The sequence below is a fragment of the Frondihabitans cladoniiphilus genome, assembly GCF_039544345.1.
GTDB lineage: Bacteria > Actinomycetota > Actinomycetes > Actinomycetales > Microbacteriaceae > Frondihabitans > Frondihabitans cladoniiphilus.
On sequence record NZ_BAABLM010000003.1, the window covers coordinates 284,498 to 340,951 of the forward strand.

General features: G+C 70.1%; 51 protein-coding genes (1 of these 51 running past the window's edge). 17 read left to right on the plus strand and 34 right to left on the minus strand.

Annotated elements, in window-relative coordinates:
* On the minus strand, positions 1-430 hold the 5' portion of the coding sequence (locus ABEA39_RS09505) for a glycosyl hydrolase (protein ID WP_345375611.1). Its footprint begins 1,019 nt before the window's first position; the window shows 430 of its 1,449 coding nt (coding positions 1-430); it begins with the start codon at positions 428-430; the stop codon falls past the left edge of the window.
* Positions 431-560: 130 nt separating this feature from the next.
* The gene (locus ABEA39_RS09510; protein ID WP_345375612.1) at positions 561-2,402 is read right to left on the minus strand and encodes a glycosyl hydrolase; all 1,842 of its coding nucleotides are present in this window, start codon (positions 2,400-2,402) and stop codon (positions 561-563) included.
* A 296-nt stretch (positions 2,403-2,698) separates the two neighbouring features.
* Here ABEA39_RS09510 and ABEA39_RS09515 point away from each other — a divergent pair, with 296 nt between their 5' ends.
* On the plus strand, positions 2,699-3,604 hold the full coding sequence (locus tag ABEA39_RS09515) for an NADP-dependent oxidoreductase (protein WP_345375613.1): 906 nt from the start codon (positions 2,699-2,701) through the stop codon (positions 3,602-3,604).
* Between the two features lie 292 nt (positions 3,605-3,896).
* On the opposite strand, the gene ABEA39_RS09520 is transcribed toward ABEA39_RS09515, so the two are convergent.
* The 7 genes from ABEA39_RS09520 to ABEA39_RS09550 form a co-directional block, all read right to left on the minus strand.
* Positions 3,897-4,277 (minus strand): VOC family protein, encoded by a 381-nt coding sequence (locus ABEA39_RS09520; protein WP_345375614.1) that lies wholly within the window; start codon positions 4,275-4,277, stop codon positions 3,897-3,899.
* A gap of 138 nt (positions 4,278-4,415) precedes the next feature.
* Positions 4,416-6,590 carry a hypothetical protein gene (locus ABEA39_RS09525; RefSeq protein ID WP_345375615.1) on the minus strand — a complete coding sequence of 725 codons (2,175 nt, stop codon included), beginning with the start codon at positions 6,588-6,590 and terminating at the stop codon, positions 4,416-4,418.
* Positions 6,591-6,661: 71 nt separating this feature from the next.
* Positions 6,662-7,675: a glycoside hydrolase family 130 protein gene (locus ABEA39_RS09530; RefSeq protein WP_345375909.1), complete on the minus strand. Its 1,014-nt coding sequence runs from the start codon at positions 7,673-7,675 to the stop codon at positions 6,662-6,664.
* 114 nt (positions 7,676-7,789) lie between these two features.
* The gene (locus ABEA39_RS09535; RefSeq protein WP_345375616.1) at positions 7,790-8,623 is read right to left on the minus strand and encodes a carbohydrate ABC transporter permease; all 834 of its coding nucleotides are present in this window, start codon (positions 8,621-8,623) and stop codon (positions 7,790-7,792) included.
* Entirely contained in the window at positions 8,623-9,600 is a 978-nt protein-coding gene (locus tag ABEA39_RS09540; protein ID WP_345375617.1) for a carbohydrate ABC transporter permease, read from the minus strand. The genes ABEA39_RS09535 and ABEA39_RS09540 overlap by 1 nt, the downstream gene beginning before the upstream one ends.
* A 1-nt stretch (position 9,601) precedes the next feature.
* Positions 9,602-10,894 (minus strand): ABC transporter substrate-binding protein, encoded by a 1,293-nt coding sequence (locus tag ABEA39_RS09545; RefSeq protein WP_345375618.1) that lies wholly within the window; start codon positions 10,892-10,894, stop codon positions 9,602-9,604.
* Between the two features lie 82 nt (positions 10,895-10,976).
* A complete protein-coding gene (locus ABEA39_RS09550) occupies positions 10,977-12,032 on the minus strand; it encodes a LacI family DNA-binding transcriptional regulator (protein ID WP_345375619.1) in 1,056 nt (351 codons plus the stop codon).
* Between the two features lie 181 nt (positions 12,033-12,213).
* On the opposite strand from ABEA39_RS09550, the gene ABEA39_RS09555 reads away from it, so the two are divergent.
* Together ABEA39_RS09555 and ABEA39_RS09560 are read left to right on the plus strand one after the other, a co-directional pair.
* Positions 12,214-13,593 (plus strand): hypothetical protein, encoded by a 1,380-nt coding sequence (locus ABEA39_RS09555; RefSeq protein WP_345375620.1) that lies wholly within the window; start codon positions 12,214-12,216, stop codon positions 13,591-13,593.
* Between the two features lie 108 nt (positions 13,594-13,701).
* Positions 13,702-14,655 (plus strand): NADP-dependent oxidoreductase, encoded by a 954-nt coding sequence (locus ABEA39_RS09560; RefSeq protein WP_345375621.1) that lies wholly within the window; start codon positions 13,702-13,704, stop codon positions 14,653-14,655.
* Positions 14,656-14,756: 101 nt separating this feature from the next.
* Here the strand turns inward: ABEA39_RS09560 and ABEA39_RS09565 are convergent, their stop codons facing one another.
* Complete coding sequence (locus tag ABEA39_RS09565; RefSeq protein WP_345375622.1) at positions 14,757-15,299, minus strand: NUDIX hydrolase family protein; 543 nt, start codon at positions 15,297-15,299, stop codon at positions 14,757-14,759.
* Between the two features lie 123 nt (positions 15,300-15,422).
* Between ABEA39_RS09565 and ABEA39_RS09570 the strand changes: the two genes are divergently transcribed.
* Together ABEA39_RS09570 and ABEA39_RS09575 are read left to right on the plus strand one after the other, a co-directional pair.
* Positions 15,423-16,058: an alpha/beta hydrolase gene (locus ABEA39_RS09570; protein WP_345375623.1), complete on the plus strand. Its 636-nt coding sequence runs from the start codon at positions 15,423-15,425 to the stop codon at positions 16,056-16,058.
* Between the two features lie 100 nt (positions 16,059-16,158).
* Positions 16,159-16,812, plus strand: a complete 654-nt coding sequence (locus ABEA39_RS09575) for an SIMPL domain-containing protein (RefSeq protein WP_345375624.1) — start codon at positions 16,159-16,161, stop codon at positions 16,810-16,812.
* 22 nt (positions 16,813-16,834) lie between these two features.
* Here ABEA39_RS09575 and ABEA39_RS09580 read toward each other — a convergent pair whose 3' ends face one another.
* The gene (locus ABEA39_RS09580; RefSeq protein WP_345375625.1) at positions 16,835-17,245 is read right to left on the minus strand and encodes a MarR family winged helix-turn-helix transcriptional regulator; all 411 of its coding nucleotides are present in this window, start codon (positions 17,243-17,245) and stop codon (positions 16,835-16,837) included.
* A 52-nt stretch (positions 17,246-17,297) separates the two neighbouring features.
* Between ABEA39_RS09580 and ABEA39_RS09585 the strand changes: the two genes are divergently transcribed.
* Positions 17,298-18,086 carry an alpha/beta fold hydrolase gene (locus ABEA39_RS09585; protein WP_345375626.1) on the plus strand — a complete coding sequence of 263 codons (789 nt, stop codon included), beginning with the start codon at positions 17,298-17,300 and terminating at the stop codon, positions 18,084-18,086.
* Between the two features lie 296 nt (positions 18,087-18,382).
* Here the strand turns inward: ABEA39_RS09585 and ABEA39_RS09590 are convergent, their stop codons facing one another.
* From ABEA39_RS09590 to ABEA39_RS09600, 3 genes are all read right to left on the minus strand, one after another.
* Positions 18,383-19,381 (minus strand): aldo/keto reductase, encoded by a 999-nt coding sequence (locus tag ABEA39_RS09590; protein WP_345375627.1) that lies wholly within the window; start codon positions 19,379-19,381, stop codon positions 18,383-18,385.
* Positions 19,382-19,551: 170 nt separating this feature from the next.
* Positions 19,552-20,196: an FMN-dependent NADH-azoreductase gene (locus tag ABEA39_RS09595; RefSeq protein ID WP_345375628.1), complete on the minus strand. Its 645-nt coding sequence runs from the start codon at positions 20,194-20,196 to the stop codon at positions 19,552-19,554.
* An 81-nt stretch (positions 20,197-20,277) separates the two neighbouring features.
* Positions 20,278-20,913, minus strand: coding sequence for an MBL fold metallo-hydrolase (locus ABEA39_RS09600; protein WP_345375630.1), 636 nt, complete (start codon positions 20,911-20,913; stop codon positions 20,278-20,280).
* A gap of 35 nt (positions 20,914-20,948) precedes the next feature.
* Here ABEA39_RS09600 and ABEA39_RS09605 point away from each other — a divergent pair, with 35 nt between their 5' ends.
* The 4 genes from ABEA39_RS09605 (at position 20,949) to ABEA39_RS09620 (ending at position 28,064) form a co-directional block, all read left to right on the plus strand.
* Positions 20,949-21,395, plus strand: a complete 447-nt coding sequence (locus tag ABEA39_RS09605; protein WP_345375631.1) for a MarR family winged helix-turn-helix transcriptional regulator — start codon at positions 20,949-20,951, stop codon at positions 21,393-21,395.
* Between the two features lie 83 nt (positions 21,396-21,478).
* The gene (locus ABEA39_RS09610) at positions 21,479-26,350 is read left to right on the plus strand and encodes an Lhr family ATP-dependent helicase (protein ID WP_345375910.1); all 4,872 of its coding nucleotides are present in this window, start codon (positions 21,479-21,481) and stop codon (positions 26,348-26,350) included.
* 141 nt (positions 26,351-26,491) lie between these two features.
* Positions 26,492-27,268 carry a DNA-formamidopyrimidine glycosylase family protein gene (locus tag ABEA39_RS09615; RefSeq protein WP_345375632.1) on the plus strand — a complete coding sequence of 259 codons (777 nt, stop codon included), beginning with the start codon at positions 26,492-26,494 and terminating at the stop codon, positions 27,266-27,268.
* 115 nt (positions 27,269-27,383) lie between these two features.
* Complete coding sequence (locus tag ABEA39_RS09620; RefSeq protein WP_345375633.1) at positions 27,384-28,064, plus strand: peroxiredoxin-like family protein; 681 nt, start codon at positions 27,384-27,386, stop codon at positions 28,062-28,064.
* Between the two features lie 161 nt (positions 28,065-28,225).
* On the opposite strand, the gene ABEA39_RS09625 is transcribed toward ABEA39_RS09620, so the two are convergent.
* From ABEA39_RS09625 to ABEA39_RS09645, 5 genes are all read right to left on the minus strand, one after another.
* Complete coding sequence (locus tag ABEA39_RS09625; RefSeq protein WP_345375634.1) at positions 28,226-30,760, minus strand: DUF7507 domain-containing protein; 2,535 nt, start codon at positions 30,758-30,760, stop codon at positions 28,226-28,228.
* A gap of 150 nt (positions 30,761-30,910) precedes the next feature.
* Positions 30,911-31,795 (minus strand): hypothetical protein, encoded by an 885-nt coding sequence (locus ABEA39_RS09630; protein WP_345375636.1) that lies wholly within the window; start codon positions 31,793-31,795, stop codon positions 30,911-30,913.
* A gap of 81 nt (positions 31,796-31,876) precedes the next feature.
* Entirely contained in the window at positions 31,877-32,212 is a 336-nt protein-coding gene (locus ABEA39_RS09635; RefSeq protein ID WP_345375637.1) for a hypothetical protein, read from the minus strand.
* A 105-nt stretch (positions 32,213-32,317) separates the two neighbouring features.
* Entirely contained in the window at positions 32,318-32,737 is a 420-nt protein-coding gene (locus ABEA39_RS09640) for a DUF1304 domain-containing protein (protein ID WP_345375638.1), read from the minus strand.
* Between the two features lie 102 nt (positions 32,738-32,839).
* Entirely contained in the window at positions 32,840-33,151 is a 312-nt protein-coding gene (locus ABEA39_RS09645) for a hypothetical protein (RefSeq protein WP_345375639.1), read from the minus strand.
* A 92-nt stretch (positions 33,152-33,243) separates the two neighbouring features.
* Here ABEA39_RS09645 and ABEA39_RS09650 point away from each other — a divergent pair, with 92 nt between their 5' ends.
* A complete protein-coding gene (locus ABEA39_RS09650; RefSeq protein WP_345375640.1) occupies positions 33,244-34,341 on the plus strand; it encodes a calcium:cation antiporter in 1,098 nt (365 codons plus the stop codon).
* A gap of 606 nt (positions 34,342-34,947) precedes the next feature.
* On the opposite strand, the gene ABEA39_RS09655 is transcribed toward ABEA39_RS09650, so the two are convergent.
* The 6 genes from ABEA39_RS09655 to ABEA39_RS09680 all read right to left on the minus strand — a co-directional run bounded on the left by ABEA39_RS09655 (position 34,948) and on the right by ABEA39_RS09680 (position 41,733).
* Positions 34,948-36,159 (minus strand): DUF2510 domain-containing protein, encoded by a 1,212-nt coding sequence (locus ABEA39_RS09655; RefSeq protein WP_345375641.1) that lies wholly within the window; start codon positions 36,157-36,159, stop codon positions 34,948-34,950.
* A gap of 133 nt (positions 36,160-36,292) precedes the next feature.
* The gene (locus ABEA39_RS09660) at positions 36,293-37,483 is read right to left on the minus strand and encodes a uroporphyrinogen decarboxylase/cobalamine-independent methonine synthase family protein (protein WP_345375642.1); all 1,191 of its coding nucleotides are present in this window, start codon (positions 37,481-37,483) and stop codon (positions 36,293-36,295) included.
* A 24-nt stretch (positions 37,484-37,507) separates the two neighbouring features.
* Positions 37,508-38,356 (minus strand): helix-turn-helix domain-containing protein, encoded by an 849-nt coding sequence (locus ABEA39_RS09665; RefSeq protein ID WP_425556949.1) that lies wholly within the window; start codon positions 38,354-38,356, stop codon positions 37,508-37,510.
* A gap of 163 nt (positions 38,357-38,519) precedes the next feature.
* Positions 38,520-39,878, minus strand: a complete 1,359-nt coding sequence (locus tag ABEA39_RS09670) for a glycosyltransferase family 2 protein (protein ID WP_345375643.1) — start codon at positions 39,876-39,878, stop codon at positions 38,520-38,522.
* Between the two features lie 23 nt (positions 39,879-39,901).
* A complete protein-coding gene (locus tag ABEA39_RS09675; protein WP_345375644.1) occupies positions 39,902-40,894 on the minus strand; it encodes a glycosyltransferase family 2 protein in 993 nt (330 codons plus the stop codon).
* The gene (locus ABEA39_RS09680) at positions 40,891-41,733 is read right to left on the minus strand and encodes a glycosyltransferase family 2 protein (protein ID WP_345375645.1); all 843 of its coding nucleotides are present in this window, start codon (positions 41,731-41,733) and stop codon (positions 40,891-40,893) included. Before ABEA39_RS09680 ends, ABEA39_RS09675 begins: the two co-directional genes overlap by 4 nt.
* Positions 41,734-42,728: 995 nt before the next feature.
* Here ABEA39_RS09680 and ABEA39_RS09685 point away from each other — a divergent pair.
* The 3 genes from ABEA39_RS09685 (at position 42,729) to ABEA39_RS09695 (ending at position 44,803) form a co-directional block, all read left to right on the plus strand.
* Positions 42,729-43,775 carry a glycosyl hydrolase family 18 protein gene (locus tag ABEA39_RS09685; RefSeq protein WP_345375646.1) on the plus strand — a complete coding sequence of 349 codons (1,047 nt, stop codon included), beginning with the start codon at positions 42,729-42,731 and terminating at the stop codon, positions 43,773-43,775.
* A 102-nt stretch (positions 43,776-43,877) separates the two neighbouring features.
* Positions 43,878-44,168, plus strand: a complete 291-nt coding sequence (locus tag ABEA39_RS09690) for a hypothetical protein (protein ID WP_345375647.1) — start codon at positions 43,878-43,880, stop codon at positions 44,166-44,168.
* Positions 44,169-44,212: 44 nt separating this feature from the next.
* Positions 44,213-44,803 (plus strand): GNAT family N-acetyltransferase, encoded by a 591-nt coding sequence (locus ABEA39_RS09695; RefSeq protein ID WP_345375648.1) that lies wholly within the window; start codon positions 44,213-44,215, stop codon positions 44,801-44,803.
* Positions 44,804-45,036: 233 nt separating this feature from the next.
* Here the strand turns inward: ABEA39_RS09695 and ABEA39_RS09700 are convergent, their stop codons facing one another.
* The 7 genes from ABEA39_RS09700 to ABEA39_RS09730 form a co-directional block, all read right to left on the minus strand.
* Positions 45,037-45,732: a ScbR family autoregulator-binding transcription factor gene (locus tag ABEA39_RS09700; RefSeq protein WP_345375649.1), complete on the minus strand. Its 696-nt coding sequence runs from the start codon at positions 45,730-45,732 to the stop codon at positions 45,037-45,039.
* 316 nt (positions 45,733-46,048) lie between these two features.
* Positions 46,049-46,999: a GH25 family lysozyme gene (locus tag ABEA39_RS09705; protein ID WP_345375650.1), complete on the minus strand. Its 951-nt coding sequence runs from the start codon at positions 46,997-46,999 to the stop codon at positions 46,049-46,051.
* Positions 47,000-47,012: 13 nt separating this feature from the next.
* Complete coding sequence (locus ABEA39_RS09710) at positions 47,013-48,098, minus strand: alkene reductase (protein ID WP_345375651.1); 1,086 nt, start codon at positions 48,096-48,098, stop codon at positions 47,013-47,015.
* Between the two features lie 92 nt (positions 48,099-48,190).
* On the minus strand, positions 48,191-48,547 hold the full coding sequence (locus ABEA39_RS09715) for a PRC-barrel domain-containing protein (protein ID WP_345375652.1): 357 nt from the start codon (positions 48,545-48,547) through the stop codon (positions 48,191-48,193).
* A 261-nt stretch (positions 48,548-48,808) separates the two neighbouring features.
* Entirely contained in the window at positions 48,809-48,955 is a 147-nt protein-coding gene (locus tag ABEA39_RS09720; protein WP_345375653.1) for a hypothetical protein, read from the minus strand.
* A gap of 91 nt (positions 48,956-49,046) precedes the next feature.
* The gene (locus ABEA39_RS09725; protein ID WP_345375654.1) at positions 49,047-49,211 is read right to left on the minus strand and encodes a hypothetical protein; all 165 of its coding nucleotides are present in this window, start codon (positions 49,209-49,211) and stop codon (positions 49,047-49,049) included.
* A gap of 192 nt (positions 49,212-49,403) precedes the next feature.
* On the minus strand, positions 49,404-49,907 hold the full coding sequence (locus ABEA39_RS09730) for a MarR family winged helix-turn-helix transcriptional regulator (RefSeq protein WP_345375655.1): 504 nt from the start codon (positions 49,905-49,907) through the stop codon (positions 49,404-49,406).
* A gap of 298 nt (positions 49,908-50,205) precedes the next feature.
* On the opposite strand from ABEA39_RS09730, the gene ABEA39_RS09735 reads away from it, so the two are divergent.
* Both ABEA39_RS09735 and ABEA39_RS09740 read left to right on the plus strand, forming a co-directional pair.
* Positions 50,206-51,888, plus strand: coding sequence for a flavin monoamine oxidase family protein (locus tag ABEA39_RS09735; protein ID WP_345375656.1), 1,683 nt, complete (start codon positions 50,206-50,208; stop codon positions 51,886-51,888).
* Between the two features lie 12 nt (positions 51,889-51,900).
* A complete protein-coding gene (locus ABEA39_RS09740) occupies positions 51,901-52,722 on the plus strand; it encodes a carbon-nitrogen hydrolase family protein (RefSeq protein WP_345375657.1) in 822 nt (273 codons plus the stop codon).
* Positions 52,723-52,919: 197 nt separating this feature from the next.
* On the opposite strand, the gene ABEA39_RS09745 is transcribed toward ABEA39_RS09740, so the two are convergent.
* Positions 52,920-53,492, minus strand: a complete 573-nt coding sequence (locus ABEA39_RS09745) for a helix-turn-helix domain-containing protein (RefSeq protein ID WP_345375658.1) — start codon at positions 53,490-53,492, stop codon at positions 52,920-52,922.
* Positions 53,493-53,587: 95 nt separating this feature from the next.
* Between ABEA39_RS09745 and ABEA39_RS09750 the strand changes: the two genes are divergently transcribed.
* Positions 53,588-54,958, plus strand: a complete 1,371-nt coding sequence (locus ABEA39_RS09750; protein ID WP_345375659.1) for an NtaA/DmoA family FMN-dependent monooxygenase — start codon at positions 53,588-53,590, stop codon at positions 54,956-54,958.
* Between the two features lie 181 nt (positions 54,959-55,139).
* Here the strand turns inward: ABEA39_RS09750 and ABEA39_RS09755 are convergent, their stop codons facing one another.
* Positions 55,140-56,255, minus strand: coding sequence for a hypothetical protein (locus ABEA39_RS09755; protein WP_345375660.1), 1,116 nt, complete (start codon positions 56,253-56,255; stop codon positions 55,140-55,142).
* Positions 56,256-56,454 lie beyond the last annotated feature (199 nt).

Consider the following 56,454-nt stretch of genomic DNA (forward strand, 5'->3'; position numbering starts at 1 on the left):
GCTTGGTCAGCGAGGCCGCCCAGCGGGTGTCGTAGGCGCCCGACGCCGCGGCCTGCCAGGTCTCGCCGGAGTCGAGTGCGCCCACGGCGACGTCGATCGGCTTGTTCCAGTTGGCCAGGGCGCCGCCCTTCTGGAGCGGCCAGAAGTTGAGCGAGTCCGCGTTGTTGTCCGACCACACGTCGGTGATGGGGACGGGGTTGCCGCTCCAGGTGGCGAACGTTCCGTCGGCCGTCCCGGTGCCCGCGGCACCCGAGAGCTCCGTCGTGGCCGACGAGACGGCGGCTGACGCGGCGGCGGCCGAGGAGGCCGCCGAGTCCGCCGAGGCGGTGACGGTGTCGGCCTTGGCCGACGCGTGTCCGGTCCACACAATGGGGGACACGATGGTGGCGAGAGCAAGTGCGGCGATACCGAGTTGAGAGGTTTTCTTCACGATCTTCTTTCGTCTTCCGTAGGAGTGCGGGGGACAAGATCGTCGTTGAACCAGGACGACGTTCCCATATTTCTGAGAATTAGTCGAGTGCAAATGGGACTTATGTACCCCTTTGGCACCCGAACTGGGTTCAGTTGCTCTTCGAGTACCAGAGCGGTCGATTCGCGGCGCTGTAGAGCACGAGGTTGCCGTCGGACTGCATCGCGAGACGAGATCCGGAGCCCTGCCCGCTGGTGGAGGAGAACCAGGGAGCGCCGCGCGAGGCGTTGTAGAGGACGAGGTTCGAGTCGGTCTGGAGATCCAGCTCGGTGCCACCCCGCCCGGCGGTGCCGGAGTTCCACAGGGGGCGGTGGGAGGCGTCGTAGACGACCAGGTTGCCGTCCGTCTGGAACGCGAAGGTGTACTGGCCGCCGGCTGAGACGAGCGAGGCGCCCGGAGTCAGGCCGTGGCCGGCCGTGAGAGTGTCGACGCCCGAGGCGCCGGCGCTCGAGGACGACGGTGCCGCGACCGGGAAGCCCTTGGAGTTCCAGAGGGCTGAACTACCGGCGCTGTAGAGGACGAGGTTGCCGTCGCTCTGCATGACCAGCTTCGATCCCGCTCCGGCTCCGCTCGTCGCCGTGTTCCACAGAGCCTTGCCGTACTTGTTGTAGAAGACGAGATTCCCGTCGCCCTGGACGTCCAGGTGGGTTCCTCCCTGGAGATACGTCGAGGAGTTCCAGATGGCCGGACCGCCCGTCTTGTAGACGACGAGGTTGCCGTCGGTCTGAACCGCGAAGGTGTACTGGCCGTCGGCGGACACCAGGGACGAACCGGGCGTGAGAGACGTTCCGGCGGGGAGGGTGTCGGTGGATCCGACGGGTGCCGTCGTCACGGGCGCCGTCGTCACGGGCGGCACGGTCACGGGCGGCACGGTCACGGGCGGCGCCGTCACGGTCGACGATCCGCTTCCGGAGGACCCGGCACCGGCCTGGAAGAAGGAGGCGTAGGCGGCCGACGACAACGGCATCTTCGCGTCCGGCCCGAAGAGCTGGTAGTCGCCGCTGTACCCGCCGACGTTGAACAGTACGTCGTAGGCGATGTGGCCGGCCGAGTTGCCCGCATGCGTCTTGAAGTACTGCAACATGTCCTGGACGAAGACGGGCGAGTCGCCGAAGCTGGCCTTGCCCGACCACTCGGACACCGCGAGGGGCAGGCCCTGGGTCTGCGCGTAGGCCAAGTACTTGTCGAGGCCCTTCGGTGCGCCGAAGGCGTCCGTCTGGCTCAACGAGGCCTTCCAGTCGGCATCGGTGGCCACGTACGGGTACTGGTTGTAGTAGTCGACGCTGATCAGGTCGACGTTCGCCGCCCCCGGAAAATACTTCGTCCAGGCGATCCCGCTGCTGCCCGACGATTCGCGATTGAGGCTGAAGACGAGCTTCGCCTGCGGGAAGATCTGCTGCTGGAGGGCACGGTAACGATTCCACGCCGCGTCGAAGTACGTGTAGTTCGAGGCCGTGACGCTCCAGGGGTACCAGTTGCCGTTCATCTCGTGCGCGAACCGGATGTAGGTGGTGGCCGTCGTGTTGGAGCGGAGCGCCTTGAGCTTCGTCAGCGACGTGGTCCAGCGGGCGTCGTAAGCGCCCGACGCCGCGGCCTGCCACGTCTCGCCGGCGTCGATGGCGCCCACCGCGATGTCGAGCGGCTTGTTCCAGTTGGCGTAGTCGCCGCCGCTCTGGAGCTGCCAGAAGTTCACGGAAGCGCTGTCGTTGTCGGACCACGTGCCGGCGATGCCGACCTGGTTGCCGCTCGCGGCAGCGAATTGGCCGTTCACGACACCGGTCCCCGAGGCTCCGGAGAGTTCCGTGGTGGCGGACGAGGCCGCGGACGACGTGACGGTGTCCGCCGTGGCGGAAGAGTGTCCGGTCCACACAATGGGGGACACGATGGTGGCGAGAGCAAGAGCCGCGATGCTGATCCGAGCGGTTTTCTTCACGAGGTGTTTGAGTCTTCCGATGGTTGACGGGGGACAAGGACAGGTTCGAAGTTACGTATCCGGATCACCCCTTACAGGCCCCACAAGAGGGGACTGACTCCCCCGAAAACCCATGCGTCCCCCGCTTTCGAGGGGCAATTCCAGGGGTGAGTCGCCCGGACTGGGGGTAGGTCGAAACGGGTTAGCCCGTGCCTTCGGCGTTCAGACCGCTACCAGGGAGCGGAAGGTCTCACGGCGTCCGGTGGTTCCATCGCACAGAGCGCCGATGCGCGACGTCATTCCGAGGAGGAGACCCCATGAAAGCAATTCAGTTCTCGCAGTACGGCGGACCCGAGGTCCTCGAGGTCGTGGAGGTCACCGAACCGCACGCCGGGCCCGGCCAGGTGCGGATCCGCGTCGAGGCGTCCGGGGTCAACGGCATGGACTGGAAGATCCGTCAGGGGTTTCTGAAGGAGATGATCCCGCTCGAGTTCCCGGCCGGCTCCGGTCTGGACGCCGCCGGCACCGTCGACGAGGTCGGCGAGGGGGTGACCGGTGTCGACGTGGGTGACGAGGTCTTCGGGCAGGGCTCGTCCACGCTGGCCGAGTTCGCCGTGCTGCAGCACTGGGCGAAGAGTCCGGCGCTCCTCACGCCGGAGGAGGCGGCCGGCTACCCGATCCCCGTCGAGACGGCGATCCGCATCCTCGGCCAGGTCGACCTGCGTCGCGGCCAGCGGATCCTCGTCAGCGGCGCGGCCGGCGGCGTCGGATCAGCGCTCGTGCAGATCGCGAAGGACCGCGGCTTCGAAGTGATCGGCACGGCGAGCGCCGCCAATCAGGACTACCTCGTCGAGCTCGGCGCGATCCCCACCACCTACGGCGACGGTCTCGTCGAGCGGGTGCGCGCCCTCAGCCCCGAGGGCGTCGACGCCGCCTTCGACATCTCCGGCTCAGGCGTCATCCCCGAGCTGATCGAGCTCACCGGCGACGCGTCGAAGGTGGTCTCCATCGCCGACTTCAGCGCTCCCGAGCAGGGTGCGCAGGTCTCGAGCGATGCCGGCGACATGACGGCCGCGCTCGAGGAGGCCGCTCGCCTGTACGCGGCCGGCCACTTCACGATCCCGGTTGAGCGGGCGTTCCACCTCGAGCAGGCCGGCGAGGCACAGGCTGCGAGCGCCGGAGGTCACGTGCGCGGGCGCCTGGTCGTGGTGCCCGTCGGCTAGCGGTGGGGGTGCATCCCCCGTTTCGTGTGATCGGGGGATGCGGCTGCCGCCGTGTGCGGGTTTGCACTCGCCTTTCGTGGATCTGCGCCCCGTCGCGCAGCCGCACCCCCGTCGCGCGGAGCCGCACCTCGGCCGCCGCGAGGCACCCCCGTCGACCGAGGGTCCCCCGCGGTTTTGCGGGTGCGGGTCACCCGGCCAGGCGAGCCGCACCCCGGTCCCGCGGGCACGTACCCCGGCTTCGTGGGCCCGCACCCCGGCTGCGCCGCAGGGCCGAGACGGGGGATGCCCGGGCCTACGTCGCGATCCAGAGACAGAACGGGTGCCCTGCCGGATCGAGGCACACGCGCACGTCGTCCTGCGGTTGGTAGTCGGCGAGCCGGGCACCGCACTGCAGCGCCCAGGCCGCCGCCCGCTCGAGATCGTCCACCTGGATCTCGAGGTGCACCTGCATCTGCTGTTCGCCACGGCCCGCGGGCCACACCGGCGGCACGTAGTGCTGCTCGAGCTGGAAGGCGAGCCCCGTCGCTCCCCCAGGCAGCCGCACCGTCGCCCACTGGGCGTCGTCGGTGGTGACCTCGCCGCCGAGCAGGGTGGCGTAGAAGCGCGCCAGTTCGCCCGGCACCGGGGCGCCGATGTTGATCGTGCTCAGCCGAGGGCCGCCGTGGTCGCTCATGCGCCCGGTCTACTCCCCTGCCGTCTGCAGGGTGTCGCCCGCGCATGTGGGAACGTCCCGCCGAGTGTCCAGGTCGTGTCGTCGAGAGAGCCGTAGACGACACGAACTGGACACTCGCGGGGGTGCGAGGGGCAGCAGCTACCGCGTCACCACCGCGAAGCCACCGGGGCGCAGCGTGATCGACGTGGGCGCAGCGAGAGTGCGGGTCTCGACCAGGCGACCGGAGTCGTCGTAGGAGTGCAGCAGGCCGGCCGTGGCAGTGGCCCGCTGCGGCGAGAGCGACGTCGACTGCAGCAGCTGGGTCGACGCGCCGGAGGCACCGGAGCCGCCGGCACCCGCGCCAGAAGCACCCGAGCCGGAAGCACCAGAGCCGGACGCGCCAGAGCCGCCGGCACCCGTCAGCGTCACCTGCGCCACCAGCGGCCGCAGCAGCAGGGCGTCGACGTCGGTCGTTCCGCCGAGGGCACGCACCGATAGCGAAGTCGACGATCCGGCGGGCGCGAGCGGCAGCGCCTGAGGCAGCAGAGCACCCGGTGCCGGAGTCACGCCCTGAGCACCGACCGACGACCGCAGCACGCCGAGCGAACCCGCACCAGCACCAGCACCAGCACCAGCACCAGCACCAGAACCAGAACCAGCACCCCACACCGACGTCGCCTGCGCCCGCGTCGGCTCCGCGATCACGGGGTCGACGTGCCGCGCCCCCGAGGAGACGGGCACCGAGAACGTCGCCGTAGCCCCCTGCGGCAGCGACAGGTACGCCCCACCGCTGAGGGTCGACTCGCCGTTCGACGCCGACGCCGGAGTCACGACGGAGCCCCCGACGGTCGACCCCTTCTCCGCCTCGACAACGGTCAGCCCGTCACGCGACGACAGATGTGCGGCGGACTGCGCAAGAGCAGAGACGGCGGGATGCGCATCCAACGCCAGCATCGACAGCAGCCCGTGAATGGTGCTCTCCGCCCCGCTGCCCGTGTTGACGGAACCGTCGGGCTGAACGCCGTCGAACGTGACGCCGGTGGCCGGGTCGTAGGTCGGCTTGCCCGAGGTGTTGTTGCCGAAGTACCAGCTGCCGAGGACGCCGGCGAGCTGCTCGATACCCGCACTGTGCGACGCATCTGCGACCGCCAGGAGCGACTGCAGCCGCGAATCCGCCCCGTACGCGATCTGCGTGGTGTCGGTCGGCACGGGGTTCAGGCCGTTGATCGGACCGGTCGAGGTGAGCAGCGTCGTCGTGTACGCCACCGAGTCGGTGACCGCGGGCCGCAACAGGGCAGGGCGACCCAGGACGACGGATGCTCGGGCCAACGCCTCGGGCATCTGCGACGCCCACGAGTGCAACTGCGACCGCGACGTCGTGCCCGGCAGGATCGCGCCGTACGGCCAGCTCTGCACGGCCACCGCCGCCGACTGGGTCGAACCGAGGTCGGCGATGCCTTCGCTCAGTTCGGAGAGGGCGGCACGGGCATCCCCGTCTCCGGGTTCGACCGCCGAGTAGGCGGCCAGGCCGAGGACGGCCTCGGCGGAGGCGTCGGCTCCCCCGGTGATGAGCCAGCTCGGCACGCGAGCGCCGTCGGCCACGTCGAACTTCCCGTACGACGACAGGGTGGCGGCGTCGAGCGCCTTCACCCCGAGCTGGAGCCGCTGCTGCAGGAACGCGGCGAACGCCGGATCGCTCGACTTGAACGCGGCGTAGCCCTCGCCGAACGCCCAGAGGCTGCGGGCCAGCCAGTAGCTGTTGCCGCTGTCGGACGGGTTCGGCAGCTCGACCGGCACGGGGCTCGGGTTGAGGGTGCCGTCGGGCTGCATCCACAGCACGACGTTGCCGGCGTTCGGGCCGGTCACGGTCTGGAAGTACGCGGTGGATCGCAGCAGTTCGTAGGCCTTCTGCTTGCTCGAGACGGAACCGGTCTGCTGCCAGTCGCGGAGGTACACGACGGCGGCGCGCGACACGTCGTCGGCGTCGTAGGAGCCCTGGCCCCAGTGGCCGGTCGCGGGGTCGAGCGGCCCGCCGCCGACCCGGGCGAACGTGCCGCCGGGGCGAGCGTCGGCGTAGACCCACGGCATCGTCAGCGTCGGCTGCGAGTCGAGCGCGTACGTCGTGTGGCCGGCGACTCCGGCGGGCGGCGTGGTCTGGTCGAGCAGGAAGTCGAGGTGCGCGAGGTTGGTGAGGGGAGCGGGTGCCGCGGCGGAGGCGGCGTGGCCGGCAGCGGGCCCGGCGAACGCGAGCGGAGCCGACACCACCCCCAGCCCTGTGGCGAGAGCGGTCGCGGCGAGGCCGGCGACCAGGCGGACGCGAGTGGTGTTCTTCATCGAACGACTCCTGTCAGGTGGTGGCGGCCGGGCCGTGATCGGGTCCGGCCGCCGAAGGGGGTGGTGCGGGGTCAGACGTGCTCGAGCAGCGCGACGCCGATCTGCGAGTCGCCCATGCCGTAGAACACGAAGGTGCGCCCCTCGATCTCCTCGATCGCGGTCGGGAAGACGACGTTCGGCACGATGCCCCCGATCTCCTCCTCCGTCTCGGGAGCGAGCAGGGGCTCGGGGGTGCGTGCGATCACGCGCGACGGGTCGTCGCCGTCGAGGAGCATCGCTCCGGCGGCGTAGTTAACGTTCTTCTGCTGGGCGAAGGCGCTGTCGATCACGCCGGTGACGCCGTGGTGCAGCACGAGCCAGCCCTCGGGAACGCGGCGCGGGGCGGGTCCGCCGCCGATCTTGACCTCTTCGAACGGGAACTCCGGGCCGGCCACGAAGCGGTGCTGACCCCAGCGGGTCAGGGCCGAGACGTCGCGTTCGACGGCCTCGACCGACACGTAACTGATCCAGATGCTCTGGCGGGTGTCGGTGATGCCGGCCGGCACGCGGATGCCCTCGCCGGGTGCGGTCTCGCCGATGTCCCACATCGGACGGTGCAGCACCGCGAAGCTGCGCACGCCGTCGGGCGCCGTGACAGGGCTCGGAAAGAAGGTGGTGTCTTTGTTGTGGAACAGCCCGAGGTCCATGTCGAGAGCGTCCACGTAGTCGAAGGTGACGGGTCCGAGCCGGCGCCAGTCGCGGAGGTCGTCGGAGATCGCGACGGCGGTGCGTGGGCCGAGGGGTCCGTAGGCCACGTAGGTCATCACATGGAGGCCGAGCTCGTCGATGCGGGTGACCCGCGGATCCTCCACCCCGCTGTGGTCGGCACCCCGCTCCCAGCCGCGATCGGGCTCGAGCACGACGCCCTCGCGTTCCACCGAGACCGGCACGCCGTCTTCGACCACGACGCGGGCGAGACCGACGCGCGAGACGTTGCCCGCGGCGACGATGCGGGGCAGGAGGTAGAGCTCGCCATTGGGGCCGCGGCCGGAGCCCGGGTTGAGCACGCCTTCGACCTCGAGGGGGTTGCCGGGCTCGGGCGTCATCACGACGCCGACTCGGGTCAGGCGGTAGGGAAAGGTGTCGGACACAGGGGTCTCCAGATTCGAGAGAAGAGAGAGAAGAGAGCGGGCGGGATGCACGGGGTCGGCGACAGGGGGTCAGCCCTTGACGCTCGACCCCACGTCGGTCGAGACGAAGTAGCGCTGGAACACGATGAACAGCACGACCACCGGGGCGGCCAGCACGACCGCGCCGGCCAGGCTCGCACCGAACGGGTTGGAGGCCGTGGCGGCGACGTTCGAGATGTAGTTCGCCAGCGAGACCGCCAGCGGCTGCATGTCGGCCTGCTTCGTGATGAGGAACGGCCAGAGGAACTCGTTCCACGGGCCGATGAAGGTCAGCAGTGCCGCGGTGACCAGGGCCGGACGCACCAGCGGCAGAGCGATCCGCCACAGGAGCTTGAATTCGCCGGCACCGTCGATCCGGGCGGCCTCGAACAGCTCCTTGGGGAGTTGCAGGAAGTACTGCCGGAAGATGATCACCGCCGTGGAGTTGATGGCGAACGGCAGGATCATGCCGAGGTAGCTGTCGCTCAGGCCGTAGTTGCGCGCGATGAGCACGTACAGCGGGATGATCAGCAGCTGGAACGGCACCACCTGCACCAGTAGGACGAGCGCGAAGGTGACCCCGCGGCCGCGCCACTGCAGCACGGCGAGCGCGTAGCCGACGAGGACTCCGAACACGAGCGTGCAGATGAGCACGCCGGCCGTGAAGATCCCCGAGTTCAAGAGGCCGGAGAAGAGGTTGATCCGGTCGTTGATCGCCGCGAAGTTGGCCCCGGTGATGTTCGCCGGGTTGGGGAACGCCCCGCCGATCGACTCGTCGGGCTTCGTCTGCAGCGACCCGATGATCATGTAATAGAAGGGGAAGAGGAACACGAGCGCGCCGAGGGCGAGCACGATTCCGCGGATGGCTGTCTGGAGCTTGGACATCAGTCGCGACCTCCGGCGAATCGGTTCTGGAAGAAGGCGATGATGAGCACGAGGATCACCAGGACGATGCCGATGGCCGACGCCTCGTCGGGGTGCCCCTGCTCGATGCCCTTCTGGTACATGAGCAGAACGGGTGAGGCCGAGGCTCCGTTCGGGCCACCGCCGTTGGTGAGCAGGTAGGGCTCGGTGAAGAGGTTCGCGCCGGTGACGGTCGAGACCAGCAGCACGAGCACGGTCGCCGGGCGGACACCCGGCACGGTGACGCTGAAGAAGCGACGGATCGCTCCGGCCCCGTCGGTGGACGCCGCCTCGTAGAGCTCGTTCGGCACGTTCTGCAACGCCGCCAGGTACAGCAGGATGTAGAAGCCCATCTGCTTCCACGTGACGAACAGCGCGATGGACGGCATGGCCCAACCCGAGTTGATCAGCCAGGACGGGTTCGGCGCCAGCGGTCCGAGGATCTGGTTGACGAGGCCCGGTCCGCTGAACAGGAACAGCCAGACCGCGACGACCGCGACACTCGCCGTCAGGTAGGGCACGTAGTAGGCCACCCGCAGGAAGCCGCGGAAATGCGAGACCTTGTTGAGCCCGGCCGCCAGCACCATGCTGAAGACCACCGTGAGCGGCACGTTGATGATAAGGAAGATGCCGACGTTGCCGAACGACCGGATCACGTCGGGGTCGGTGAAGGCGTCGGTGAAGTTCTGGAGCCCGACGAACGGCCGACTGACCGTGGCACCGGGGGCCGCGAAGAAGTAGTCGTGGAACGCGATGTAGACGGCGTAGATCAGCGGGTAGGCGAAGATCAGCAGCACGAAGATCAGGTACGGGGCGCTGAACAGCAGACCCAGAGGGTGACGGCCGAGGATGCTCGGACCGCGCTTGCGGCCCTTGACGCTCCCGGGCTTTCCACCCCCTTCGGCTTTCCGGGGGGCCGGGACCTCGGGGGTCCCGGCCACCGTGCTGGAGGCGGTCATGCTACTTCTGCGCCGCCAGCTGGTCGATCTTCTTGGCCGAGTCGTCGATCGACGACTTCACGTCGCCCTTGCCGAAGATCACCGCGTTCGACCAGTTGTCACGGAACGCCTGCAGCTCGGCGACCGTGTTCGATCCGCTGGGCACCTCGACGGTCCGCGCGGCCTGGTCGCCGAAGAGCTTGTACGACGGGTTGGCCGAGAAGTACGACGCGTAGGTCGTCGCGAGGTTCGTGCGGATCGGCATCTGGCCGGTCACGTCGAGGAGCTTGGAGTCCTGCGCCGAGCTGGTCGAGTACTTCAAGAAGTCCCACGCCGTGCCCTGGTTCTTGCAGGCCGTGTACATGCCGACGTTCTTCGCGTCGCTGAAGGTGTGGATGTCACTGGCCGGCATGCCGTCCTTCGTCGGCACCGGCACGGCACCCCAGTTGACGTCCTTGTAGACCGAGACGGCCCACGGCCCGACGATCGACATCGCGGCCTTGCCGTCGGCGAACGAGTCGCCGTTGTACTTCTCCTGACCGGAGAGCTTGTCGGCGTACATCGTGCGCCAGAAGTCGGCCACGTCGTAGCCGGCCTGGTCGGCGAACGTCGACTTGCCGTCGGCGGAGACGAGCTGCTTGCCGCCCGACTCGGCCGCGTAGAGCGGGTAGAAGTCGAAGGTCGACTGGAAGAACTCGCTCGTGGGAGCGGGCCAGATGGCCGCCGTCGCGGCGCCCGACGACACGAGGGCCTTCGAGGTGGCGATGAAGTCGGCGTAGGTCGAGAGCTTCGGGGCGTTCGGGTCGAGGCCGGCCTTGGCGAAGAGGTCCTTGTTGTAGAAGATCATCACCGGGTTCGACTTCCAGGGCAGCTGGTAGTAGTCGCCGTCGGCGCTCTTGTACTGGTCGGCGGTGGCGCCGCTGCGGGCCTCGATGTACTTGTCGCCGTCACTGAACTTCGACAGGTCGACGAGGCCGCCCATCTTCTCGAACTGGCCGACGGCCGACGGGGCGGTGTTGTAGATCAGGCAGGGCGAGTTGCCGGCCGTGATCGAGGCGCCGATGACCTCTTCGCTGGTCTTACCCGCGGGGATCTCCTGGCCGGTCACCTTCTCGTCGGGGTGCGAGGAGTTCCACGAGGCGACCATCTGCTTGCCCCAGGTCACCTCCTGGGCGTTGTTCGAGTACCAGATCGTGATGGGGCCCTTGGCCGTGAGGGCGCTGGCGCCGCTCCCGCCACCGCTCGAACAGGCGGTGAGTCCGATCGCGCCGACCGCGAGAACGGCGGCGGCGAGCATCTTTGTGCGTCTTTGCACGGTGTCTCCTTCGACAAGTACCGAAACGTTTCGGTACCGGGAAAGCTAACACATCGCCGCGCCGATGGCACGGGTTTCTTCGTCAGTCCTGCAGCGGCGCGGGCCCGGTCGAGGAGCGGACGAGCAGGTGGGCGGGATCGACGTCGACGTCGGGGATCCGCCGCGTTCCCTCGGGGCAAGCGTCGATCGCGTCGAGCAGCATCCTGGCCGCCTCCCGCCCGATCAGCCGCGGGTTCGTGCGGATCGTCGTCAGCGCCGGCCGCACGTACGTGCCCAGCTCGATGCCGTCGTAGCCGGCCACCGAGACGTCCTCCGGCACCCGGAACCCGAGCTCCGACGCCCGGGCCATGAAGCCGATAGCCGAAAGGTCGTTGGAGCAGAACACGGCCGTGGGATGCACGGGCCTCGCCTCTCGGGACCCGCCTCCGAACACACGGTCCGCCGCCGAGACACCGCCCTCGTAGGTGAAGTCCCCCTCGACGACGACGCCGGGCTCCATGCCGGCCGCTGCCAGGGCATCCCCCCACGCTCGGCGCCTCTGGTGCCCGTGGATGAACTCGTGCGGCCCCGAGACGTGGGCGAACCGACGGTGGCCGAGCGTGACGAAGTGGTCGACGAGCTCGGCGATCCCCCGACCGTGGTCCTGGCGGACGGCGGGCAGCGGGAACGCCGGGCCCGCGTTCACTCCGACGGCCGGCAGGCCGAGCTCCTGGACCAGGGGGATGCGGGGGTCGTCGACACCGAGCTCGTTGAGGAACACCCCGTCGACGCGGCGGTTCGCGGCCAGGCTGCGGTAGCGGTCGAGGGTCTCGACGCGCTCGGACCCCATCTGCAGGATCAGCGCGTAGCCGCGGGGGTCGAGCACGGTCTCGATGCCGCCGATGAAGCTGCCGAAGAACGGGTCGGACTCGAGCACGTAGGGGTCGCGGTGCACGACGAGTCCGACCGCGAACGCCCGTTTGGCCGAAAGGCTGCGGCCCCGCAGCGACGGGACGAAGCCGAGGTCCTCTGCTGCTTCGAGGATCCGCTTGCGGGTGTCGTCCGAGACGCCGGGTCGGTTGTTCAGGGCGCTCGAGACGGAGCTGATGGCGACGCCGGCCCTCGCGGCGACGTCGACGATGGTCACTCGAGGGGGCACCAGGGTCGTCCTTCCGGCGCCCGCGACGACCGCGAGTGCTTGCGAAAACTGTAGTCGCGCTGCCCGCTGCTCCGTGCGGCCCCCCGACCCTTCTCACGGCGGCGAGTGGTCGGTTTCGGGGCTCCGCGGACGATGCCGGGGCCCGAAAGCGACCGCTCGAGGGCGGCTCTAGGCTGCAGACGTGAGCGCGATCCCTTCCCCCGACCTGCTGCACTCGCTGGCGCCGGTCCGGTTGGGGGATGCCACGGTCTACGTCGACGAGGCCCGGCCTGTCGCTGCGATCGTGGGATCCGAGGGCACCGTCGTCTTCGCGACGTGGCCGGATGCGCCGCTGCCGCCGCAGGTCGCGGGCGTCGAGACGTTCGCCTCGCCGAACGCGGTGTGGGTGGTGTACTCGCACTCGTGGTCGTCCGACCCCGCTGCCGAGCCTCGGTCGTCGACCGGGGTGCGGATCCTGCGCGACGGGAGCAGTGCATCCTTCACCCTCGGGCCTTTCCTGCCGATCGGCGCCGACGACGAGGGGATCTGGCTGACGCCGAAGCCGTGGCCGAGTTCGGAACGACCGACGGCCGACGACGCTTCGGGCGGTGGCGGGGTCGACTGGCCGGACGGGAAGGACCCGGAGGATCTCCCGCTCGAAGAGCGCGATGCGCTGCGGGTGCCGCCACCGACGCACCTGACCGAGGAGGACCTCGAGCGCCTCCCGCACTTCCGAACGGCCGACGGCGGCTGGGTGGTCGCGTACGACTCCGGCCCGGACCTTCTGCCTGAGACTGCTGAAGAGCCTGCCGATGGAGAGCCCAGCGATCCCCTCCAGCCCACGCCACCGGAGCGCGTCACCCTGCGGCGACGGGGCCCGGGCGGTACCGAACTGCTCGTCGAGTCGGATCACCGCGTGAGCGAGATCGCGGTGGTCGGTAGACGCCTGCGGGCGACATTCGACGTCTCCGGTCCGATCAGAACCCCTGGCGAGGACGGATCGATGAGCTACGCGTATCCGAAGGCGACGGTCGATCTGGACGTGAGGGACGGCGTCCCCCTGGTCTGGCACCTCGATGACGGCAGCCACCCGCTCCCCCTCGAACGCTGGGACGACGAGTCGGTGCTCGCGAGGATGGCGGCAACTCCCGCGCAAGCGGTGGTCCCCCTCATCGATCTGACCGATACGCCGGACAGCGACTGGGTGCTCCCTGCCGTGGACCGGGCGGAGACGGATGCGGCGACCGAAGCCATCCGGCAGACGCTCCTCTCGCGCGGCGAGCCGAGTCTGGCTCATGTGACACGCGACAAGTCGTGGCATCGAGTTCGGAGCGACTATCGCGATCTGGCCGTCGACGTCACCGGTGAGTGGCCCCACACGGTGGTGACGGCCACCTTCGGGTACGTCCCACAGGGTGAGCGTCGGTTCCGGTTCCGGGTGCCGGTCTTCGACGCCTCGGGTCGGCCCAACGACATCGGCTACATGACGGTGTGGCTCGAGGAGGATCTCGACACCGGCGACTTCGACGCCACCGTGTCCGACGACGGCTTCATCGAGATCGAGCCGAAATTCGACGGGTAGCCCGGTCTCCGGGGGCCCCGACGAGCGGCGAGTGTCCAGCCCGTGTCATCGAAAGCCCTCGGGAGGACACCGAGTGGACACTCGCCGGGCGGGCGTAGCGTCGAGGGCATGCGTGTAATCGGAGTGGACGAATTCGGCGGACCGGAACAACTGAAGATCTTCGAGAAGGCGGAGCCCCACGCGGGGCCGGGAGAGGTCCGCATCCGGGTGGAGGCGATCGCGGTCAGCCCCACCGACACGCTCATTCGCCAAGGGCAGGGCCGACCGAACGCCGAGCCTCCCTACGTGCCCGGGATGGACGCCGCGGGAGTAGTGGACGAGGTCGGGCCCGAGGTCGAGGGCACGAGCATCCCCGATTCCGGCCGCTTCTCGGTGGGCGACGAGGTCATGGCGTTCGCGATCCCCGCGGGCGAGCACGGCGGCGCGTACGTCGAGTACCTCGTCGGCCCGTGGCAGTCGATGGCCCGGACCCCCGCCGGCCACAGCGTGCAGGAAGCATCGACGCTTCCCATGAACGGTCTCACGGCGGTGCAGGCCCTCGAGAAGCTCGACCTCGCCCCCGGTTCCACCATCGCGGTGACGGGCGCGGCCGGAACCCTCGGCTCCTACGTCGTGCAAGTGGCGAAGGATGCGCAGCTCACCGTCGTCGCCGACGCCTCCCCCTCGGACCGCGCGTGGCTCGAGAGCATCGGCGCCGACACAGTGGTCGAGCGCGGCGACGACTTCGCCTCGGCCGTTCTCGCGGCGGTGCCGGGCGGAGTGGACGCCGTCGTCGACACCGCGCTGCTGAAGTCACTCGCCAGCGGTGCCGTGAAGCCGGGCGGGGCGTTCGTGTCGTTCCGTGGCTGGCAGGGCGACGGCTCCCCCGACGTGCGATTCGTGGTCGTCTCGGTGGGTGACGAGTACCTCTCGCACGCCAAGCTCGATCGGCTGCGCGCCTTGGCCTCGTCGGGCGCGATCACGCTGCGGGTGGCCGGGGTGCTGCCTGCCGCTTCAGCGCCAGAGGCGCATCGTCGCCTCGAGGCGGGCGGGACGCGGGGGCGGTTCGTGCTGACGTTCTAGCCGCTCCCCGCGATTCGCCGAGTGTCCACGAATGGCTGATGTTTCCCCGGTGGCATCAGCCATTCGTGGACAGTCGGCGCGCCGAAGGAGCCCCGGCGCGGCTAGCTCAGGGCACCGACGGAGGCGAGCGCGGTGCGGAGCAGGGCCCCGCGGCCGCCCTCCATCTCGGCGGCGACCTCGGGCGAGGCGGCGGTGAGCGGGCTCATCCACGTGATCTCGAGGGCGTCCTGGCGGGGGTCGCAGGTGCCGGTGACCGGCACGACGTAGGCGAGCGAGACGGCGTGCTGCCGCTCGTCGGTGTAGACGGAGGCCCCGGGGAACGGGAAGTACTCGGCGACGGAGAACGGCACGGGGGATGCGGGCAGCTGCGGGAACGCCATCGGGCCGAGGTCTTTCTCGAGGTGGCGGAAGAGGGCGGTACGCAGGGACTCGCCGTACATCACCCGACCGGACACGAGCATCCTCGTCATCGCGCCCTCGCTGTCGGCCCGCAACAGCACGCCGACCTCGGTGACGACGCCCTGGCCGTCGGTGCGGACGGGCACGGCCTCGACGTAGAGGATAGGGAGGCGCTGCCGGATCTGGTAGAGCTCCTCTTCAGAGAGCCAGCCGGAATTGGGGTCGGGGGTCTGGACGGAAGCCATGGCCCCATTCTTACCCGGCCCACGTGTCGAACGTGTTGCACGACCCGATCCGGCCTGGTTCTGTGGAGAGGCGACGCTCTGTGGAGAAGTCGTTCCACGACCTTCCGAACCTAGAATGGTGACATGTCAACGATCGATGCATCCGTAGCCCGCTGGTCCCTCGACGAGACGGAGCGCGCCGGCAAGCCGCTGATCGTCCTGCTGCACGGCGTCGGCTCGCACGAGGGCGACCTCATCGGCCTCACCCCCTACCTCTCGCCCGAGTACGCCTACGTCTCGCTCCGGGCGCCGCAGACCTACGGCGGCGGGTGGTCGTGGTACCCGCTGGCCCTCCCCGGCGCGCCGGCGTACGAGGGGGTCGACGAAGCGGGGGATGCAGTGCTCGCGTTCCTCGACGGGCTCGGCGGTGCGCATCCCACCGTCTCGCTTCTCGGCTTCTCTCAGGGCGGGTCGCTGTCGTTGCAGCTGCTCCGCAAGGCTCCGACGCGATTCGAGGCGGCGATCGTGCTGGCCGGATTCGTGGTGCCGGGTGGGACCCCTGCCGTCGACGACGCCGTGACCGCTGCGAACGTGCCGGTGTTCTACGGGCGGGGCGACGTGGACCAGGTGATCCCGGCGGACGCGGTGGCGCGCACGGAGGAGTGGCTGGCGGCGCACACGGATGCCGAGATCACCGTGTATCCCGGGCTCGCGCACGGCATCGCGCAGGAGGAGCTGGACGACGTGAACGCGTTCTTGGGGCGAGTACGCGGGGCCTGAGGCCTGCGACGCCTTCTCCCCAGCCGCGTCTTCCCGGCGAGTTCTCCACAGTCGCTCGACCGCCGGGTGGGCGCCCGGACCGCGTCGATAAGCTCGCGGTATGACGACATTCGTGGTCGCGGGCGACGCGACGATCAGCCATCCCGCCGAGCGTGCCATCGTGCGCATCCAGGTCGCCTTGACCAGCACCGATCGCGGTGCCGCGTCTCGAGCGGCGGTCGAGGCGCACAACGTGGTCGCCTCCGAAGCCGCGGCGCACCACGCGTCAGGCGTGGCCACCTGGTGGCAGGCCGACCAGGTGGCCACGTGGTCGTACGAAGACCACGCTGCCGGCGCCGAGTCCCCGATCACGCGCTACCGGGCGCAGTCGCAGCTGTCGGTCACCTTCCAGGACTTCGCCGTGCTGGCCACCTGGGTCGGCCGGCTGCTGGAGTGGCCGAGCGTCCAGGTGCAGGGCATCGACTGGCTGCTCACCGTGTCGAAGCAGGCCGAACTGCTCCGCGCGGCGCGCATCCAGGCGGTCGAAGACGCCGTCACCAAGGCCGCCGACTACGCCGCGGCCCTCGAGCTCGGCACCCCGGCGCTCGACGCCGTCTTCGAAGAAGGGCTGCGGCCGGGCCTCGGCGGCGGAGGCGGCAGCTTCGGGCGCGCCGCCATGAAGATGAGCGCCGCACCGCTCGAGGGCGGCTCGCTCGACCTCAAGCCGGGCGACATCGAGGTGACCGCGCGCATCACGGCCGACTTCACAGCGTGAGCGACGGCGCGAGGCGCGACGATTACGACCGCTGAAGGAGCGACAGGAGCGTCACCCGCTCCCCTTCGTCGAGACCACCGAACAGCTCCTCCAGCAGCTCGTCGACGACTGCTTGAGCGACCGTCAGCAGGGCGACGCCCGACTCGGTGAGACGGTACTCGACGCGACGCCCCTGCCCGGGGCTGCGAGCGATGAGCCCCTGGAGGAGCAATCGGGACGCCAGGGTGCCGAAAGCCTGGTCGCTCATGAAGGTGATCTGCGCGAGGTCGTGACCCGAGCATCCCGCGTTCTGGTCGATCGCCCGGAGGGCGTCCCACTGGGCGAGGGTCGTGCCGAGCGGAGCCAGACGCTTCTCGAGCGCCCGATGATGACGCCACTGCGCCTGCTTGACGGCGCGGCCGAGTTCGCGGAGGTCTACCGGGGGCGTGGTCATGATCCAAGCTTATCAACTTGTTTATCTCAACATGTTGATTTAGCCTGAGGGCATGACTTCTTCGATTACTCCTTCCTCGCTCGTCTCCTTCGACGACCTGGGCTCCGGGCCCGCCGTCCTCGTGCTGCACGGCGGCGGCGGCCCGCGCACCGTCGCCGGTCTCGCTGCGCACCTCTCCGCATCCCACCGCGTGATCGTCCCGACCCACCCGGGGTGGGAGGGCACGCCGCGCGACGCCTCGCTGGCCCGCGTCGCCGACCTCGCGACGCTCTACCGATCGCTCCTCGCCGAGCTCGGCCTGAGCGACGTGACCGTGATCGGCTCGTCGCTCGGCGGCTGGATCACGGCAGAGATGGCGGCGCAGGACGCGGGCGTCGCCGGTGCTGCGGCTGGTGCGCCTGCCGGTGTCGTCGGCCGGATCGTCGTCGTCGACGGTGCGGGCATCCTCATCGACGGCGTCGAGCTCCCCGACTTCTTCGCCCTCGACCCGCGGGGCATCGCCGCGCTCTCCTGGCACGACCCCGAGAAGTTCTTCTTCGACCCGACCGCCCTGCCCGAGGCGGCGCGCGCCGTCCAGAAGGCGAACATGGCCACGATGGCCGACTACCAGGGCGACGACTACATGCACGACCCGTCGCTCGCGGCCCGCCTCGGCGACATCACCGTGCCGACCCTGTTCGTCTGGGGCGAGAGCGACGGCGTCTTCCCCGTCGACTACGGCCGGGCCTATGCCGCGTCGATCCCGGGTGCACGGTTCGAGCTCGTCTCCGAGGCCGGCCACCTTCCGCAGCTCGAGCAGCCCGAGGCGACGTTCGCGCTGGTGGACGCGTTCGTCGGCTGATTCCTCGCGCGCGTGGTTGGCGGGCTGGCTGGTTGGCTGCCTGGCTGGTTGGCTGCCTGCCCACCCGGCTGGCTGCCCACCCGGCTGGCTGCCCACCCGCCTGGCTGCCCACCCGCCTGGCTGCCCACCCGCCTGGCTGGCTGCCTGCCCACCCGCCCTCGCGGCGCAAATCGCGAGTGATCCGCGCGGGTGGCCGCGCATCTCCGGGCCTCCATCGCATTCGCGCGCCGAATCGCTCGACATTTGCGACAGGACCGAGCCAGAGCAGGCCGGGCGCGCCCCGAAGAGAGCCGCAGCTACCAGCGCCCGTGCACCGCGTTCCGGAAGTACCGGTCGTACAGCCGCTCGGTGCGGTCGTGGAACTCCTCGCCCAGGTCGAACGCCGACCCGGCCTCGGCGTTGGCCCGCGCCTGCTCCGGGTTCCGCGCGCCCGGGATCACCGTCGACACCCCCGGCTGCTCGACGATCCACTTGAGCGCGGCCTGCGAGGTCGACATCCCCTCCGGCGTGAAGGCGGCGAACGCCCGCGCGGCCTCCACCCCGGTCTCGAAGTCCACCCCGCTGAAGGTCTCGCCCTGGTCGAACGCCTCGCCGTGCCGATTGAACGAACGGTGGTCGTTGGGAGCGAACTGCGTCTCCTCCGTGTACTTCCCCGACAGCAGTCCGCTGGCGAGCGGCACCCGGGCGATGATCCCGACGCCGGCCTCGACGGCGGCGGGAAGCACCTCGTCGAGCGGCTTCATCCGGAACGCGTTCAGGATGATCTGCACCGTCGCCACCCCGTCGTGCTCCATCGCCTCGAGGGCCTGCCCGGCGGTCTCGACGCTGACCCCGTAGGCGGCGATCATCTGCCGTTCGACCAGTTCGTCGAGGGCGTCGTAGACGGTGGCGTCCTTGAACACGGCGGTCGGCGGGCAGTGCAGCTGCACCAGGTCGAGGGTGTCCATGCCGAGGTTGCGGCGCGAGCGGTCGACCCAGTCGATGAAGTTCCGGCGTGTGTAGTTGCTCGGCATCTGCTCCTCGCGACGGCCCATCTTCGTGGCGATGGTGAGCGGGGCATCCTCGTTGCTCCTGCGGAACCGCCCGATCGTCGTCTCGCTGCGCCCGTCGCCGTAGACGTCCGCGGTGTCGAAGAACGTGACACCCGCCTGGATGCTCGCGTCGAGCACCCCGAACGCCTCCTTCTCGCTGACATCGCCCCAGTCGCCGCCGAGCTGCCAGGTGCCGAGGCCGATGACGGAGACGGGGGTGCTCGCGAGGGCCGGCGAGCGTGTTCCGAGGGTGCGCTGTTCCATGCCCGTCACCCTAGGCGGTGCGAAGGGCCGTGGGATGCACGATCCCGCCCTGCTCGAACACCCCTCGGCGGCACGACCCCCCCGCCTAGGAGGGGTGTTCGCGCCGTTCGGGGGTGTTCATCGGCAGGGGGCGGGTGTTCAGCGGCAGGGGGCGGGTGCCTGGCGGAGACTCAGCCCAGGCGGCGGGCGGCCTCGGCGGCGGCGGCGTGCGCGGCCTCGAGCTCGGCGTGCTGCTTCGCGACCTCGTCGGCCGGGCCACCGAAGCGCTCGGTGAGGGTGCGGGTGTCGACGATCGTCTCCACGTGCATCCCCAGTGCTCCGTTCAGGATCAACGTCAGCGCGGGCAGCGCGTGGTCGTCGAACTCGGTCGGGGTGCCCTTGTCGTACGTCGCCCCGCGGGCCGACACGAGCACGGCCGTCTTGCCGGCCATCGGCTGCGTGGGGTCGTCTCCGAACGGCGCCGTCACCGACGGCACGTGGATGTAGTCCACCCAGGCCTTGAGGGTCGACGGCATCGAATAGTTGTAGAGGGGGACACCGATCACGACGACGTCGGCCGCGATCAGCTCGTCGATGAGTTCGGTCTGAAGGGCCTCCTGCTCGGGTGCGACGGTCGAACCCGCGGGGCGGAGCGCCGGCGGGAAGTGCAGGTCGGCGTTCGAGAGGTGAGGAAGCTGATCGCGATGGAGGTCGCGATGGACGACGGTGTGGTCGTCGCCGAGCGAGCGCCAGGTGTCGGCGAACGTGGCGGTGACGGCACGCGAACGCGAGGTCTCGAGGTCGGCGGAGGAGTCGAGGAGCAGAAGGCTGGGCATGCCCTCACGCTATACCGAGCTTCGAGCCCGACACGTGATGCCGAACCCGCCGGGCACTCCCCCGCGCGACCCGCGCGAGCCTCAGACCTCGACGGTCTCGCCGAGCGCCAGCGTGGTCAGCGGGACGCCGCTGAGGTTGCCGGTGAAGTCGGCGAACGAGCCACGACCGGCGTCGCTCAGCATGAGGTCGTGGATCTGGATGGACCGCGTCGGCTTGACGGCGCGCACGAAGTCGACGCCCTCGCCCAGCTTGGTCCAAGGGCCGCTGGTCGGCACGAGCAGGGTCTCGACGGCGACGCCGGGAACGAAGTACGAGTCGCCCGGGTGGTAGACGTTGCCGTCGACGAGGTACGCGACGTTCTCCATCAGGGGCAGGTCGGGGTGGATGGGGGCGTGCTGCTCGCCGTAGACGGTGACCTCGAAGCCGGCCGCCTCGAAGGTGTCGCCGGCCGAGGCCGTCGTGACCTGCGAGTCGTGCCCCGCGAGCGCGGCGACGACGGAGGCCGGGGCCCACACGTGCAGCGACGGCTGCGCGTCGAGAGCGGCGGTGAGGACGCCCGCGTCGAAGTGGTCGGGGTGGTCGTGCGTGATGAGGACGGCGGTCGTGCCCGCCACGAGCTCGGCCGCGTTGGGGGTGTAGGCGCCCGGATCGATGACGAGGGTTGTGCCGTCTTTCGCGAGGACGACGGTGGCGTGGGTGTGCTTCGTGAGTTCCATGCCGCAACTATACAGTCAAGCTGTATTCTTTTTCCATGACCGATCAGCGCGGATCCACCCTCACCATCGAGCAGGCCAACGAATTCCGCCGTGCGGTGGGCGAGGCCGTGCGCATCATCCGGCTCGGCGAGAACACGCCCGACGGGCAGATCGAGACGCTCGGGTTCCTGGCTCGCGAGGGCTCCCTGAGCATCGCCGACCTGGCCCGCCGCCGCCGCGTCCGCCACCAGAGCATGAGCGCGATGGTCGCCGAACTCGAGCGGCGGGGGCTGGCCGCCCGTGAGGCCGACCCCGACGACGCGCGCGGCGTGCTCGTCTCCCTCACGACCGCCGGGCACGAGATGATCCGCGAGTCGCGCATCCGCCGCTCGACGCGCATCCTGACCGCCGCCGAGACAGTTCTGACCCCCCGAGAGCGCGGGATGCTCGGGCTCATGACCGACGTGCTCGACAAGTTGACCGAGGCCCTCCGTGACGGCTGAGGCCGTGCATCCCCCGTCTCGGCCCGCCCCCTGCCGCCGACCCTGACCCCGATGTCGGTGGGTGGGGGCATCATGGCGTGACCATGACCGATGTGCTCGACCGCTTCTCCCCCGCGACCCGCGAGTGGTTCCGGGGCGCCTTCGCGCGGCCGACGCACGCGCAGGAGGGGGCGTGGGAGGCGATCTCGAAGGGCGCGAACGCGCTCGTCATCGCGCCGACCGGGTCGGGCAAGACCCTCGCGTCGTTTCTCTGGTCGATCGACAAGCTGGCGTCGTCGCCGCCCCCCGACGAGAAGCTGCACCGCACCCGGGTCCTCTACATCTCGCCGTTGAAGGCGCTCGGCGTCGACGTCGAGCGCAACCTCCGCTCGCCTCTCGTCGGCGTGACGCAGACGGCGCGCCGACTCGGCACCGAGGCGCCCGACATCACGGTGGGCGTGCGGTCGGGCGACACCACCTCGAGCGATCGGCGCCTGCTCGCCCGCCTGCCCCCCGACATCCTGATCACGACGCCGGAGTCGCTCTATCTGATGCTCACGTCGGCGGCCCGCGAGACGCTCAAGGGCGTCGATACGGTCATCGTCGACGAGGTGCACGCGGTGGCGTCGACCAAGCGCGGCGCCCACCTCGCCCTGTCGCTCGAGCGGCTCGACGCGATCCTCGACAAGCCCGCCCAGCGCATCGGGCTCTCCGCCACTGTCCGCCCGCCCGAAGAGGTGGCCCGGTTCCTCGGGGGCTCCGCGCCGGTCACGATCGTCGCCCCGGCCTCCGAGAAGAAGTTCGACCTGCGGGTCGTCGTGCCGGTCGACGACATGACCGAGCTCGGCACGGCCGGTCCGCTGGAGGGGTCCGCTGCCGGAGCCGCGCCCCAGGGCTCGATCTGGCCGCACGTGGAGGAGGGCATCGTCGACCTGATCCTCCAGCACCGATCGACCATCGTCTTCGCCAACTCGCGGCGACTGGCCGAGCGCCTGACGGCCCGGCTCAACGACATCTACATCGAGCGCACCTTCGGTCCCGAAGCCGAAGCGGCGGTCGACACCGCGGCCGATCTCGACGCTGCCGAAGCGCTCGTCGCGGCAGGCGCGCACGGTGTCGGCGGTTTCGCGGGGGCCGCCGACGCGGACCGCGGCGAGCTCCGACCCTTCTCGAACCACACGGTCGGTCAGCCACCCGCGCAGGTGCTCGGCGGTTCGGGAGTGACTCAGGGCTCCGAGCCCCTGCTCGCCCGCGCCCACCACGGCTCGGTCAGCAAAGACCAGCGCGCCATCATCGAAGACGACCTGAAGAGCGGTCGGCTCCGCTGCGTCGTCGCCACGAGTTCGCTCGAGCTCGGCATCGACATGGGTGCCGTCGACCTCGTGATCCAGGTCGAGTCGCCCCCGTCGGTCGCGAGCGGGCTGCAACGGGTCGGCCGCGCCGGGCACCAGGTCGGCGAGACGTCGCGCGGTGTCCTATTTCCGAAGCACCGCGCCGACCTGATCCACTCCGCCGTCGCCGCCGAACGCATGGTCGCCGGTCTGATCGAAGAGCTGACGGTGCCCGCCAACCCGCTCGACGTCCTCGCCCAGCAGACGGTCGCAGCCACAGCCCTCGACGAGATCGACGCCGACGAGTGGTTCGACCTCGTCAAGCGCAGTGCTCCGTTCGTCAACCTGCCCCGCTCGGCCTACGACGCGACCCTCGACCTCCTCAGCGGCAAGTACCCGTCCGACGAGTTCGCGGAGCTCCGGCCCCGCATCGTGTGGGATCGCGTGCACGGCACCCTCACCGGCCGGCCCGGATCGCAGCGCCTCGCCGTGACGAGCGGAGGCACGATCCCCGACCGTGGCCTGTTCGGCGTGTTCATGGTGGGCGAGAAGGCCGCTCGCGTCGGCGAGCTCGACGAGGAGATGGTCTACGAGTCGCGGGTCGGCGACGTCTTCGCGCTCGGCGCCACGAGTTGGCGCATCGAAGACATCACGCACGACCGGGTGCTGGTCTCGCCCGCCTACGGCCAGCCGGGCCGGGTGCCGTTCTGGAAGGGCGACGGCATCGGCCGCCCCGCCGAACTCGGTCGCGCCATCGGCGCCTACACGCGCGAGCTCGCCAACTCCAGCGAGGCCGACGCGACGGCCCGCGTGGTGGCCGGCGGCCTCGACGAGCGTGCCGCCCGCAACCTGCTCGCCTTCATCTCCGAGCAGAAGCAGGTCGCCGGGCACGTCCCGACCGACACGACCCTCGTCGTCGAGCGGTTCCGCGACGAGCTGGGCGACTGGCGACTCATCCTGCACTCGCCGTACGGCATGCGCGTCCACGCCCCCTGGGCCCTCGCAGTCAGCGCCCGGATCCGCGACCAGCTCGGCATCGACGGGTCGGCGATGGCGGCCGACGACGGCATCGTGGTGCGCATCCCCGACACCGACGCCGAGCCCCCGGGCGCCGACCTCTTCACCTTCGAGCGCGACGACCTCAACGACATCGTCACCGAAGAGGTCGGCGGCTCCGCCCTGTTCTCCTCGCGCTTCCGCGAATGCGCGGCCCGTGCGCTGCTGCTGCCCCGCTACAACCCGGGCAAGCGGTCGCCGCTGTGGCAGCAGAGGCAGCGCGCCTCGCAACTCCTCGACGTCGCCCGCAAGTACCCGCAGTTCCCGATCGTCCTCGAAGCCGTCCGTGAGGTGCTCCAAGACGTCTACGACCTCCCGGCCCTCATGCAGCTCACCGACGAGCTGGCGAGGCGGCAGGTCCGTGTCGTCGAGACCGAGACCGAGGTGCCGTCGCCCTTCGCCCGGTCGCTGCTGTTCGGCTATGTGGCGGCCTTCATGTACGAGGGCGACTCCCCTCTCGCCGAGCGACGCGCGGCCGCCCTCTCCCTCGACTCGACCCTGCTCTCCGAACTCCTCGGCCGAGCCGAACTCCGCGAGCTGCTCGACGCTGACGTCATCGAGCAGCACGAGCTCGAGTTGCAACGCCTCGCGCCCGACCGCCGCGTGCGCGATCTCGAGGGCGTCGTCGACCTGCTGCGCCTGCTCGGGCCGCTGTCGACGAGCGAGATCGTGGAGCGGAGCTGGCTGGCTGCGGCCGCCGCATCCACCGACGCGACCGAGGCCCGTCCCGAGGTGTCGGCCGATCTCGAAGCGGCCCTCGCCGATCTCGCGCGCGCCAACCGCGTCCTCCGCTTCACCCACGCCGGGGTCGAGCGCTGGGCGGGCATCGAAGACGCGAGTCGCCTCCGGGACGCGCTCGGCGTCAACCTCCCCATCGGCGTGCCCTCGGCGTTCGTCGAACCCGTCGACGATCCGCTCGGCGACCTCGTGGGTCGCTACGCCCGCACCCACGCGCCCTTCGCTCCGATCGAAGTGGCGCAGCGACTCGGGCTCGGAACCGCCGTCGTCCTCGAGACGCTCCGGCGCCTCGGCGTCCAGAGGCGAGTCGTCGAGGGCGAGTTCCGTCCCGATCGCCAGGGCAGCGAATGGTGCGACGCCGAGGTGCTCCGCCGCCTCCGCAGCCGCTCCCTCGCAGCCCTGCGCCACGAGGTCGAGCCCGTCTCGCACGACACCCTCGGGCGCTTCCTCCCCGCCTGGCAGCACGTCGCCACCGGGCTCAAGGGCTCCGGGCTCCGCGGCCTGGACGGCGTCCTCCAGGTCGTCGACCAGCTCAGCGGCGTCGCGCTGCCCGCATCGGCGTGGGAGTCCCTGATCCTGCCGGCGCGCATCCCCGATTACTCCACGGGCATGCTCGACGAGCTGACGGCCACCGGCGAGGTCATCTGGTCGGGCGCGGGCGCGCTCCCCGGCAACGACGGCTGGGTGAGCCTGCACCTCGTCGACGGCGCTCAGGTCACGCTGGCCGAGCCCTCGGGGGCCGAGACCAGCGAACTGCAGCGGTCGGTGCTGTCAGCTTTGGCCGGGGGCGGGGCGTACTTCTTCCGCCAGCTCTCCGACGCCGTCGGATCGACCGACGACACCGGCCTCGCCACCGCGATCTGGGATCTCGTCTGGGCCGGCCAGATCACGAACGACACCTTCGCGCCTCTCCGCACCCAGGTCGGTGGACGCCCGCCTCGACCGCGAACACCGACCCGGTCTCGGGCGTCCTACCGCGGCCGAGCTCGGGCTGCGCTGCCCCGACAGGCCGGGCCGCCGACGGTGGGCGGGCGCTGGTCGCTCCTTCCGCTCGCGGAGCCCGACGCGACGGTGCGCGCGGCCGCGCAGGCCGAGCTGCTCCTCGAGCGGCACGGCATCGTCACCCGGGGCGCCGTCATGAACGAAGGCGTGCGGGGCGGCTTCTCGACCGTGTACAAGGTGCTGTCGTCGTTCGAAGAGACCGGTCGGGCGCGGCGCGGCTACTTCGTGGAGAGCCTCGGCGCGGCACAGTTCGCGACGGGGCCGACCGTCGACCGGCTGCGGTCGTTCGCGCGCGACGACGACCGCGAGGGCGACGAGGCGCTCACCGTCGCCGGGCGAGGCCGCGACATTCCCGTCGTGACTCTGGCCGCGACCGACCCCGCCAATCCGTACGGCGCGGCACTGCCGTGGCCCGGTCTGCCCGCCGAGGGCGAGGCGGGTGCGGAACCGGCGCTGGCGGATTCGGCCTCCGGGGCGGCTTCGGCTTCGACGTCGACCTCCGAGGTGGCTTCGACTTCGCGGGCGGTCTCGGGCGGGAGCACACCGCAAAAGTCGGGCCCGCGGGGCCACCGGCCCGGCCGAAAGGCAGGCGCGCTCGTCGTGCTCGTCGACGGGCGCCTCACCGTCTACGTCGAGCGGGGTGGAAAGACCACGCTCACGTTCGGCGACCCGTCGGAGCGCGAGCTGGCACTGGCCGCCGGCTCACTCGCATCCGTGGTCCGCTCCCGCCTCGGAAAACTGGCGGTCGAACGCGTCGACGGGCAGTTCGTGCTCGGCACCCCGCTCGGCGACGCTCTTCGCGTCGCCGGATTCGCGCCCACCCCCAGCGGCGTGCGGCTCCGCTCGTGAGCGTCGGGCCCGCTCGCAATTCGCGAGCAATCCGACCTCACGCGGTACGCGAGCCGCGACTTTTCGAGGTGCCGCGCGCAGATCACTCGACATGTGCGAGAGACACGCTGACGCCGCCGCCATCCGTCGCCGGAGCCCCCCATGCCTGAGGGCGACACCGTCTACCGCGCCGCGAAGAACCTCGACGCGGCACTGCACGGCCAGACTCTGACGAAGAGCGATTTCCGCGTGCCCGCCTTTGCGACCGTCGATCTCAGCGGCCAGGTCGTCGACGACGTCGTCAGCCGAGGCAAGCACCTGCTCCATCACATCGGCGACGTCACGCTCCACACCCACCTCAAGATGGAGGGCTCCTGGCACCTCTACAAGCACGGCACGAAATGGAAGCGCCCCGCCTACCAGGCGCGCGTGGTGCTCGAGACGGCGGAGTGGGTCGCGGTCGGCTTCGACCTGGGCATCGTCGAGCTCGTTCCGCGCGACGACGACGATTCCGTCGTCGACTACCTCGGACCCGACCTCCTCGGGCCCGATTGGAACGCCGCCCGTGCTCTCGAGAACCTCACCGCCGATCCTGAGCGCGAGGTCGGCCTCGCCCTGCTGGACCAGCGGGTGCTCGCCGGGGTGGGCAACGTCTACCGCAACGAACTCTGCTACCTCCGCGGGGTCCTGCCGACGCGGCCCGTCGGCGAGGTCGACCACCCCGAGAAGATGATCGACCTCGCCCACCGTCTGATCGTGGCCAACAAAGACCGCGTCGACCGCACCACCACCGGCACCCTCCGTGGCACCACCGACTGGGTCTACGGTCGCGCCGGCAAGCCCTGCCTGCGGTGTGGCACGAAGATCAAGCGGGGGATGCTCGGCGAGAGCGATCTGGAACTCCGCGACACCTACTGGTGCCCCGTCTGCCAGACCTGAGGCCTTTGTTGTCGATGCCCCGGTGGATGACGCGTGTGACGTACCGTGACGAGCCGGCGGTCGATTCTTGGGCACCGCGCCTACGCTCGACCAACCCCCCGGAAGGACACCGCTCATGCCCGAGACATCGACGCCCGCACCGACGCCCGCACCCTCCATCGCCGCCCAGGTCGACGAGTTCAACACCGGTTTCACCGCCCAGATCGGCCCGCGACTCACCGCAGTGTTCGACGAGGAGCAGAGCGACCTGAACGCCGCGGGCGTGCCGGAAGGAGCCGTGAAGGCCGGCGACTCGCTACCGGAGGCCGCTCTCGTCGACGCGAGCGGTGCATCCTCGTCTCTTGGCGAAGCCATCGGGCCGAACGGTGCAGTGATCGTCTTCTACCGCGGCTCGTGGTGCCCGTACTGCAATCTGACGCTCAAGCACTACCAGGAGCAGCTCCTGCCGGTCCTGCGCGAGCGCGGCGTGGACCTGATCGCGATCAGCCCCCAGACCCCGGAGGCGTCCGAGCTCGCCGTCGTGAACGGTGGACTGGAATTCACCGTGCTCACCGACCCGGGCAACGTCCTCGTGCGCCGACTGGGGATCCTCACTGAGCCCGTCGCGGCCGCCCGGGCCGCGCACACCGACCTCGGCTTCGACGTCGCCGACAGCAATGCCGACCACACCGGAGACATCCCGTTCCCGACCGTGCTCGTGGTGACCGCCGACGGCCTCGTCACGTTCGCGGACGTCCACGTCGACTACACGACACGGACCGAGGTCGACACGATCGTGGCGGCGCTGCCGGCCTGACCGCCGGCCGCCCGGATCACGCGCGAAATCGCGAGTGATCCGGCCGGTGCATGAGGCCGCAGCAGGGCCGAGTCGGGTTGGGAGCCGAAATCGCTCGCCAATTCCGCACGGCCCGGCACGGCACGGCACGGCACCGCACGGCACCGCACCGCACGGCACGGTCAGCGAGCAGCGCGGTATCGGCGCACCAGGAGCAGCAGCCCTCCGCCGGCCAGGAGGGCCACGGCCACGCCGCCGAGGAGGGGGAGCCCGACCGATCCGGTGAACGCCAGGACCGGCCAGAGCGGCGTCGGAGCCGAGATCGCATCGGGCACGAAGCGGAGCGTGAACGTCGAACTCGACACCGGCACCCTCCGGTCCACGAGGGAGGTGGCGACAGAGGCGTTGCCACCGCCGGCACCAGCACCACCACCAGCCCCCCGCGACACGAACCCAGTACCCCGCGACGCGTCGACGATCTCGCCCCGCTCGATGTCCCCCCGCGACACGACATGCCGCACGCCGCCCCCGCACGCCGTCTTCTCGCCCGGCAGCAGTTCGGCCACGCCGCAGGCGAGCGTGCCGTTGAGGCTGGACTCCACGCCGCCCAGCTGCACGACGAGATTGCCGGTGTTCATCGCCGTGTAGCCGAACGAGATCGCCTCGTCGAGGTCGAGCCCGCCGTCGTGGTCGTCGTCCCCGTGGCTGGAGGTGGCCGAGAGGTCGAGCCCCGGGCGAGCGGCGGTGACCGGCACCACGACACGCGAGGGCCCGGCGACGATCGCGGAACCCTGGGCCGAGGTGCCCGCGACGGACGCCTCGTCCATCACGCCCGCTCCGGAGTCGACGTCGTCCTGCGTCACGACGATCGGAGCTCCGCCCGAGCATCCCACCGAGTCGTTCGGGGCGAGCACCGTGACCTCGCAGGAGAGCCCGCCGACCGAGCCGCTCGTGACGACCATGTCGGTGATCGTGACGTTGCCCGTGTTGGCGACGACCGCCTGCACATCGATCCTGTCGCCCGTGTCGGCGTCCGCAGCCGGAGCCACTCCGTCGATTGAGGCGGATTCCACGATGCTCAAGGAGGCGTCCTCGGCCACGGTGGCGACTTCGACGCTCGCCGTCCCCGTCACGACCTGCCGGCCAGCCCCGACCCCGGTCCGCGAATCAGCACCCGACAGTCTCTGCGACTCCGGTGCGGAGGCCGTGACGGTGACCGCGTCCGCCACCCGCCCCGCATCGACGTCGGCCTGCTCGACGACGTGCGGCTCTCCCGTGGCCGTGGTGGACGCCCCGACCTCGAGCGTGCGAGAGACGGGCCGCAGGACACCGCCGACCGCACTCGTCGCGCTCACGTCGAACAGAGCGACGTTGCCGGTGTTCTCGATGGAGGCCTCGAAGACGATCCGATCGCCGACCTCGGGAGGCCGACCCGCCCGCGTCAGGTTCGTGACCGTCGCGGTCTCGCTCACCGAGAGCGAGGGGGCTGCGGCATCGAAGGACACCGTCGCGCTCCGCGGCGCGTCGAGGCCCGTGAGGTCGGTCGCAGCAGCGGCGTCGACCCGGAAGGAGCCGGCACGCTCGGCGGTCACCCCGACCGTGACGGTGCATGATGCCTCGCCCGTCCCCAGATCGCCCGTCCCGTGGATCGAGCGGTCGGCGGCGAAAACGGACCCGGCCGAGCACGTCGTCGTCCCGGCGGTGGCGACCCGGAGCCCGGACGGGAGGCTCTCGTCGAACGCCCACCCTGGCTTCGCGCCTTTCTCGGTCGTGTTCGTCACCGTGAATGTCATCGGCACCACGTCGCCGACCACGTGGCGGCCGGTCGCGAAGGACACGTCGAGTCGGGGGGTCGCGTCCAGCACGGTGACGTTGTCGTACGAGTGATCGTTGCCCTGCCCCTCGGCCGTGCGGTTCCGCATCCGGATTCCCAGCTCGTCGCCGCTGAACAGCACGGCGCCGCTGCTGGCGTACGACCCCGCTCGGAAGGCGAGGTCCGACCCGGAAACCACGTAGTCGGAGGCGGCCTCGTCGACGCACGGATTGACGGGGTCGACGGCGGTCGGAATCTCCGACGAGCCGTCCACGAGGAAGAAGTCGAGCTCGGGCTGGGCTCGATGACAGGCCGACGCGACGGCATCGACCGAGAAGGTGACGAACCGTTTCGCCGCGCTCAGGCGGATGGGCGCGCTCGTCTCGAACTCGACGAGGTCCCGGCCGCTGACCGAGTACCGCGTGTAGGCCGACACGCTGTGGTTCGCATCCGGCCCGGCCTGCGCCACCTGGCCGAGCACGTGCGCGTAGTCGCGGATGGCGGACCCGTGCGCCCCCGGGCACGACGCATGGTCAGAACCCGAGAAGCTCGTGATGATCCCGTCGCAGTTCGCCGGGTCGAGCCACGCCGGATCGGCCGTGTAGCGCTCGCCCGACGCACCGGCGTAGTCGCCGAGAACGGTTGCCGACGCACCCGTGCCGCTCTCGAAGTCCTCCCGGAACAGGGTACGCGGCGCTGCAGCCTTCGCCACGGCGCCAGCGGTGCCCGAGACGACGGGCGAGACGTGGGATGCACGGGCCGGCGTCGCTGCCGCCTCCACCGCCTCGACGCCCGGGCCCTCGATCGCGGCAGTGGCCGCGACGACCCCCAGACCGAGCGCGACCCCCACCTGCGAGAGCCGACGACGGCGGGGTGCGAGCAGGGAACGATGGCGCTGTGGCATGGAAGGGGTCCTCGCGTACGACGGACGACGGTGGCGACCGTCGCTACAACCCCGTCATTTTTGTATAAAGTATTTCAGACTGCAAATCGAGACAGGACGGCGAGGCGGGAGGGCGAGACGGGACCCGGCGCCGGACGAGCGGGGCCGCCGCTACGCCGTCTCGGCCAGGCACGCCGCCAGGAACTCCGCCCCGGCCTCGTCGTGGATGGCGCCCGACGGCGACTCCAGCACGAGATACGGCTTCTCGGGCACCCCGTCGGCCGGGCGCACGTCGACGTGCGCCACCTCGTACCCCTGGGCATACAGCCAGTCGGCCATCGCGTAGTCGCTGCGGGAGTCGCCGACGGTCCGCCAGGCGAGGGGCAGCGGGCCGTCGACGGCGAGGAGCTCGAGGGCCCGGCGCGCACCGAGGTCCTTGCCCAGGACGACGGACTCGATGTCGGTGGAGATGATGGTCGGGTCGATGCGCCACTGGACCTCGCCCCGGGCATCCCTCCTGACGTCGTCGAGCCGACTCACGCCGAAACCGCGTCGCTGGAGAGAGTCCAGAGCGCGCTCGTCGAAGCGCGCCTGGATGGGCAGGTAGGTCGCGGTGTCGATCGAGGTGAGCTGCTCGACGGAGACCATCGCGCGCTTGGTGCGATCGAAGAAGACGGAGTCGGCGAACTCGGCCTCGACGAGCTGCCGCATCTCGGTGGCGAAGTCGGCCGGCATCGCAAGGGTCTCGTCGACCTGGATCTCGGAGACGCCCGCGGCGCCGAACTGAGGCCCGATCGAGAACCAGACCGCCCCCTTCTCGCAGATGCCGTGCACGCGGGCGCCGGCGGGGAGCCCGGCGGCGATCAGCGGGGCGACGACCTCGCGCCGGATGAAGTCGTCGGACCGGCCGGTGTTGAAGATCAGGGGGATGCCTCGGACGGCCAGTTCGACGAGGTCGCGCGTGATCGCGGGAAGGTCGATCGTGCGAGTGATCGGGCTGGCGATCGGCCCGTCCACGTCGAGGAGGAGGCCGAGGGCGGGAGCGGACGAAGTCATCCGCCCATCATCCCAGGCCACACGTGTCGACCGAGCGGAGGCACCCGTCGGACGCACCCGTCGGCCGCACCTCTCGACGGGTCAGGCGACTCCGGCGTACTGGAGCTCGGCGTGTGCGGGTTCGGGCTCGACGTCGGCCTCGAGCTCGGACTCGGCGACGACGGAGTGCGAGAAGATCAGCTCTTGGTACGCGATCTCCTCGGCCTGCTTGAGGGCGCGGCGGAGGCGTCGGGCGCGGCATCGCGGGGTCTCGCCGGGAGGGGTCTCACCGGCGAAGACGACGACGAGTTCGTCGACCCGCCGAGCGACGTCGGAGCCCAACTCGGTGAAGAACACGTCGCGGTCGGGGAGCGCCAGGAACCGCCGTTCGTCGGCCGCCCGCCACAGATCGCGTGCGAGCTCCCCGTAACCGTTCACCGTTCTCCACCCTCCACCGAAACGTTCCCCGAACCGTGTGACACCACTTCACACCACATCCCCGCGGCGGGCATCCGTCGTGAGGTTGATCCTCGCCCTCGAGGCTCAGCCCCCTGGTACCACGGAGACGAGAACGAGAGCCAGGGCAGCCGGCACGAACTGGATCGCGGCCGAACGCCGATAGGCCCGACCGGTCGTCGCGAGCACGATTCCGGCGACGCACATGCAGGCCGTCGCGAAGACGACGAGGGCCTTACCTGCGACGAAGACGCCGCCGCCGTGACCTGGTCCGGGCCCGTGCCCGATGCCGAGCAGGACGATCCCGACGACCGTTCCGACGGCGAGCGCCAGGTTGTAGAAGCCCTGGTTGTAGGCCATCGGCTTGATCGTGTCGGCGTCCGCCTGGTTCGCGATGCCGAAGCGGCCGAACACGCGCGGCCTCGTCCACAGCACGCTCTCGAACATGAAGAAGACGACGTGCAAGGCCGCGGCGAGCGCTGCCACGATCTGGGCGGCGATCAGCATGCGGCTCCTCCTCGAACGCGGCGTCCGAGCCACCGCGTGCACACAGCATGGGGCACCGGGATGCCCGGGTCGACGAGGCGCGCCCGTCACGACCGCGTCGGGTCAGGCGGCGTCCGGGTGGTTGTCCATCACGGCGCGTGCGGCCATCCGCAGCACCACGTGCACGTCGCGCCCCTGCGTCGTTGCGAGAGCCCCGCTGAGCCCGGCGGTGAGGGCCGCGCTGGCTGCGCCGAGGGTCTCGACGACGCTCGCCTGCCGCTCGGTCAGGGGCACGTCGCACATGTCCTGCACGAGCTCGACCAGCCCCGCGTCGCTCTCGCTTCGCGCATCGGCTCCCCCGTCGACGGACGCCGTGGCGACCGCGACGAGCGCGAGAGCCAGGTGTGCCGCCTCTGCTTCCGTCAGCTGATCCATGCGGGAGACGGTACGCCGACCGCGTACCCCGAGACGCAGCCAACCATCAGTCTTCACCCCTGGTTAGGCTGGAAGCCGACCTGGGAGGAACCATGGCCGCACGACTTCGCGCACTCGCGCCCATCGCCGTGCCGGTGATCGCACTCATCGCGCTCGTCGCCACGTACCACCGCACCCTGTCCGTCGGCGTCGCGATCATCGTCGGGGTGGTGCTCATCGCCGCGGTGCTCGCGGCCGTGCACCATGCCGAAGTCGTCGCTCACAAGGTCGGCGAACCCCTCGGTTCGATCGTCCTGGCGGTGGCCGTCACGATCATCGAGGTGGGGCTGATCATCACCCTCATGCTCGGCGGCGACGGGCACGACACCGAGACGCTCGCCCGCGACACGGCCTTCGCCGCCGTGATGATCACCTGCAACGGCATCGTCGGCCTCTCCCTCGTGCTCGGCTCGATCCGGCACGGGCTCCCCCGCTTCAACCGCGAGGGCACCGGCGCCGCGCTCGGGGTCGTCGCGACCCTCGCCGGCCTGACCCTTGTGCTTCCCGCGTTCACCGTCGGCGCCTCCGGAGGCCGCTTCACCGGAGCACAGCTCGCGTTCATCGCGATCGCCGCCATCGCCCTCTACATCGCGTTCATCGCGACGCAGACCGGCCGCCACCGCGACTTCTTCCTGCCGGTCAACAAGGCGGGCAAGACCATCCAGAGCGACGACGAGCACGCCACTCCCCCCACCAACCGGCAGACCGCGATCAGCGGCGTCCTGCTCGCCGTGTCCCTGCTTGCGGTGGTCGCCCTGGGTCACGCCGTGTCGCCGACCATCGAGCACGGGCTCGAGTCGGCGGGCATCCCGTCGACGTTCGTCGGAGTGGTGATCGCCTTCATCGTGCTCCTGCCCGAGGGGCTCGCGGCATCCCGCGCGGCGATGAAGAACCGTCTTCAGACGAGCCTCAACCTGGCCTTCGGGTCGTCGATCGCGAGCATCGGCCTCACGATCCCGGTCATCGCCGTCGCCAGCATCTGGATCGAGGGGCCTCTCGTGCTCGGCCTCGGTCCGGTGCAGATCGTCCTGCTCGTACTGACGCTGCTCGTGGCGACGCTGACCGTCGTGCCGGGTCGCTCGACACGGCTCCAGGGAGTGATCCACCTCATCATCCTGGCGGCGTTCGTCTTCTTGTCGATCAGCCCCTGACGGGTGCCGTCGCGGGGTCGGGGCGTGCATCCCGCGTGCGTGTGTCGGGGTCGTGCATCCTGCCTGCACCCAGCCGAGCAAATCCTCACCCCGACTGAGGAGACCGGGCCCGATGAAGCGCCTTCGCAAGGAGCTCCGGGGCCATTCGGCACGCCCGCGAGGAAATCCTCCGCCGAGTTCCTCGCGGAGCGACTGTCATGCGGGCACGCACCTCCGGCACCGCGCTCGGCAGGGCGAAGACGGTGGGATGCACGGCGGGATGCACGGCGGCGGCCGGACGCGGCCGGCTCCAGGACACGCCGCTCAGGTTCCGCCGGACCCGCACGAAGTGGAGTCGCCGCGCAAGGCGGACGCGGCCGACTCCAGGACACGCCGCTCGGGTCCGAAAGTGAGCGGCGTGTTCTGGAGTCGGGCGGGACGGGATGCAGCGGAGGCGGGGATGCCCGAGCTTCCGCCGAGCCGACGAGCAGTCCGATTAGCGGGCCGACGCGCAAGCCGCCGGCGACGCGAAACCGCCCGGACGAGGTCCGGGCGGTCAGGCGAACCGGCCGAGCGGTGCGGTCGCAGGGGCCGGCCGGTCGACGCGCGGCGGTCGACGCGCGGCAGCTACATGCCGCTGAGCGCCGAGAGGGCGGCGACCACGTAGATCATGACCGTGATGAAGGCGACGACGTTGGCGGCGATCCAGATCCAGAGCGGGAGCCAGACCAGCGCGCCCTTCGCACCGTGGCGGCGGAGCTGAATCGGCCGGCCGATCATGTACACGCCGGCCGTCAGGACGGGGATGAACGCGAATGCCCAGTGGAAAGGCCGCTCGACGCCGGATGCACGGAGCCGCCGGTAGTCGAGGAACGCGAGCAGCACCGCCAGCAGGTAGACGAGGAAGTCGACGCCCTGGAGGACGGCGTAACCGGCCGGAAGCGAGGGGAGGGTGGTCGCGGTCGAGCCCGACTGCATGTCCGTCGACAGCTGGGTCAGGAAGGGCTTGAAGTTGACGAAGAGGATGCCTAGCCCTGAGACGATGGGCAGGACCGACGCGATCCAGATGAAGACCGTCGTGAGGCGGGCCCCCTCCGGGACGGGCTTCAGCGGCTGGCGCGTGTAGGCACCGTAGGGGTAGGGCTGCTGGCCCTGCGCACCATAGGGCTGCTGCTGGCCATAGGGCTGCTGCCCGTAAGGCTGCTGGCCCTGCGCACCGTACGGCTGCTGCTGGCCATACGGCTGCTGCTGGCCGTAAGGCTGCTGCGTACCGTACGGCTGCTGCTGCCCCTGCGCACCGTACGGCTGCTGCGTCTCGCCGTACTGACCCTGTTGGCCGGTGGGCTGCTGCTGGCCATACGGCTGCTGCGCCCCGTACGGCTGCTGCGTCTCGCCGTACCGGGGCTGCTGCGTCTCGCCGTACCGCGGCTGCTGCTGCGCGGCACCGGCACCCGCACCAGCGCCCGCACCCGCACCCGCACCGGGCACCTGGTAGCCCGGGATGCGCTCGCCGTACGCCGGGCGGTCGTCAGAACCCGAGCCAGCAGCCGAGCCGGAGCCCGCACCCGAACCCGATCCAGCGGCCTCAGCCGCGGTCGGCACCGTGGTCTCGGGCTCGGTCACGGAGGCCGGAGCCGGAACGGCCGCGGGGGCCGCCTGGGTCGGCGGGGCGACGGCCTGCGCGGGGGCGGGCGCGTGCTGGTGGAGCGGAGCCGCGGGCTCGGGAGCCCTGACGTGCTCGGTCCAGCCGCGACCGTCCCACCAGCGGTAGCCGGGGTCTCCGGAGGGGTTGGGATACCAGCCTGGCTGAGGCGAGGACGTGCCGGTCGAGTCGCTCACGCGCGCTCCTTCGTTGTCGGTTCGCCCCCAGGATAGAGGCGACTCCCTAGCAACGCGCAGGGAACGCCGAGCAAGGCGACCCCGTGCATCCCCCGGCCTCGCGGCGGAGCCGAGCCGTGCATCCCCCGGCTCGCTAGCCCCAGATGCGCTTCGAGACGATGTCGGCGCCCTCGCGGAGGGCCCGCAGCTTCGCCCAGCCCACGTCGGTCGCGATGAACTCGTACGACGCGAAGGTGCCGAGACCGCAGTCGATGCCGGCGATGACGCGCGTGGGGTCGCCGACGGCGTCGACGGCCGCCTGGATGCGATTCGCGACGACTTCGGGGTGCTCGAGGTAGTTGGTCGTGACGTCGATGACTCCGGGGATCAGGAGCATGCCGTCGGGCAGCGGCTGGTCGCGGAACGCCGGGTTCTCGTGCTCGTGCCGCGGGTTGCCCAGCGGGATCGAGAGAGCGCCGACCTTGGCCTCGTATAGCAGCGGCAGCAGCGTCGCGACCGGCACGTCGTCCTGGTGCGGCCCCTGCCAATTGCCCCAGCAGACGTGCAGCCGGACCTTCTCGGCCGGGATGTTCTCGAGCGCGAGGTTCATCGCCTCGATGTGCAGCCGCACGCGGTCGAGGAACACGTCGAGGTCGTCGTCTCCGAACATGATGACCCGCTCCATCGCGAGGTCGGGGGCGTCGAGCTGCAGGATGTGGCCGCGGGAGACGATGTACTCGTACTCCTTCTGCAGCTCGCGGGCGACGCCGAAGACGTAATCGCGATCGGTAGCGTAGGCCGGGTTGTCGAGGCTTCGCAGCATGGTCGTGGTGACGATGCCGGGGGATGCGGCGCTGACGAACGTTTCAGTCGCTCGGCCGCCGACGCTCGGAGCCCGAAGCCCTTGGTCGAAGAGGTCGAGGTCGTAGGTCACGCCTTTCAGGTCGTCTTCGTAGTGGACGGCGTCTTGAGCCTCGGCGGTGTCCCAGACCCGGGCGAGGTCCTCGGCGACGCCGATCTGGGTCTCGCCGAACCTCGCCCACTCGGGGAACTTCTGCAGATCGAGCGACTGCTTGCGCCGGCTGACCCCGCCGAAGCCGCTCATGCGCTCGGTGACGTAGGTCGAGAAGCCGACGCGGGGCACCTCGCCGTCGTTGATCACGTCGATGCCGGCGTCGAGCTGGCCCTCGAGCACGAGGTCGAGGGCTCTGCGCGCTTCGCGGTCGAAGTCGGCCCGGTCGTAGTCGCGGCCCCGTTCGCGCGCGACGAGGAGCTTGGTCAACGCGGGCGTCCGCGGAAGGCTGCCGGTGTGGGTCGTCAGGATGCGGTCGGTGCTCTGCTTCACGTTTCGAGGCTAGCGGCGGGCACGTCAGCCGGCGAACGTCTGCTGCCCGATCACTCCGAGCAGCTCGAGCTGCGCGACCGCGGGCGTGCCGGGCGTCGCCGTGAACACGAGCAGCTTCTGCGAGTCGTCGTCCACGTGCAGGATCTGGCAGTCCACCGCGATCACGCCGAGCTCGGGGTGCACGATCCGCTTCGACTCGCCGAGCCGCACCGCCACGTCGTGCCTCTCCCACAGCCCGCGGAACTCGGCGCTGCCAGCCAGGAGGGAGTCGACCAGAGCGCGAGCCCGTGCATCCTCGCCCCCTCGTCGCCCCAGCGAGGCGCGCAGCTCGGCGACCTGCACCCGACTCTGGTACTCGTGGTCTTCGGGCGGGTACACGTCGCGGCCGCGCGGGTGCAGGAACCACCGGTGCACGAGGCTGCGGTCGAGCCCCGCGAACGCCTCGCCGTCGGGGAACAGCGCCTTGGCGAGCCGATTCTGCGCCAGCCCGTAGCCGAGGTCGTCGACGACCTGCGCAGGCGTGTCGCCCAGGCGGTCGAGAATGCGCAACAGCGTGGGATGCACGTGCTCGCCCGATCCGCGATGTGCGGGTGGATTGTGCCCGGCCAGGCGCCAGGGGTGGTCGCGTTCGTCGAGCGTGAGCCGCAGCGCCCTCGCGATCGCACCGAGCATCTGCTCGGACGGTTGGGAGGCGCGCTGCTGTTCGAGCCGGCCGACGTAGTCGACGGACATGCCGGCCAGCTGCGCGACCTCTTCGCGACGGAGACCCGGAGTGCGGCGGCGGGCGCCGTCGCCGAGACCGACGTCGCTCGGCCGGAGGGCCTCTCGGCGGCGGCGGAGGAAGTCGGCGAGCTGCTCGCGGTCCATGTCCATGAGTCGATCCTGCCCCGCGGGACGCCGACGGGCCAGGGAGCGCCGCTCCCTGGCCCGTCGGTTGAACCCGAACCGGTTCTGAGGTGAGTTACCTCGACGCCCGCGTCCCGGGGGACGCGAATCGCTGCCGTCCTAAGACGGGTGCGGCGGTGCCGCTCCCGTGTCAGGCGGCGCGTCGCGCAGCTGCCCGAGCTGCCGCGTGACGCGTGGCAGGGTCGATGAGACCCGTGCCGTCCCAGCGCTGCCGAAGGTAGCGCCAGGGGCCTTTGGTGACGCTCCAGAGTTCGATCCAGCCGACCTTCGACACGGCCTTGGCCCAGTCGACGTCGCCGGAGAGTTCCGAAGCGGAGACGGTGGCGACGGGAAGCGCCGGCACCGACGACATGGCGTCACCGGATTCGAGGCTTCCGCCGCCCTTGGAGACGAGTCGCTTGACCGCGAGCGGGGCTCGGGAGATCGCGACCTTCATCATCGTCGGGTTGAGGGCGACCTTCGTCAGCCACGCGCCGAGGCCCGTGCCGTAGCCGATGGCCTGATGGCGCAGAGCGCCGAGGTCGGCGCGGTGACGGTGCCAGACGAGGGCCGAGGGCTCGACGACCAGGGCTCCGCCGGCGAACAGGACCCGGGTGAAGATGTCGAGGTCCTCTCCGCCGCCGGTCCGGGTTCCGACGCCGAAGGCGGTGTCGAAGCCGCCGAGCTCGATGGCGGTGTCGCGACGCAGGGCGAAGTTCGCACCCGTGCCGTACTCGCCGACCGAGAACGGGAACATGGGCAGGTCGGCCGGCGGGGTCGCGAGACGGAATTCCCGCGCCACGAGGTTGGCGGACCAGCTCACGCGGTCGTCGAAGAAGCGCTGCACCGCGGTGCGGAGCTCGCCGCTCGGCACGAGGCCGGTGACGCAGGTCACGTCCTCGTTCCGGGCGAAGCCGGTCACGAGGCTGCGGAGCCAGTGACGGTCCACGACGACGTCGTCGTCCGTGTAGGCCACGATGTCGCCCGTCGCCTCGAGGAGCCCCGTGTTCCGGGCCCGGGACAGACCGGCGAGAGGCTCGGAGACCAACCGGACCCGGGGATCCCCGAATTCGGTCTCGACCAGGTCGCGCGTCTCGGTCGTCGCGCCGGCGTTGTCGACGACCACCACGTCGAACGAGGGGTAGTCGATCGCCAGCACCGAGGTGAGGGCGCCGCGGAGCTGCTCGGCCCGGTCACGGGTGCAGATGATGACCGTGACGGTCGGCAGGATCAGCGGTTCGACGGCGGCCGGGACGTCGGGGAGCTTCGCGAGGGCGACGAGCAGGTCGTCGAGGGAGACGCTGCCGCCGATCTCGGGGAGGTCGGTGACGTCGAGTTCGACGAAGCCGAGGACGGCGCGGGAACGGCGCACCAGGAGGCGGGCCCGGGAGTAGCCGACGCTGTCGGACAGGGCGACGGTGTCACCCGCGGACGGATCCGGGAGTTCGGCGACGTCGATCTGACCGATCCAGACGGCTCCGGACCATTCGGGGGCCTCCGGGCTCGTCATGGGACGCTCGAGCCGGAGCGCGATCATCGGAGGACTGCCGTGCGCTGGAGCTCTTTGACGACCGCGTCGGAGTCGGACGCCTTCGAGCCGGAGACGGTTCCGAGGGCGTAGCCGGCGACCGTGGCGAGCACCGTGAGGACGATCGCCGCAGCACGCTTGCCGCCGCCGTGACGCAGCTGGCCGAGCTCGCGGATCACCGCGCCGGGAAGGACCCGGGTCAGGTACGAGGACTCGCTCGAGAGCGAGTCGCCGCGGCCGAGATGACGGCTGAGGACGGCCTTCGAGACGCCCTCGTAGAACGAGCGGCGCGCCAGGTACTTCCAGGTGCCTCGGTCGGCCGAGACGCGGTGGTTGACCAGGGACATGGGCTCGTACACGATGCGGGCGGCCGGGTCGGCCTGTCCGATGCGGATGCACAGCTCGGTCTCCTCGCCGCCGAGGGGGATGTTGCCCACTCGGCCGACGGTGGAGGAGAACCCGCCGGCGGCGAGGATCGTCGCACGACGGAACGCCATGCTGCAGCCGATCACGTTGCGGACGTCGGAGGTCTCGGTCGGGAGGCCTCGGTAGCTGCAGCCGACGATCCAGAGGAGCTCGTCCGCGTAGAGCGCCGGGCCCTTGCCGTCGGGCCAGACGGGCTCGGCGTGGCCGCCGACGCCGGCGACGTGGACGTCCTCGAAGGCGTCGAGCATCCAGGTCAGCCAGTCGGGGTCGGCCGTGGCGTCGTCGTCGAGGAACGCGACGACTTCGCTCGACGCCTCGAGCACGCCGGTGTTACGGGCGCCGGAGAGGCCCTGGGCCTCGGCGTTCTCGATGACGAGGAGGGTGGGCCAGCGGTCCTGGGCCATGCGGAAGAGTTCGGGCTCGTGGTCGATGACCACGATGACCTCGGTGGTCGCGGGCTGGGCCCTCGCCGACTCGACGGAGTCCTGGAGGTCCTGCCAGCGACGCTGCGTGTAGGCGCAGATGATCACCGAGACCGTGGGGAGGACGGTCTTCTGGAAGGAGGAGGTCACGCGACTTCCTGCTCCGCTTCGATACGGATGGGGGCCGTGACGGTCGTCGGAGCCGAGGGCGCGACGACGGTCTGACGCGACGCCTTCGAGACGGCGACGCTGTCGCGGCGCTTCTCGTCGAGGATCGTCTTCAGCACGCGGATGCCGTCGCTGATGGCGTTGAGGTTGGACTCGCCGTGGATGCGGTTCTTCTCGAAGCTCGGCACCTCGGTCACGCGCAGCTTGGCGGCAGCCATGCGGCAGGTGAGGATGGTCTCGATCTCGAAGCCGTCGCCCCAGAGCATCGCGCCGTTCTTGGCGGGTGCGAGGGTCGAGGGCAGCAGGTCGAGGGCCGGCAGGATGTCGCGCCAGAAGGCGTTGTAGCCGTAGCAGAGGTCGGAGTACTTCGTGCCGAGCAGCACGTTGCAGATCATGTTCAGGCCGAGGTTGCCGGTCGAGCGGAAGAACGTGAGGTCTTCCGAGCCGCCGCCCTTGCGGAAGCGGCTGCCCTTGGCGACGTCGGCACCGTCGGTGAGCGTCTTGACGAAGCGCGGGATCTCGTCGCTGTCGGCGGAACCGTCGGCGTCGAACATCACGATGATGTCGCCGGTGGCCGCCTCGAAGCCGCAGGCCAGAGCGTTGCCCTTGCCCTTGCGGGTCTGGTGGACGATCTTGATGTCCGGGAGGAGGCGGAGCGCGGTCTCGACGGTGCCGTCGACCGAGTTGCCGTCGACGAGGATGACTTCGTGGACCTGGGGGAGCTTGGGGAGGATGACCTCGAGGTTCTTGGCCTCGTTGCGGGTCGGGATGATGATCGAGACGGTCGGGTTGCTAGGACGCAGGGATGTGCGGAAAGTCATTGTGGTACTGCCTTCGGGTAGGCGAATGGGTGGGCGTTTGGTAACTCGGGTGGTGCGGTTCGGATGATGCGACGTGCTCGGGTAAGCACGGTGCTCGGGTGAGCACTCCGTGCCGGCTTCGGGGCCGGCCCGGATCCCTCCGCATCGATTTCGGGACCGATGCGGCCGGTGGTTCGGTTCGGGTGGAGCGTGTCGTTCGGGTGACGCTTTTCGGGTGAAGCGGGTGTTCGGGTGATGCGGTGGCCCCGACTGTTCGGCGACTCCCGGTTCGGGTGGGAGTCGATGACCTGTCGAGGCGTGGCCTAGCTAACCCGTCATTTACGAGGGGGAATACCCCCGCGAATGGGGGGCCTTCGTTGGCCACCCCCATCTTGCCCCCCTCACCCCCCTCGATGTAAAGGGGACATTCCGAACGAATCTGATCGGTTCTCGGTTCGGACTCAGAAAAGCCGCGACGTACCCCGCCTCCTGGGACTGTCCGGGGGACGTTCGGAGGGTTATGTTTTGAGCACCCCTCCGACTCTGGGGGACGCCTCCCCTCTCGTGACGAAACGATCCTTCGATGCCTGCCGCCACCCCCCAGCCCGATCAGCTCTGCCTCTGCGGGCACCCGTTCGCCGCTCATGAGCACTATCGGCGCGGAACCGACTGCAGTCTCTGCGCGTGCAAGCGCTTTCGACCCCGCGAATAACCGTTCAGATCACCCTGAACCCCGACCTGTCCGCACAAGTGCCGACAGAGACCTTTCGGGGGGTATCCGAGGGTTCGAGCCGTGTCCTCCTTTTTGCCGACAAAGTGGTCGTCTGTACCCCCTTTTTCGAGGGGTCTCATCCGACTCATAGGGTTCCGGGTGGGCCTTTTGGGGGACCGGAGTGCCGACTAGGGTCCTCCTTTCTGCCGACCCGGGCATCCCGCCGTCTCGGGTCACCACCCCCGTTCTGGGGGTACCCGCAGGTCCCAGCAAGGTCGTGACGCGGCACCATTACCCTCGGCTCATGACACGACACCCCTTCCCGAGGCGCGGACGACGACGAGTCGCGACGGTCGCGCTGGCCCTCGGCGTGGGTCTTCTGAGCGTGGGATGCACCTCCCAGGCCTCCGCGCCGGCGAACACCGCCGTCATCCCCTCGTCCGTGGCCGTCGAAGGGTACGGCGTCGCCGGCGACGCGACCCTCACCGCCCTCGCGAAGGACAAAGGGGCGATCGACACCGTCGGGATCTCCGGTGTGAGCCTGACCGCCCAGGGCGCCGGCGTGGCGGCGTCGACCGACGAGGCGCTCTCCATCGCCGCGTCGGCGAAGCAGCAGGGCGTGAAGTCGGAGCTGCTGGTCAACAACGTCGACGCGAACGGCGGCGACTTCAGCGCGGAGCTCGCGTCCGACATGCTCTCGAGCGAGGACAACCGCCAGTTCGTCGTCGCCGGCCTGGCGGGGGAGGTCGACCACGGTGGCTACGACGGGATCCAGATCGACTTCGAGAACCTGCAGGAGTCGGATGCGGCGGATCTCGTCGCCTTCGCCAAGGAGTTGAGCGAGACCCTGCCGACTTCGGCGGCGATCTCGATGGCGCTGCCCGCGTCGACGACGGCCGACGGGTACCTCGCCGCCGGCTACGACGTCCGGGCCTTGAAATCGAGCGTCGCGCGCTTCGTCCTGATGGCCTACGACGAGCACGGTTCAGGGTTCAGTGCCGCAGGGCCGGTGGGGGGACTCCCCTGGGCCGAGCAGTCGCTCTCGGCACTGACGTCGTTCGTGAGCGCCTCGAAAGTCGACCTCGGGGTCGCCGGCTACGGCTACACCTGGAAGTCGAGCGGGTCCGGCGGCGTCGTGACGCCCGCTCAGGCCCGGGCGATGGCCGGCGACCGCGCCAACTGGGTCGCTGCGCAAGGGGAGTGGACCGCGAAGCTCGCCGACGGCACCGTCCTCTGGTGGTCCGACGCGCGGTCGCTGACCGTGCGGGCGAACATCGCCGCGACGAAGAAGTTGCACGGGGTGGCCCTCTGGCAGATGGCCTCGGGCGACGGGGTGACGAAGGCGAAGTAGTCGCCGACGAATGGGACGTCGGCTCTTGGCGCGTCGGGGCCCGTCGACGTAAGGTCTCCACTATCGAACATACGTTCGAATGAGAGGAGCGAGGTGGAGACCATGACCCGCGTCGACGAGAGGGTCACCGTGTGGGTGTCCGAGCAGGGCGTGCCGCAGAGACTCGTCTGGCGAGCCGAACGCTTCCGCGTCACCGACACCCCCACCCGGCTCAGCCCGACCTTCCCGGGCTGGCAGGTCGAGGCCGCCTTCGACGTCGCCATCACGCATCCCCCGACGCCGACCGAGGCCTGGCGATTCCAGGGCACCTCCGAGACCGGCGACACCCTCGTGTTCGACGTGAGCCGCGACCCGTGGGGGCAGCAGTGGCGACTCCTCCGCACCTACGCCTGATCCCACCCTGGTTCGGGCACCCGCCCACGCCCTAGTTTGAGGGCATGAGCATGGCCGAGAACCCCACCCTGACCGGAACGCGAGTCGAGCTCGCACCTCTGTCTCCGGAGCACGCGCCCGACCTGGCCGAGGCGGTCGCCGTCGACGACCTCTGGGCCACCTGGTACACGAGCATCCCGGCACCGGATCAGATGGAAGCCGAGATCGAAACCCGCCTCGACAAGCAGGCGGCGGGGCTCGTGGCCCCGTGGGCAGTGGTCGACCGGGCGTCGGGCAAAGCGGTCGGCATGACCACCTACCTCAACCTCGTCCCGGAGCACCGACGTCTCGAGATCGGCTCGACCTGGATCGGCCGGGCGAGCCAGCGCACCGGGCTGAACACCGAGGCCAAGCTCTTGCTGCTGACACGCGCCTTCGACGTGCTCGACTGCCAGGCCGTCGAGTTCCGCACGCATTGGCACAATCGTCAATCGCGCGCGGCGATCGCCGGCCTCGGCGCCAAACAGGACGGCGTGCTGCGCAACCACATGGTCTGGCGCGACGGGACCCTTCGCGACACGGTCGTCTTCTCGATCGTCCGCAGCGAGTGGCCCACCGTGCGGCTCGACCTGTCGTCCCGCGTCGCGCGGCGCTGAGTCGCTGGGCGCCGAGTCGCTGGCCGCTGAGTCGCTGGCCGCAGGTCGCAGGGGTGCCGACCTCTGGCAGAAGAAGGGCCGGGCGGGCCCCTGGTTCCGCGCCCGGCCTCTTGCCCCGGTGTTGCACTCGGCCCCTCCGTGCCGACCATTCGATGGAACCATACCCTCGGGTACTTTTCCACCCCTCGAACGAGGCTGTTCGGTCGACTGCCGGTGGGGCGAGCTGCGGTCGGTCAGTCGTCGAGGAGCTCGAGCAGCGAACCGGCCGAGCCTCGGCGGTCGTCGGCAAGGATCCCCGGCAGGAGCATGGCGTAGACGTCTCGGAGGCGGTCGACGAGCGACGCTCGCCCGTCGAGTCCGGCGGAGACGACCTGCACGCCCGTGAACACCGACACGAAAGCCCGCGAGAGCCGCGTGGCTTCGAGGCCCGCGCGGACGTCGCCCTCGAGGATCGCCTGCTCGAACAGGCGGGTGTAGACCCCTTCGAGGAAGGCGTACGCCTGCTCGATGTCGAGGTGCGCGACCAGTTCTTCGGTGGTCAACTTCACGCCGGCCTGGACGACGACGTCCGAGCTGAGCATGCGCGCGATCGTCGACGAGAGGGAGACCAGCGTGCGGAGACCGGTGTCGCCGGCGGCGACCACGGTGGCGATGCCCGCCTCGATCACGCCCACCTCGGTGGAGATGACGGCGTTGGCGAGATCGTGCTTCGACGCGAAGTGGAAGTAGAGAGCGCCCTTCGTGACGCCGGCTTCGACGGCCACGACGTCGAGCGTGGTTCGGGCGTAGCCGCGTTCCGCGAAGACCGAGGCGGCAGCCCGGATGATCGCGGCCTGAGTGGCCTGGGCCCGCTCCTGCCGCGGGCGGGCGACCCGGGGCTCGCGGGGTTCTGGCTGGCGCTCCTGGTTCGGGCGCTCGTCGTTCGGCACGGATTCTCCGCCGTCAAAGGTGTTGAAGAGCCCCCGCCCACGGCGTCTACCCGTGCCGCACAAGCCTAGTCGCCCCCAGACCGGTGGCGCTGCTACGGGAGTTGCGGCACAGACCCTCGCCTGCGGCCCAGGATCCGCGCCGCGGACCAGAGTTTTCGCCGCATGCCAGGTTCCGGCAGCAGACCGGTGGCGCTGCTATGGGAGTTCCGGCACAGACCCTCGCCTGCGGCCCAGGATCCGCGCCGCGGACACCGACTCACCCCGGCTACCGTCGCTCGACGCCTACTGCGGCTCGACGCCTACCGTCGCTCGACGCCTACTGCGGTTCGACGCCCACCATCGGCAGCGTGAGGCCGATGGATGCCCGGAACGTCGACCGGGCGAGCGCGCGCAGCTCGGCGACCGACCCCCGGAACACGTCCTCGTCCGACGCGGCCGTGTCGCCCGGCGAACCGTCGGTGACCAGGGCGTACCGCGACCCGACGTTCGTGTACTGCCAGATCGTGTAGTGCTTCCAGGCCGCGGGCAGCGCACCCGGCCCGCTCCGGGCATCCGTCACGTATCGGGCGAGGTAGAGCGGATTGGAGCTGAAGGCGGTGCTGTCGGCCGTGCAGCGCATCCACCAGTTCGTCGTCGTGTAGAGGACGGGTAGACGGCCCGTGAAGGCGACGATCGTGTCGGAGAAGGACGCGATCCAGGTCACCATCTGGTCGGGTGTGAGCCCCCAGCACTTGTCGGTGCCGTCGGAGGCCGTGTAGGGGTCGTACTCCAGGTCGAGCAGGGCCGGGAGAGTCGTCGCCCCGTCGACGCGGGCTCCCCCGAGCGAGGCCATGGCCGCGACGAAGAACTCCGCCTGCGCCTGGCCGGTGGACACGTTCGGCTTCGCGAAGTGGAAAGCGCCTCGGACAAGGCCGGCGCGCGCCGCCCCGGTGTACTGCTCGACGAGGCGCGCGTTGGTGTACGTCACGCCCTCGGTCGCCTTGATGTAGGCGAACCGTGCGCCGGCGGCACGCACCTTCGTCCAGTCGACCCCGTGCTGGTAGGCGCTGACGTCGATGCCGGGAACGCCGACCGTCGGGGCCACGATCGTGGGGGATGCGCCGCCCGGCTCCGACTTGATCTGCGCGGTCGCGAGCGCGGCGGCCCGGGCGGCGGGGCCCCCGTGGGCACCGAGCGTCGTGCTCGAGACTCCGCCGAGTGCAAAGGCCGCGGCCGCGACGAGGGCGCCGAGGGAGGCCACCGCCCGCCGCGGCCGGAACTGCGTCATCGCGAGGCGACGGCTATGCGTCGGCTCCGACCGACAGGGTCGGGTAGTCGGTGTAGCCGTGGGCGCCGTCGGAGTAGAAGGTCGACGGGTCGGGCGCGTTCTCGTCCGCCTCGGCCTTCCAGCGCTCGGCGAGGTCGGGGTTCGCGATCACGAGGCGGCCGACCGCCACGGCGTCGGCGTGCGCACCGTCGACGAGGGCGATCGCCTCGTCGCGCGTGGTCACCTGACCGAAGCCGGAGTTGACGATGAAGCCGCCGTCGAACCGCGAGCGGATGTGCTGCACGAACTCGCCCGCCGGGTCGTGGTGGAGGATGCTGAGGTAGGCGAGCCCGATCCCGCCGATGCCGTCGAGCAGCGCGTCGTAGGTGGCCTTCGTCTCGGCGGCATCCTCTTCGAGGACCCCCTGGATGTTGTGCGACGGCGAGAGGCGGATGCCGGTCCGGCCCGCGCCGATCGCCTCGCGGATCGCCTTGACGACCTCGACGACGTAGCGAGCGCGGTTCTCCGGGCTGCCGCCGTACTGGTCGTCGCGGACGTTCGACGCGGGCGAGAGGAACTCGTGCAGGAGGTAGCCGTTGGCGCCGTGGACCTCGATGCCGTCGAAGCCGGCTCGGATCGCGTTGCGGGCGCCGAAGACGAGCGCCTCCTTGGTGGACTCGAGCTCGTCGGGGGTGAGGGCGTGCGGCACCGGGAACGGCAGCTTGCCCTTGCCGGTGTGCACCTCGCCGTCGATGGCGAGTGCACTCGGGGCGACGATCCGATCGGTGCCGGTGAGCTCGGTGTGCGAGACGCGACCGCCGTGCATCAGCTGCATCACGATCAGGCCGCCGCGCGCATGGACTGCGTCGGTGACGACCCGCCAGGCCTCGACCTGCTCTTCGGTCTCGATGCCGGGCTGTCCGGCGAAGGCCTTGCCCTCGAGGATCGGCCAGACGCCCTCGGTCACGATCAGGCCGAGCGAGGCGCGCTGCGCGTAGTACTCGGCGACGAGTTCTCCGGGCACTCCCGTCTCACTCGACCTCATGCGGGTCAGCGGAGCCATGGTGATGCGGTTGGCGAGGTTCAGATCACCGAGGGAGAGCGGGGAGAACAGATCCATTGAGCGGAAGCCTTTCGTGGTCGTCGAGGTCCACGAATCGAACCGGGACGACCACGAGGCTATTCCATCGGCCTGAACGGCCGGGGCCGGCCTCAGCGGCGGCCGAGGCGCCGTTCGCCCGACGTACCGGCCGAATAGGTCAGGCCGTAGTGCTGGTAGATCTCGGGCTCCTTCGACGCCTCGAGCTCGCCGTCGGTGTCGATCGACGGGGCGTCTTTGATGACCTTCTTGCCGTAGGCGACCTTCAAGTACTTCGGCGAAGTGAGCACACCTTCCAGCGGCACGAAAGTGAGGCGCTTGCCGCCGAGGAGGCCCATCTGCACGGTGGCGAAGGCCGGCTTCTCGGTGGCGGTATCGAAGTAGTAGCTCTCGAGGGTGCCGACCTTGTCGCCGTCCTGGTCGACGACGTTGAGGCCGAGCCACTCTCGGATGTTTTCGGGTTCGAACATGGCGTGCGCCTCTCGTGCGCGGGGAACGGATCCGCGTCTGATGTCGAAGCTAGTCCGACCGGCTGAAGGAAGGAAAGAGACGAGCGCCCCACCCGGTGAGGTCACGATCCGCCCTGCCCGTGAAGACGATCGGATCGCGACCCGGTCGAGGCCGGTGTGACGCTTCCGAGTGTCCGCCCATCTCGCCCGGGGTTCAATCCCGGCCGTCTAGCTAGTTGCGCTAGCGAAAATCGGCAAGGCGGACGGCGGGATACACGGGGCTCAGTCCCAGTCGTCGTCCCAGTCGCTGTCGGCCAGCGACAGGTCGTAGAACGGCCGGTGGTCGACCACGTCGCGCACCGTGCTGACGAGCGCCTCGTGCGAGAGGCCTGCGAGGGCGGCGTTCGCGACTCCCGACGCGGGGCGCATCAGAGCGCGTCCGCATCGAGCAGCTCGCGGATGTCGATCGGCTGCGTGGCGGCGAGCTCGTAATCGACCGGGGCGACGGCGTCGACGGGGTTCATGCGAGCACCCCCAGCGCGACGAGGCACGCGGCGATCAGAGAGCCGGTGGCCGCGACGGTCGAGACCGCGATGACCGCGAGGGTGCGGTTGCGGTCGATCTCGCGGATCTCGGAGAAGGGGCTGAGAGCGTCGGCACGGCGCTCGATCTTGTGGAGGGTCATCTTCGAACTCGCTTCTGGCGGCCTGCAACCGCCCGAGAACCAATGGGGTGATGTCACTCCGCCGTGAACCGGGGTGACTCCCTCATTGTGCACTCGGTTAGCTAGTCGAACTAGCTATTCGACCTCACAGTGCGTTAATTGACCTTTCCGCAGCCCGCCCGCGCGACGCCGGCGTCCCGTCACCACGTGCCGTCACTCGTCGGCGTCGACGTCGGCGACGGCCTCGGTCATCGCCTCGAGGAACTGCGCGACGTAGGCGGCCCCTTCGGGCGGCAGGGATTCGGCGATCGTGATCATCCGGGCATGCATCCCCGAGAGCGTCGCCCGCACCTCCTCGTTGCTGTCCTCCGTCGCCGTGAGGAGGACGGCGCGACCGTCGGTCGGGTGGCTGTGCCGCTGCAGGTGCCCGCTCTCGACGAGACGGTTGATCAGCACCGACGTCGACGCGGTGGTGATCCCGAGGTGGTTGGCCAGCTGTTTCGGCGTCACCGTCTTCGCGTGACGCTCCGACTGGAGGAGGAAACGGATCGCTTTGAGGTCGGTCTCGCCCATCTTCATCGAGGTGCGGGTCCGGCGGCGCATCTCGGACTCGGCGGCCCGATAGCGGCGCAGGGCGTTGAGCACGTCGACGCCGCGCTGCTCGCTGGAGGCGGCGTACCAGTACCCGGAGGCGTCGAAGGTGACCGTGTCGGACATAGGCCCAGAGTAGGCGATTCCCCTAGAACGTCTAGCCGGATTCAGAGCGTCTCGCCGATTCCGATTCCGGCCGGCGAAATCGGCCGTAGCGCTGTCCGAAGAAGAGAGCCCCCGCGCTCAGAGGCTGCAGGGGCTCCCAGCCGGCTCGATCGACGGTTTCGGCTTCACGGGCAGGGCCGTCGATCGAGGTCACTCCGGTGACCGCACTAGGTGCTTTCCAGCTGGACCCAGCCAAACACATCGAGCGCGGATCGTCCAGACGCCTTCGTCGGAAACACAGGAAGGGGATCATGGGCGGATGACACCGCGCACCCCCGATGCCGTGACCGTGTTCGGCCCCGACTTCCCCTTCGCCTACGACGACTGGCTGACGGCTCCCGAAGGCGTCGGCAGCATCCCGCCCGAGCACCACGGAGCCGAGGTCGCGATCGTCGGCGGCGGCCTCTCCGGCCTCGTCGCCGCCCACGAGCTGCTGCGGCTCGGCCTCAAGCCGGTCGTCTACGAGGGTGCGCGCCTCGGTGGACGCCTCCGCTCCGAGCACTTCGGCGGCCCCGACGGGCCGGTGGCCGAGATGGGCGGGATGCGCTTCCCGATCTCCTCGTCGACCTTCTTCCACTACGTCCGCACGCTCGGCCTCGCCACCGCCCCTTTTCCGAACCCCCTGACCCCCGCCTCCCGCAGCACCGTGGTGGATCTCGAGGGCGAGACCTTCTACGCGACCTCCCTCGACGACCTGCCGGACCTGTTCCGCGAGGTGGCGGACGCCTGGGACGGCGCTCTCGACCGGATCCTCCACCTCGGGGGGCTGCAGGCCGCGATCCGCCGCCGCGACACCGGTGCCCTCAAGGCGATCTGGGACGCCCTCGTGCCGCTCTGGGACGACCGCAGCTTCTACGACTTCGTCGCCACGAGCGAGGAGTTCCAGGCCCTGTCGTTCCGGCACCGCGAGGTCTTCGGACAGGTCGGCTTCGGCACCGGCGGCTGGGACTCCGACTTCGCCAACTCGATGCTCGAGATCCTCCGGGTGGTCGTCACGAACTGCGACAGCGACCAGCACCTGATCCGGGGCGGGGCCGACCAGGTGCCGCGGGGGCTGTGGAGTCGCCGGGTGGACGACGCGGCGCACTGGCCGGAGGGGACGAGCGTGGAGTCGCTCAACGGGGGCTCTCCGCGGGGCAGTGTGACGGGCATCCACCGGGTCCGGGATTCGGCGGGCACCGCGACCGATCGGATCGCCGTGACGGACGAGTCCGGCGAGACCCGCGAGTACCCGGCCGTGCTCGCCACCTGCCAGAGCTGGCTGCTCACGACGCAGATCGCCTGCGACGAGGAGCTCTTCTCGCAGAAGATGTGGATGGCGCTCGACCGGACGCGCTACATGCAGTCGTCGAAGACGTTCGTGATGGTCGACCGTCCGTTCTGGAACGACGTCGACCCGGCGACCGGCCGGCACGTGATGAGCATGACGCTGACGGATCGGCTGACCCGGGGCACGTACCTCTTCGAGGAGGGGCCCGAGGATCCCGCCGTCATCTGCCTGACCTACTCGTGGATGAGCGACGCCCTGAAGATGCTGCCGCACCCGGCCGAGCGGCGCATGGAGCTGGCGCTCGAAGCGCTCTCGCACATCTACCCCGGGCTCGACATCCGCAGCCACATCGTGGGCGACCCGATCACGGTGTCGTGGGAGGACGACGTGCACTTCCTCGGGGCGTTCAAGGGGGCGCTGCCCGGGCACTACCGGTACAACCACCGGATGTACTCGCACTTCGTGCAGCAGGCGATGCCGCCCGAGGAGCGCGGGCTGTTCATCGCGGGCGACGACGTGTCGTTCACGCCGGCCTGGGCCGAGGGCGCCGTGCAGACGTCGCTGAACTCGGTCTGGGGCATCATGGCGCACTTCGGCGGGTCCTCCCCCGCCACGAATCCGGGCCCGGGCGATCTGTTCGACGAGCTCGGGCCGATCCGGCTGCCCGACTGAGAGAGCGACGACATGACCGAAGAACCCGAGGGCGAGCGTGGGATGCTCGTCGCCCTCCTGCAATGCGAATCCCGTCCCCTCGACCTTCCCCGGAACCTCCGGCGGCTCGCCTCGGCCGCGGCGTCCGCCTCGGCGGCCGGAGCCGCGCTGCTCGTGTGCCCCGAGATGTTCTTGACCGGTTACGCGATCGGGCCGTCGGGCGTGCAGGGGCTCGCCATGGAGCTGTCGTCCGACCTCGCATCCGAGCCGATCCTGGCCGTCGCCGCCATCGCCCGGGAGTCGGGCGTCGCGATCGTGTGCGGGTTCCCGGAGCTGTCGGGGGCCGAGGTCTACAACGCCGTGGTCTTCGTGGACGGCTCCGGTCGGGTCGTCTCGACCTATCGGAAGACGCACCTGTTCGGCGAGCTCGACCGGTCGCAGTTCACCGCGTCTCGTGCTCCGTCCGTCGTCTTCGACTGGGAAGGGTGGAAGGTCGCGCTGCTGGTCTGCTACGACGTGGAGTTCCCCGAGACGGTCCGGCGGGCATCCCTCGACGGAGCCGACCTCGTGCTCGTGCCGACGGCGAACATGGTCGAGTACGACGTGGTGCCCGACCTGCTCGTGCCGGCGCGCGCCGTCGAGAACCAGGTGTTCGTGGCGTACGCGAACTACTGCGGCGCGGAGGGCTCGCTGACGTACGGCGGGCGGTCGCTGGTGGCCGGGCCGACCGGGGCGGTGCTCGCGTCGGCGGGTCGCGGCGAGGAACTGCTGTTCGCGCGGCTGTCGCGGGGAGCCCTTGCTACGTCGCGCGCCGCCTCCCCCTACCTCGCGGACCGCAACCCGGCTGCCTACTGACCTGCGTTCGTCCCTCCCTCCGTCCTTTCGTCGCAAATGTCGAGCGATCTGCATCCGTCCGCCGACGGAGGCCCGGAACGGCGGCCCCGGCAGCCCGGATCACTCGCGATTTGCGACGTGGCCGGCGGGCGGGCGGGCGGAAGGGGGGAGGACGGGCACCACGTCCAGGCCGTGAAGAAGCGGGCCCTCACCGACCGTTAGGCGCGGGTCGAGACGAGGAGGAACGTCGCCGGCCCGTCGTTCGACTCCGGCGCACCCCACCAGTGCGGCACGCCCGGGTCGAGCGTCAGCGAGTCGCCGGCGGCGAGCGAGAGCGCGGGATGCCCGTCCCGATGCGCCACGACGGTGCCGGTCAGCACGTGCACGAACTCCTCCCCCGCGTGCTCGAACGGCGCCGCGTCGGAGGACCCCGGCTCCGCCGTGAAGAGGTAGACCTCGAGCTTCGACCCCGGACCGCCGGAGAGGAGCTGCGCGGTGGGCGTGCCGGCCTCCTCGCCCGAGTGCAGGAGCAGCGGGGACCCGGACGTGACGCGCGCGCCCGCGGGAGCAGCGGCGAAAGCCGGCGGCAGCAGCTCGCCCGGCGCGACGTCGAGTGCCGTCGCCAGCGCGTACAGCGTGGCGATGCTCGGCTGCAGGAGACCGTTCTCGAGCTTGGACAGGAACGGCTGCGAGACCCCGGCCGAGGAGGCCAGCGCCCTCATCGACAGCCCGCGCGCCGAGCGGAGCGCGTGCACCGACCGGCCGATCGCCGGCCCCGGGGAGTCATCCACGCGCATCCCTCGCTCTCTCGCTTGCCGTTTCGATAACCACAGGTTATCGTCAGTGTGATTACTCGAGGTTATCAACATTCATCGGAACGAGACCCATGACCAAGCAGATCGTCCTCGGCGCGTTCGAGGAGTTCACGCCGAACTTCATCAGCAACGCCTGGCACCACCCTCGCGGCGACACGTCGGGCTTCGCCAGCCTCGAGTACTGGCAGGAGATGGCGCGGAAGCTCGATGCGGCGGGCTTCGACTTCCTGTTCCTGGCGGAGGCCCTCGGCTACCCGATGACCCACGACGGCGACGTGCCCGAGGTCGTGATCCGAGAGGCCGTGCAGGTGCCGGTGCACGACCCGATGGCGCTCGTGAGCGGGTTGGCCGCGACGGTGGAACGGCTCGGCTTCGTGGTCACCGCTTCGACGACGGCTCAGCATCCCTATCTCAATGCCCGCACCTTCACGACCCTCGACCACCTCACGAAGGGCCGGATCGCCTGGAACGTCGTGACGAGCGACAACCAGGTCGCGCTGACGAAGCTGCTCGGGCAGACGCTCACCCCGCACGACGAGCGCTACAAGCGGGCCACCGAGTTCGTCGAGCTGTCGCTCGAACTGTGGGAGGGCGGCTGGGACGACGACGCGGTGGTCTACGACAAGGCCACCCGCACGTTCGCCAACCCGGCGAAGGTGCATCGGATCACGCACGACGGCGACTACTTCCAGCTCGACGGGTACTTCCCGGCCGTGCCCAGCGTGCAGCGCACGCCGCTGCTGCTGCAGGCGGGTTCGTCGCCTGCGGGCAAGGCGTTCGCCGGGCGGTTCGCCGAGTGCGTGTTCATCCAGGACCGCGACCTCGACGCCGCCGCCGCCAACGTCGCTTCGCTGCGGGCCCTCGCGGCCTCGAACGGCCGCGACCCGCACGACATCAAGGTGATCGACGCGGTGTCGATCATCGTCGGCGCGACGGAAGACGAGGCCGCCCGCCTGAGGGCCGAGCTCGACGCCACCCCCTCGCGCGAGGCGGCAGCAGCGCTGTTCATGGGGTGGAGCGGCGTCGACCTGATGTCGTTCCCGCTCGAGGCGACACTCGCCGAGGTCACCACCGAGGTCGGCCAGACGATGCTGTCGATGTTCCAGCAGGGCGACGAGAGCCCGACCGTGGCCGAGATCCTCGACCGGATCACGACGGCGATCGGCGGGATGCGCGTCACCGGCACGGCCGCATCGGTCGCCGACCAGCTGCAGGAGATCGTCGACCACACCGACATCGACGGCTTCCTGATCGAATACACCTACGGCGGCATCGAGAGCTATCGCGACTTCATCGACGAGGTCATGCCGTTGCTGAAAGAGCGGGGGATGCTCCCGCCCACGCCCCGCGGAGGCACCATGCGCCAGCGGATCCTCGGTCGCACCGAGTCGCACTTGCCGGCGTCGCACCCCGGTGCGGCGTTCCGCCCCTCCCGCCCCTAGCTGCCCGTCCGTCCCGTCTCGACGCGTCCTATGTCGCAAATCGCGAGCGATCCGGGCCGCCGGGGCCGCCGTTGCGGGCCTCCGGCGGCGGAACGACGCAGATCGCTCGACATTTGCGACGAAAGAGGATGAGGCAGCAGCAGCAGCAGCGGAACGGAGGGGAGGAGAAGGAGGCCGCGCGTCAGACCGACGTCAGCCGCAAGAACACGTAGCGATCCGTCTCGGAGCCGCTCTGCACTCCGGTCGCGCTGAGCAGGACGTCGCGAACGGAGCCGTCCGAAGGCCGCACCCGCGTGCGCAGCGGGTCGACGGCGACGGTCGTGCGAGTCGCGGCATCGTGCAAGTACGCCTCCACCTCGGCCCGATCACCGGGTGCGAAGAGGTCGAGGAAGGAGCCGTCGGTCAGCGGCGGCAACCCCGCCAGCGACCACCCCTCGGTGACGAGATAGACGTCCCAGGTGCGGGTGTCAACCGCGCACATGGCGCTGTCGGTGTTCAGTTCGAGCACGGCCCGCAGGAAGTCGTCCGACTTCACGGTGGCGATGCCCGGGTGGTAGTCGGCCTGGACGTCCTCGGCCTCGTGCACGACGCCGCGCAGGTAGAACACCTCGTCGCCCTTCTGACCGGCGGCCCGCCCGGCGACGCGCAGGGTCTTCGTGCCGCGACGGCCCGTACCCTGCCCCGTCACCACGTCGTACGTGATCGAGTGCAGCTCGGGTGCGACGGCCGTGATGACTTCGTCGACGATCACGCGGAACCGGGCTCGGTCCTTCGGCGCGACGAGGTCGTTGTACCAGAGGGGCGCGACGAACGACCGCACCGAGTCGTCGTACTCCGTCTTCGCGAACTCGTACAGCTCGAACATCGCGCGATCCCAATACAGGCGGATGCCCGACCCGGGGCCCTCTCCGACGACGATCTTCCACTCCAGCGACCCGACGACCGGACGCTCGGGCCGCTCCTCGTCGGCCCGGTGCACGATGCCGTGCGCCGCGAAGACCTCGTCGGTCAGCGGAGAGGTGATCACGTGGACCACGACGGACCACTCGACCCCGTCGACGACGGCGACCTCGTCGCGGTCGACCCGGTCGAGCATCGAGCGCTTCAGCGCGGGGATGAGGAGGTCGCGGGCGACGCGGCTCGAGAGCGCGCGGCGAAGGCTCGTGCCGGTGTAGATGTTCGTGCCGAGCGTCAGCAGCAGGCTGTCCTGGTCGACGAGGATCCACTCGCCGATGCCCGTGCGGACATCGGTCGGTGCTGGTGTGACGGGATCGGTTTCGGGTCGATCGTCGGGCATGGGTCCCCTCGTGATGCGCGTGCTGCCTCGATACTAGAGGTGGCGGTCTACCCCCGCCTCCCCGTACTATCAGAGCGCAGGATTCAGCCCTGCGAGGCTCGTACCCGACTGCCGGACGGCAGGAGTGGTGGTCGTCATGAGAGCGCCCCGAACGCTCTCCCATCACCCTGGAATCACGCCGTGCCCGAAACACACGTGT

Bases quoted from the DNA above. Each gene is read 5' to 3' on its own strand.
- ABEA39_RS09755 (WP_345375660.1), bottom strand. From the start codon at position 56,255: ATGCCCGACGATCGACCCGAAACCGATCCCGTCACACCAGCACCGACC.
- ABEA39_RS09730 (WP_345375655.1), bottom strand. From the start codon at position 49,907: ATGTCCGACACGGTCACCTTCGACGCCTCCGGGTACTGGTACGCCGCC.
- ABEA39_RS09665 (WP_425556949.1), bottom strand. From the start codon at position 38,356: ATGGACATGGACCGCGAGCAGCTCGCCGACTTCCTCCGCCGCCGCCGA.
- ABEA39_RS09615 (WP_345375632.1), top strand. From the start codon at position 26,492: ATGCCTGAGGGCGACACCGTCTACCGCGCCGCGAAGAACCTCGACGCG.
- ABEA39_RS09590 (WP_345375627.1), bottom strand. From the start codon at position 19,381: ATGGAACAGCGCACCCTCGGAACACGCTCGCCGGCCCTCGCGAGCACC.
- ABEA39_RS09650 (WP_345375640.1), top strand. From the start codon at position 33,244: ATGGCCGCACGACTTCGCGCACTCGCGCCCATCGCCGTGCCGGTGATC.
- ABEA39_RS09715 (WP_345375652.1), bottom strand. From the start codon at position 48,547: ATGTTCGAACCCGAAAACATCCGAGAGTGGCTCGGCCTCAACGTCGTC.
- ABEA39_RS09705 (WP_345375650.1), bottom strand. From the start codon at position 46,999: ATGACGCAGTTCCGGCCGCGGCGGGCGGTGGCCTCCCTCGGCGCCCTC.
- ABEA39_RS09630 (WP_345375636.1), bottom strand. From the start codon at position 31,795: ATGACTTCGTCCGCTCCCGCCCTCGGCCTCCTCCTCGACGTGGACGGG.
- ABEA39_RS09530 (WP_345375909.1), bottom strand. From the start codon at position 7,675: ATGACGCCCGAGCCCGGCAACCCCCTCGAGGTCGAAGGCGTGCTCAAC.
- ABEA39_RS09525 (WP_345375615.1), bottom strand. From the start codon at position 6,590: ATGAAGAACACCACTCGCGTCCGCCTGGTCGCCGGCCTCGCCGCGACC.
- ABEA39_RS09695 (WP_345375648.1), top strand. From the start codon at position 44,213: ATGAGCATGGCCGAGAACCCCACCCTGACCGGAACGCGAGTCGAGCTC.
- ABEA39_RS09560 (WP_345375621.1), top strand. From the start codon at position 13,702: ATGCGTGTAATCGGAGTGGACGAATTCGGCGGACCGGAACAACTGAAG.
- ABEA39_RS09575 (WP_345375624.1), top strand. From the start codon at position 16,159: ATGACGACATTCGTGGTCGCGGGCGACGCGACGATCAGCCATCCCGCC.
- ABEA39_RS09595 (WP_345375628.1), bottom strand. From the start codon at position 20,196: ATGCCCAGCCTTCTGCTCCTCGACTCCTCCGCCGACCTCGAGACCTCG.
- ABEA39_RS09690 (WP_345375647.1), top strand. From the start codon at position 43,878: ATGACCCGCGTCGACGAGAGGGTCACCGTGTGGGTGTCCGAGCAGGGC.
- ABEA39_RS09685 (WP_345375646.1), top strand. From the start codon at position 42,729: ATGACACGACACCCCTTCCCGAGGCGCGGACGACGACGAGTCGCGACG.
- ABEA39_RS09580 (WP_345375625.1), bottom strand. From the start codon at position 17,245: ATGACCACGCCCCCGGTAGACCTCCGCGAACTCGGCCGCGCCGTCAAG.
- ABEA39_RS09670 (WP_345375643.1), bottom strand. From the start codon at position 39,878: ATGACGAGCCCGGAGGCCCCCGAATGGTCCGGAGCCGTCTGGATCGGT.
- ABEA39_RS09625 (WP_345375634.1), bottom strand. From the start codon at position 30,760: ATGCCACAGCGCCATCGTTCCCTGCTCGCACCCCGCCGTCGTCGGCTC.
- ABEA39_RS09515 (WP_345375613.1), top strand. From the start codon at position 2,699: ATGAAAGCAATTCAGTTCTCGCAGTACGGCGGACCCGAGGTCCTCGAG.
- ABEA39_RS09585 (WP_345375626.1), top strand. From the start codon at position 17,298: ATGACTTCTTCGATTACTCCTTCCTCGCTCGTCTCCTTCGACGACCTG.
- ABEA39_RS09610 (WP_345375910.1), top strand. From the start codon at position 21,479: ATGACCGATGTGCTCGACCGCTTCTCCCCCGCGACCCGCGAGTGGTTC.
- ABEA39_RS09680 (WP_345375645.1), bottom strand. From the start codon at position 41,733: ATGACTTTCCGCACATCCCTGCGTCCTAGCAACCCGACCGTCTCGATC.
- ABEA39_RS09645 (WP_345375639.1), bottom strand. From the start codon at position 33,151: ATGGATCAGCTGACGGAAGCAGAGGCGGCACACCTGGCTCTCGCGCTC.
- ABEA39_RS09750 (WP_345375659.1), top strand. From the start codon at position 53,588: ATGACCAAGCAGATCGTCCTCGGCGCGTTCGAGGAGTTCACGCCGAAC.
- ABEA39_RS09535 (WP_345375616.1), bottom strand. From the start codon at position 8,623: ATGTCCAAGCTCCAGACAGCCATCCGCGGAATCGTGCTCGCCCTCGGC.
- ABEA39_RS09740 (WP_345375657.1), top strand. From the start codon at position 51,901: ATGACCGAAGAACCCGAGGGCGAGCGTGGGATGCTCGTCGCCCTCCTG.
- ABEA39_RS09605 (WP_345375631.1), top strand. From the start codon at position 20,949: ATGACCGATCAGCGCGGATCCACCCTCACCATCGAGCAGGCCAACGAA.
- ABEA39_RS09620 (WP_345375633.1), top strand. From the start codon at position 27,384: ATGCCCGAGACATCGACGCCCGCACCGACGCCCGCACCCTCCATCGCC.
- ABEA39_RS09540 (WP_345375617.1), bottom strand. From the start codon at position 9,600: ATGACCGCCTCCAGCACGGTGGCCGGGACCCCCGAGGTCCCGGCCCCC.
- ABEA39_RS09640 (WP_345375638.1), bottom strand. From the start codon at position 32,737: ATGCTGATCGCCGCCCAGATCGTGGCAGCGCTCGCCGCGGCCTTGCAC.
- ABEA39_RS09570 (WP_345375623.1), top strand. From the start codon at position 15,423: ATGTCAACGATCGATGCATCCGTAGCCCGCTGGTCCCTCGACGAGACG.
- ABEA39_RS09710 (WP_345375651.1), bottom strand. From the start codon at position 48,098: ATGGATCTGTTCTCCCCGCTCTCCCTCGGTGATCTGAACCTCGCCAAC.
- ABEA39_RS09520 (WP_345375614.1), bottom strand. From the start codon at position 4,277: ATGAGCGACCACGGCGGCCCTCGGCTGAGCACGATCAACATCGGCGCC.
- ABEA39_RS09735 (WP_345375656.1), top strand. From the start codon at position 50,206: ATGACACCGCGCACCCCCGATGCCGTGACCGTGTTCGGCCCCGACTTC.
- ABEA39_RS09725 (WP_345375654.1), bottom strand. From the start codon at position 49,211: ATGACCCTCCACAAGATCGAGCGCCGTGCCGACGCTCTCAGCCCCTTC.
- ABEA39_RS09600 (WP_345375630.1), bottom strand. From the start codon at position 20,913: ATGGAACTCACGAAGCACACCCACGCCACCGTCGTCCTCGCGAAAGAC.
- ABEA39_RS09720 (WP_345375653.1), bottom strand. From the start codon at position 48,955: ATGCGCCCCGCGTCGGGAGTCGCGAACGCCGCCCTCGCAGGCCTCTCG.
- ABEA39_RS09565 (WP_345375622.1), bottom strand. From the start codon at position 15,299: ATGGCTTCCGTCCAGACCCCCGACCCCAATTCCGGCTGGCTCTCTGAA.